At 66.0% G+C, this 57,671-nt stretch carries 47 protein-coding genes (2 of these 47 running past the window's edge); 24 read left to right on the top strand and 23 right to left on the bottom strand.

The window, feature by feature from the left end; genetic code table 11:
• The 11 genes from eccA to eccE form a co-directional block, all read left to right on the top strand.
• Nucleotides 1–1,769 carry the 3' portion of a type VII secretion AAA-ATPase EccA gene (eccA, locus tag ABG82_RS11830; RefSeq protein WP_043078532.1) on the top strand. Its footprint begins 94 nt before the window's first position, so only the last 1,769 of its 1,863 coding nucleotides appear in the window; its start codon lies off the left edge, out of view; its stop codon occupies nt 1,767–1,769.
• Nucleotides 1,766–3,319 carry a type VII secretion protein EccB gene (gene eccB, locus ABG82_RS11825; protein ID WP_043078531.1) on the top strand — a complete coding sequence of 518 codons (1,554 nt, stop codon included), beginning with the start codon at nt 1,766–1,768 and terminating at the stop codon, nt 3,317–3,319. Before eccA ends, eccB begins: the two co-directional genes overlap by 4 nt.
• On the top strand, nt 3,316–7,347 hold the full coding sequence (locus ABG82_RS11820; protein ID WP_043078530.1) for a type VII secretion protein EccC: 4,032 nt from the start codon (nt 3,316–3,318) through the stop codon (nt 7,345–7,347). The genes eccB and ABG82_RS11820 overlap by 4 nt, the downstream gene beginning before the upstream one ends.
• Nucleotides 7,344–7,652 carry a PE family protein gene (locus ABG82_RS11815; protein ID WP_043080613.1) on the top strand — a complete coding sequence of 103 codons (309 nt, stop codon included), beginning with the start codon at nt 7,344–7,346 and terminating at the stop codon, nt 7,650–7,652. Before ABG82_RS11820 ends, ABG82_RS11815 begins: the two co-directional genes overlap by 4 nt.
• A gap of 5 nt (nt 7,653–7,657) precedes the next feature.
• On the top strand, nt 7,658–9,244 hold the full coding sequence (locus ABG82_RS11810; RefSeq protein WP_054173227.1) for a PPE domain-containing protein: 1,587 nt from the start codon (nt 7,658–7,660) through the stop codon (nt 9,242–9,244).
• Between the two features lie 73 nt (nt 9,245–9,317).
• Entirely contained in the window at nt 9,318–9,608 is a 291-nt protein-coding gene (locus tag ABG82_RS11805) for a hypothetical protein (protein WP_062826675.1), read from the top strand.
• 24 nt (nt 9,609–9,632) lie between these two features.
• On the top strand, nt 9,633–9,923 hold the full coding sequence (locus ABG82_RS11800; RefSeq protein WP_043080603.1) for a WXG100 family type VII secretion target: 291 nt from the start codon (nt 9,633–9,635) through the stop codon (nt 9,921–9,923).
• A gap of 32 nt (nt 9,924–9,955) precedes the next feature.
• On the top strand, nt 9,956–10,819 hold the full coding sequence (locus ABG82_RS11795) for an ESX secretion-associated protein EspG (protein ID WP_043079165.1): 864 nt from the start codon (nt 9,956–9,958) through the stop codon (nt 10,817–10,819).
• 65 nt (nt 10,820–10,884) lie between these two features.
• On the top strand, nt 10,885–12,273 hold the full coding sequence (eccD, locus tag ABG82_RS11790; protein WP_043079164.1) for a type VII secretion integral membrane protein EccD: 1,389 nt from the start codon (nt 10,885–10,887) through the stop codon (nt 12,271–12,273).
• Entirely contained in the window at nt 12,270–13,655 is a 1,386-nt protein-coding gene (gene mycP, locus ABG82_RS11785; protein ID WP_043079163.1) for a type VII secretion-associated serine protease mycosin, read from the top strand. Before eccD ends, mycP begins: the two co-directional genes overlap by 4 nt.
• A complete protein-coding gene (eccE, locus tag ABG82_RS11780; protein ID WP_043079162.1) occupies nt 13,652–14,650 on the top strand; it encodes a type VII secretion protein EccE in 999 nt (332 codons plus the stop codon). Before mycP ends, eccE begins: the two co-directional genes overlap by 4 nt.
• Before the next feature lie 16 nt (nt 14,651–14,666).
• Here the strand turns inward: eccE and ABG82_RS11775 are convergent, their stop codons facing one another.
• Nucleotides 14,667–15,167, bottom strand: a complete 501-nt coding sequence (locus tag ABG82_RS11775; protein WP_043079161.1) for a TspO/MBR family protein — start codon at nt 15,165–15,167, stop codon at nt 14,667–14,669.
• Nucleotides 15,168–15,367: 200 nt separating this feature from the next.
• Here ABG82_RS11775 and ABG82_RS11770 point away from each other — a divergent pair, with 200 nt between their 5' ends.
• Nucleotides 15,368–17,119, top strand: a complete 1,752-nt coding sequence (locus ABG82_RS11770) for a CocE/NonD family hydrolase (protein ID WP_276049376.1) — start codon at nt 15,368–15,370, stop codon at nt 17,117–17,119.
• Here the strand turns inward: ABG82_RS11770 and ABG82_RS11765 are convergent.
• Complete coding sequence (locus ABG82_RS11765; protein WP_043079160.1) at nt 17,116–17,550, bottom strand: pyridoxamine 5'-phosphate oxidase family protein; 435 nt, start codon at nt 17,548–17,550, stop codon at nt 17,116–17,118. The genes ABG82_RS11770 and ABG82_RS11765 overlap by 4 nt on opposite strands.
• Nucleotides 17,551–17,618: 68 nt before the next feature.
• On the opposite strand from ABG82_RS11765, the gene ABG82_RS11760 reads away from it, so the two are divergent.
• Nucleotides 17,619–18,503, top strand: coding sequence for an SCO6745 family protein (locus tag ABG82_RS11760; protein ID WP_043079159.1), 885 nt, complete (start codon nt 17,619–17,621; stop codon nt 18,501–18,503).
• On the opposite strand, the gene ABG82_RS11755 is transcribed toward ABG82_RS11760, so the two are convergent.
• The 5 genes from ABG82_RS11755 to ABG82_RS11735 all read right to left on the bottom strand — a co-directional run bounded on the left by ABG82_RS11755 (nt 18,500) and on the right by ABG82_RS11735 (nt 22,661).
• Entirely contained in the window at nt 18,500–19,597 is a 1,098-nt protein-coding gene (locus ABG82_RS11755; RefSeq protein ID WP_043079158.1) for an LLM class flavin-dependent oxidoreductase, read from the bottom strand. The two genes, ABG82_RS11760 and ABG82_RS11755, sit on opposite strands and share 4 nt — an antisense overlap.
• 23 nt (nt 19,598–19,620) lie before the next feature.
• A complete protein-coding gene (locus ABG82_RS11750) occupies nt 19,621–20,682 on the bottom strand; it encodes an ABC transporter substrate-binding protein (protein ID WP_043079157.1) in 1,062 nt (353 codons plus the stop codon).
• Nucleotides 20,627–21,376, bottom strand: a complete 750-nt coding sequence (locus ABG82_RS11745) for an ABC transporter ATP-binding protein (protein ID WP_043079156.1) — start codon at nt 21,374–21,376, stop codon at nt 20,627–20,629. Before ABG82_RS11745 ends, ABG82_RS11750 begins: the two co-directional genes overlap by 56 nt.
• A gap of 10 nt (nt 21,377–21,386) precedes the next feature.
• Entirely contained in the window at nt 21,387–22,220 is an 834-nt protein-coding gene (locus ABG82_RS11740; RefSeq protein ID WP_043079184.1) for an ABC transporter permease, read from the bottom strand.
• Nucleotides 22,221–22,331: 111 nt separating this feature from the next.
• Nucleotides 22,332–22,661, bottom strand: coding sequence for a hypothetical protein (locus ABG82_RS11735; RefSeq protein WP_078343487.1), 330 nt, complete (start codon nt 22,659–22,661; stop codon nt 22,332–22,334).
• A gap of 275 nt (nt 22,662–22,936) precedes the next feature.
• Between ABG82_RS11735 and ABG82_RS11730 the strand changes: the two genes are divergently transcribed.
• Complete coding sequence (locus ABG82_RS11730) at nt 22,937–23,302, top strand: hypothetical protein (RefSeq protein WP_052511070.1); 366 nt, start codon at nt 22,937–22,939, stop codon at nt 23,300–23,302.
• Nucleotides 23,303–23,341: 39 nt separating this feature from the next.
• Here the strand turns inward: ABG82_RS11730 and ABG82_RS11725 are convergent, their stop codons facing one another.
• Together ABG82_RS11725 and ABG82_RS11720 are read right to left on the bottom strand one after the other, a co-directional pair.
• Nucleotides 23,342–24,133, bottom strand: coding sequence for a thioesterase II family protein (locus ABG82_RS11725; protein WP_043079153.1), 792 nt, complete (start codon nt 24,131–24,133; stop codon nt 23,342–23,344).
• 6 nt (nt 24,134–24,139) lie between these two features.
• Complete coding sequence (locus ABG82_RS11720; RefSeq protein ID WP_043079152.1) at nt 24,140–30,505, bottom strand: type I polyketide synthase; 6,366 nt, start codon at nt 30,503–30,505, stop codon at nt 24,140–24,142.
• A 225-nt stretch (nt 30,506–30,730) separates the two neighbouring features.
• On the opposite strand from ABG82_RS11720, the gene ABG82_RS11715 reads away from it, so the two are divergent.
• The 5 genes from ABG82_RS11715 (at nt 30,731) to ABG82_RS11695 (ending at nt 36,413) form a co-directional block, all read left to right on the top strand.
• Nucleotides 30,731–31,129, top strand: coding sequence for an MmpS family transport accessory protein (locus tag ABG82_RS11715; RefSeq protein ID WP_052511069.1), 399 nt, complete (start codon nt 30,731–30,733; stop codon nt 31,127–31,129).
• Nucleotides 31,126–34,146, top strand: coding sequence for an MMPL/RND family transporter (locus ABG82_RS11710; protein ID WP_043079150.1), 3,021 nt, complete (start codon nt 31,126–31,128; stop codon nt 34,144–34,146). The genes ABG82_RS11715 and ABG82_RS11710 overlap by 4 nt, the downstream gene beginning before the upstream one ends.
• Before the next feature lie 67 nt (nt 34,147–34,213).
• Complete coding sequence (locus ABG82_RS11705; protein WP_043079149.1) at nt 34,214–35,107, top strand: class I SAM-dependent methyltransferase; 894 nt, start codon at nt 34,214–34,216, stop codon at nt 35,105–35,107.
• Between the two features lie 196 nt (nt 35,108–35,303).
• Nucleotides 35,304–35,639 carry an RNA polymerase-binding protein RbpA gene (locus tag ABG82_RS11700; RefSeq protein WP_043079148.1) on the top strand — a complete coding sequence of 112 codons (336 nt, stop codon included), beginning with the start codon at nt 35,304–35,306 and terminating at the stop codon, nt 35,637–35,639.
• 12 nt (nt 35,640–35,651) lie between these two features.
• Nucleotides 35,652–36,413: an SDR family NAD(P)-dependent oxidoreductase gene (locus ABG82_RS11695; RefSeq protein ID WP_043079147.1), complete on the top strand. Its 762-nt coding sequence runs from the start codon at nt 35,652–35,654 to the stop codon at nt 36,411–36,413.
• Nucleotides 36,414–36,427: 14 nt separating this feature from the next.
• Here the strand turns inward: ABG82_RS11695 and ABG82_RS11690 are convergent, their stop codons facing one another.
• From ABG82_RS11690 to cobN, 7 genes are all read right to left on the bottom strand, one after another.
• Nucleotides 36,428–37,189 (bottom strand): polyprenol monophosphomannose synthase, encoded by a 762-nt coding sequence (locus tag ABG82_RS11690; protein WP_043079146.1) that lies wholly within the window; start codon nt 37,187–37,189, stop codon nt 36,428–36,430.
• A 5-nt stretch (nt 37,190–37,194) separates the two neighbouring features.
• A complete protein-coding gene (gene lnt, locus ABG82_RS11685) occupies nt 37,195–39,003 on the bottom strand; it encodes an apolipoprotein N-acyltransferase (RefSeq protein WP_043079145.1) in 1,809 nt (602 codons plus the stop codon).
• The gene (locus tag ABG82_RS11680) at nt 38,996–40,531 is read right to left on the bottom strand and encodes an amidohydrolase (protein ID WP_043079183.1); all 1,536 of its coding nucleotides are present in this window, start codon (nt 40,529–40,531) and stop codon (nt 38,996–38,998) included. The genes lnt and ABG82_RS11680 overlap by 8 nt, the downstream gene beginning before the upstream one ends.
• 146 nt (nt 40,532–40,677) lie before the next feature.
• Nucleotides 40,678–41,187: an FxsA family protein gene (locus tag ABG82_RS11675; protein ID WP_043079144.1), complete on the bottom strand. Its 510-nt coding sequence runs from the start codon at nt 41,185–41,187 to the stop codon at nt 40,678–40,680.
• A gap of 39 nt (nt 41,188–41,226) precedes the next feature.
• Entirely contained in the window at nt 41,227–41,628 is a 402-nt protein-coding gene (locus tag ABG82_RS11670; protein ID WP_043079143.1) for a PPOX class F420-dependent oxidoreductase, read from the bottom strand.
• Between the two features lie 10 nt (nt 41,629–41,638).
• The gene (locus tag ABG82_RS11665; RefSeq protein WP_078343453.1) at nt 41,639–42,043 is read right to left on the bottom strand and encodes a PPOX class F420-dependent oxidoreductase; all 405 of its coding nucleotides are present in this window, start codon (nt 42,041–42,043) and stop codon (nt 41,639–41,641) included.
• A 9-nt stretch (nt 42,044–42,052) separates the two neighbouring features.
• Nucleotides 42,053–45,676 (bottom strand): cobaltochelatase subunit CobN, encoded by a 3,624-nt coding sequence (gene cobN, locus ABG82_RS11660; protein WP_043079142.1) that lies wholly within the window; start codon nt 45,674–45,676, stop codon nt 42,053–42,055.
• Between the two features lie 33 nt (nt 45,677–45,709).
• Between cobN and cobG the strand changes: the two genes are divergently transcribed.
• From cobG to ABG82_RS11645, 3 genes are read left to right on the top strand one after another with little or no spacing between them, the layout of a single operon-like run.
• The gene (gene cobG / locus ABG82_RS11655) at nt 45,710–46,870 is read left to right on the top strand and encodes a precorrin-3B synthase (protein ID WP_043079141.1); all 1,161 of its coding nucleotides are present in this window, start codon (nt 45,710–45,712) and stop codon (nt 46,868–46,870) included.
• Nucleotides 46,871–46,879: 9 nt separating this feature from the next.
• Complete coding sequence (locus tag ABG82_RS11650) at nt 46,880–47,506, top strand: precorrin-8X methylmutase (protein WP_043079140.1); 627 nt, start codon at nt 46,880–46,882, stop codon at nt 47,504–47,506.
• Nucleotides 47,503–48,981, top strand: a complete 1,479-nt coding sequence (locus tag ABG82_RS11645) for a precorrin-2 C(20)-methyltransferase (RefSeq protein ID WP_043079139.1) — start codon at nt 47,503–47,505, stop codon at nt 48,979–48,981. Before ABG82_RS11650 ends, ABG82_RS11645 begins: the two co-directional genes overlap by 4 nt.
• Here the strand turns inward: ABG82_RS11645 and ABG82_RS11640 are convergent.
• The 4 genes from ABG82_RS11640 to ABG82_RS11625 are packed head-to-tail and all read right to left on the bottom strand — an operon-like array spanning nt 48,953 to nt 52,360.
• Nucleotides 48,953–49,681 (bottom strand): cobalt-precorrin-6A reductase, encoded by a 729-nt coding sequence (locus tag ABG82_RS11640; RefSeq protein ID WP_043079181.1) that lies wholly within the window; start codon nt 49,679–49,681, stop codon nt 48,953–48,955. The two genes, ABG82_RS11645 and ABG82_RS11640, sit on opposite strands and share 29 nt — an antisense overlap.
• A 20-nt stretch (nt 49,682–49,701) precedes the next feature.
• Nucleotides 49,702–50,457, bottom strand: a complete 756-nt coding sequence (cobM, locus tag ABG82_RS11635; RefSeq protein WP_043079138.1) for a precorrin-4 C(11)-methyltransferase — start codon at nt 50,455–50,457, stop codon at nt 49,702–49,704.
• Nucleotides 50,454–51,674, bottom strand: coding sequence for a bifunctional cobalt-precorrin-7 (C(5))-methyltransferase/cobalt-precorrin-6B (C(15))-methyltransferase (locus ABG82_RS11630; RefSeq protein WP_043079137.1), 1,221 nt, complete (start codon nt 51,672–51,674; stop codon nt 50,454–50,456). Before ABG82_RS11630 ends, cobM begins: the two co-directional genes overlap by 4 nt.
• Complete coding sequence (locus tag ABG82_RS11625; RefSeq protein ID WP_043079180.1) at nt 51,635–52,360, bottom strand: SDR family NAD(P)-dependent oxidoreductase; 726 nt, start codon at nt 52,358–52,360, stop codon at nt 51,635–51,637. The genes ABG82_RS11630 and ABG82_RS11625 overlap by 40 nt, the downstream gene beginning before the upstream one ends.
• 101 nt (nt 52,361–52,461) lie before the next feature.
• Here ABG82_RS11625 and ABG82_RS11620 point away from each other — a divergent pair, with 101 nt between their 5' ends.
• Nucleotides 52,462–52,887: a F420-dependent biliverdin reductase gene (locus tag ABG82_RS11620; RefSeq protein WP_043079136.1), complete on the top strand. Its 426-nt coding sequence runs from the start codon at nt 52,462–52,464 to the stop codon at nt 52,885–52,887.
• On the opposite strand, the gene ABG82_RS11615 is transcribed toward ABG82_RS11620, so the two are convergent.
• Entirely contained in the window at nt 52,877–54,001 is a 1,125-nt protein-coding gene (locus tag ABG82_RS11615) for a M24 family metallopeptidase (RefSeq protein ID WP_043079179.1), read from the bottom strand. The genes ABG82_RS11620 and ABG82_RS11615 overlap by 11 nt on opposite strands.
• A gap of 60 nt (nt 54,002–54,061) precedes the next feature.
• On the opposite strand from ABG82_RS11615, the gene ABG82_RS11610 reads away from it, so the two are divergent.
• Nucleotides 54,062–55,000 carry a 5'-3' exonuclease gene (locus ABG82_RS11610; protein WP_043079178.1) on the top strand — a complete coding sequence of 313 codons (939 nt, stop codon included), beginning with the start codon at nt 54,062–54,064 and terminating at the stop codon, nt 54,998–55,000.
• 56 nt (nt 55,001–55,056) lie between these two features.
• Here ABG82_RS11610 and ABG82_RS11605 read toward each other — a convergent pair whose 3' ends face one another.
• Both ABG82_RS11605 and ABG82_RS11600 read right to left on the bottom strand, forming a co-directional pair.
• A complete protein-coding gene (locus ABG82_RS11605; RefSeq protein WP_043079135.1) occupies nt 55,057–55,764 on the bottom strand; it encodes a DUF4333 domain-containing protein in 708 nt (235 codons plus the stop codon).
• 81 nt (nt 55,765–55,845) lie between these two features.
• Nucleotides 55,846–57,671 carry the 3' portion of a DEAD/DEAH box helicase gene (locus ABG82_RS11600; protein ID WP_043079134.1) on the bottom strand. The gene runs 910 nt beyond the window's last position, so 1,826 of the gene's 2,736 nt are visible here — the last part of the coding sequence; its start codon lies off the right edge, out of view; its stop codon occupies nt 55,846–55,848.

Raw genomic sequence — 57,671 nt, 5'->3', positions numbered from 1 at the left:
CGACCTGCTGCCGGGCGCTAGGTCTCTCCGTCAACGACAGGCGGCGCCCTGCCGATTTACCGGCAGCGCGCTACGGCTTCACGTCGCTGTGCCGAACCGCGCAAGATCAGTGCGACGTATGGGTTGGTCTCGCGGCTGCTGGCGGCGCCACCATCGATGTCCTGGAAGCCATTTCGGAGACCACCGCGACTGCGGGACACCTCCAGCACGCGGTCAACCTGCAGCCAGGTGATCTCACCTTCACCTACGACACCGGGTTGTACCTCGAGTTCCGTGCCAGTGGACCCGACGACTACCACCTTGCCTACGCGGCTGCTCTCGTGGACAAGGGCGAGTACGTCAAGGCCAATGAACTCATCACCGCCGTGACCGAGCGGCGCCCCGGGTGGTTCAACGCCCGCTGGGTCGCCGCCGCCATGCAGAATCGCGCCCAGCGGTGGGCCGATGTCATCGCGCTGTTGACCCCCGTCGTCACCGACGAGTCGCTGGACCCCACCACATCTCACGCGGTCCGGATCACCCTGGGAATCGCATTGGCCAAGCTGGGCATGGTCAATCCAGCGCTCTCCTACCTCGAAGACCCCACCGGCCCAATCGAAGTGGCCGCTACCGATGGCGCCCTCGCCAAGGCATTGAACCTGCGCCACCACGGTGACGAAGAGACCGCCACCGAGGTGCTCCAAGATCTGTACGCGGCCAATCCGGAGAACCCGGAGATCGAGCACGCGCTCACCGATCCCAGTGTGGGTCTGCACACCACCACTGCGGCCCGTATCGCGGCCCGCACGGACCCCTGGGACTACGAAACCGAGCCCAACGAAGAGGATTTCATCGATCCCGAGGCTCATGAGCGGAAGGCGATCCTGCTCGCCGAGGCCGAGCAGCAGCTCAGCGAGTTCATCGGCCTCGATCAGGTCAAGGACCAGGTAGCGCGACTCAAGAGTTCGGTGGCAATGGCCTTGCGCCGTCAAGACCGCGGACTCGCCGTCGGGCACCGCACGCACCACCTGGTGTTCGCGGGCCCGCCCGGTACCGGTAAGACCACCATTGCCCGTGTGGTCGCCAAAATCTATTGCGGCCTAGGGCTTCTCAAGCGCGAGAACGTCCGCGAAGTGCACCGTGCCGACCTCATCGGCCAGCACATCGGTGAGACCGAGGCCAAGACCAATGCCGTCATCGACAGTGCCCTCGACGGCGTGCTGTTCCTCGACGAGGCATACGCACTGGTGTCGACAGGCGCCAAGAACGACTTCGGTTTGGTGGCCATCGACACGCTGCTGGCCCGGATGGAAAACGACCGCGACCGTTTGGTCGTGATCGTCGCCGGTTACCGCGCCGAGCTGGACCAGTTCCTGGACACCAACGAGGGTCTGCGCTCCCGATTCACACGATCCATCAACTTCCCGTCGTACGCGCCGCCCGAACTCGTCGAGATCGCCGCGGCGATGGCATCGGTCCGCGACAGCAAGTTCGACGAGGGCGCCGCGGCCGAGCTGCTCACCGCTTTCTCGGCGATGTGCGCCGCGGAAGCCCCCGACACCCGAGGCATTGCACGCCGCAGCATCGACGTCGCCGGTAACGGCCGCTTCGTCCGTAACGTAGTTGAACGCTCCGAGGAGGAACGTGAACACCGCCTTGACAATTCAGGCGCAGAAGAGTTCAGCGATGACGACCTCATGACGGTCACTGTCGAAGACGTGCAGGCCTCGGTCGAGGCCATCGTCGCCGGCCTCGGGCTGTCGGCTGCGGGGGCGTCGGTCAAGAAATGAGCGACAACCGAGACAACAACGCGAACTCCGAGCGCCGGACCTTCGCGTCGCGCACACCGGCCAGCGAGAATCCTGAACCGCTGAAGTACCGCCGCGGGTTCGTCACCGGCCACCAGGTAACCGGATGGCGATTTGTCATGCGGCGCATCGCATCTGGTGTAGCCCTGCACGATGCCCGGATGCTCGTCGATCCGTTGCGCACGCAATCTCGCGCCTTCGGCATGGGCGCTGTCATCGTGGTCACCGGCCTGGTCGGCTGCTTCGTCTTCAGCCTGCTGCGACCGTCCGGTATCGCAGGCACCGATCCCGTGCTGGCAGACCGCTCCACGGCGGCGCTTTACGTGCGTGTGGGTGACAACCTGCACCCGGTGCTCAACCTCACCTCGGCCCGTCTCATTGCCGGCAAGGCAGTGGATCCGACCATGGTCAAGAGCACTCAGCTCGATCAATTCGCGCGCGGCAACCTGATCGGCATCCCGGGCGCTCCCGAACGCATGGTGCAGGCCAGGGCCACCGACGCCGCCTGGGCGGTCTGCGAGGCCACCGACACCCGCGCCGTCACCGTGATCGCCGGTCCGCTGGAATCCGGCGGCGACAAGGCGACCGAGCTGACCCACGACCGCGCGGCCGTGGTGTCCACCGAAGCCGGTACCTGGCTGCTGTGGGACGGCAAGCGCAGCGCGCTGAACCTCACCGATGTCGCCATCACGAGCGCCCTTGGCTTCACCACTCCGCCTGCCGTGCGCCCCGTGACCACGCGACTACTCAACGCCATTCCCGAGGCTCCGGCACTCGTGGTTCCCGCCATCCCGGGTGCGGGCACCCCCACCTCGTACCCGTTGCCGGTCACGGCGCCCATCGGCTCGGTGCTGGTGAGCTCCTCGACGGACAACACGCCGGTCTATTACGCAGTGCTCACCGATGGCGTGCAACAGGTTTCGCCGGTGGTCGCCTCGGCGCTGCGCAACGCCAACTCCTACGGGCTGGAGCAGCCTCCCCGGTTGACCGCTGATCAGGTCGCGCACCTGCCGACTTCCTCGGCCATCGACAATCGGGTGTTCCCGAACGCGGCCGTCAAGCCGCTGGCCGCCAATGAGGATCCGGTGCTGTGCACACGATTCACCCGCACGGCGGACGCCACCTCGGATTCATGGGCGCTGCTCGGTGGTTCTGTGCTGCCGCTACCGGATTCCGCGCACTCCGTGCAGCTGATCTCCCCCGCCACCACTCCTACCCGGGTCGCCATCACCCCCGGCATCGGTTATCTGGTGCAACCCGGCGGCCGCGGCGGGTACCAGTGGATATCCGATACCGGTGTCCGCTATGGCATCGACACCGAGACAGATGGTGACAAAACCCTTGAGGCACTTGGCCTGCGCAAGCCGGCACTGACCATCCCCTCGTCAATTCTGGATCTGTTCGCCTCCGGGCCGTCGCTCTCACGCGCCGATGCCCTGCTGGAGCACGACAGCCTGGTCCCGAACATCCGGCAGGCCATGCCCGTCCAGACCGACACCCAACTTGCCCAGAATGCGCAGGAGTCCCGTTGAGCCGTCTCATTTTCGAAGCACATCGGCGCGTAACGCCGCCGGCGATACCCGATGCCACGGTGACCGTCGAGGCACCTCCGCAACTGCCTCGCGTGGTGCCGCCATCATTCCTGCGGCGCGCCATGCCGGTCGTCATCGTGATCCTGATCGTCGGCATGATCGTCGCGCTGGTCGCCTCGGGCATCCGGCTCATCTCCCCGCAGACACTGTTCTTCCCGTTCGTGCTGCTGCTTGCCGCCACCGCGCTCTACCGCGGCGGAGGTGACAAGGTTCGCACCGAGGAGGTCGACGCCGAGCGCGCCGACTACCTGCGTTACCTGTCGGTGGTCCGCGAGAACCTGCGCACCCACGCCACCCAGCAGCGCAAGGCCCTGGAATGGTCACACCCCGACCCCGAAGAGCTGACCACGGTCCCGGGCAGCCGGCGGCAGTGGGAGCGCGATCCCGGAGATGACGACTACCTGGTGGTACGCGCCGGACGCCACGACGTCCCACTGGCCAGCCCGGTGCGTGTCAAGGACATCGCCGACGAAATCGACCTCGAGCCGGTGAGCCACAGTGCATTGCGTGGGCTGCTGGACACCCAGCGCACGGTGCGGAGCGCTCCCCTGGGCATTGATCTGAACAAGGTTTCGCGCATCACGGTGCTCGGCGACGACGATGTGGCCCGTGCCGCAATCCGCTCGTGGGTCACCCAGGCCACCACGTTCCATGACCCGACGCTGCTGACTGTCGCCATGGCCGGCCCCAGTGTCGAAGACGCCGAATGGTCTTGGCTCAAATGGCTTCCGCACGTTGACATCAGCGGTGAGATCGACGGCGTCGGCCCGGCACGCTACCTGCGCCGCACGGGTGCCGAGCTCTTCGAGGCACTCAAGCCGGTGCTGACCGAGCGCGCGCTCTTCGGCGCCGAATCAGGTGCCCACAAGCACCTGCTGATCATCCTGGATGATCCGACCTACGACCTGAACAGCGTCAATTCACCGATCCCCGCGAACGGATTGGACGGCGTCACCGTCATCCAGCGTCTCGATGACTCCGACGGACTGGCCAAGCTGCCCGACTACCTCAATCCCGAGCGCCCTGTGCTGCAGGTCAATCGGAACGGCGTGAGCGCACGTATCGCGCGCTGGAACGGCAGCGGTTGGCAGCCTTACGTCGACGAAGCCGACCAGCTCACGGTCGGAACCGCCGCACACGTCTCTCGCCGTCTTTCCCGGTGGGACTCCAACCCGACGCATCCAGGGCTGCGGTCAGCCGCTACCGGCGGCGCGACGTTCACATCGTTGCTCGGTATCGAGGACGCGTCCCGTTTGGATGTCCCCGCCCTATGGTCGCCGCGTTCGCGCGACGAAGAACTGCGTGTGCCCATCGGTGTGACCTCTTCGGGTGAGCCGCTCATGTTCGATCTCAAGGACGAGGCCGAGGGTGGTATGGGCCCGCACGGTCTGATGATCGGTATGACGGGCTCGGGCAAGTCCCAGACGCTGATGTCGATGCTGCTGTCGCTGCTGGCGACCCATTCGGCTGATCGTCTGATCGTCATCTACGCGGACTTCAAGGGCGAGGCGGGAGCGGACATCTTCCGCGACTTCCCACAGGTCGTCGCCGTGATCTCCAACATGGCGGAGAAACGGTCCCTGGCCGATCGTTTCGCTGACACCCTGCGTGGTGAGGTAGCTCGTCGCGAGAACCTGCTCAAGCAGGCCGGTCGCGATGTGCAGGGCAGCGCCTTCAACTCGGTCCGCGAGTACGAGGAGGCCATCGCCGCGGGTCATGACCTGCCGCCGATCCCCACGTTGTTCGTGGTCGCCGACGAATTCACCCTGATGCTGCAGGATCATCCGGAATACGCCGAGCTGTTCGACTATGTCGCACGCAAGGGCCGCTCGTTCCGCATCCACATTCTGTTCGCGTCCCAGACGCTGGATGTCGGCAAGATCAAGGACATCGACAAGAACACCTCATACCGCATCGGTCTGAAGGTGGCCAGTCCCAGCGCATCCCGCCAGATCATCGGGACCGAGGATGCCTATCACATCGAATCGGGCAAGGACCACAAGGGTGTTGGGTTCCTGGTGCCCGCTCCTGGCGCGGTTCCCATCAAGTTCCGGAGCACGTATGTCGACGGTATTTACGAACCGCCGTCGGCCACCACAACCGTGGAGATCCGGGCCACCCCGCAACCCAAGCAGTTCACCGCACTGCCGGTGGCGTCCGATCCCACCACGGTGATCATCAAGGGCGAGTCGGATCGCCCCGCATTACCGGCCCGCAAGCTGATCTCGACCGTTGGTGACCAGCTCGCCAAGGTGGGACCGCGCGCGCCGCAGCTGTGGTTACCGCCGCTGGACACCGCCATCCCGTTGGCGAATGTGCTGAACGCGACCGGCATTCCTCCCCGTCAGCTGCGCTGGCCGCTCGGTGAGATCGACAAGCCGTTCCAGATGCGCCGTGATCCGCTGATCTTCGACGCGACCTCGGCGGCCGGGAACATGATCATCCACGGCGGGCCCAAGTCCGGTAAATCGACAGCGCTGCAGACGTTCATGCTGTCTGCCGCCGCGTCGCACTCCCCCCGCGATGTCACGTTCTACTGCATCGATTACGGCGGCGGCCAGCTGCACGCGCTGGACGGACTGGCACATGTCGGCGGTGTCGCCAGCGCACTGGAGCCTGAACGCATCCGGCGCACCTTCGGTGAACTGGAGCAGCTGCTGGCCTACCGCCAGCGCCTGTTCCGTGATCGCGGCATCTCCTCGGTGAACCAGCTGCGCGCTCTGCGTGACAACGACCGCACTCTGGACGACGGCTACGGCGAGACCTTCCTGATCGTGGACAACCTGTATGCGTTCAGCCGTGACAACACCGATCAGTTCAACACCCGAAATCCGTTGCTGGCCCGGCTGACCGAGCTGGCCAACGCCGGACTCTCGTACGGCATCCACGTCGTGATCACCACGCCGAACTGGATCGAGGTGCCGTTGGCGATGCGTGACGCGCTCGGGCTGCGCCTCGAGCTCAAACTGCACGACTCGGCAGACAGCAATGTCCGGGTACCCGGTGCGCTACGCCGGCCCGCCGAGAGCGTGCCGCACGATCAGCCGGGTCGCGGCCTGACCATGCAGGCCGAGCACTTCCTGTTCGCCGCTCCCGATCTCACCACGGTGGAGTCGGTCAACGCCGATTACGCCGGGGCCAAGGCTCCTGCCGTTCGTCTGCTACCCGCGGACCTGGCACCGAATGCCATCGGCCCGCTGTATCCGGGGCGCGAGCAGATCGTCATCGGCCAGCGGGAACAGGATCTGGCGCCCGTGGCGCTCGATTTCTCGCACAACCCGCTGCTGATGGTGCTGGGCGACACCGGATCCGGCAAGACGACACTGTTGCGCCACATCATCCGTACTGTGCGCGAGCACTCGGCACCCGATCAGGTGGCCTTCACCGTTCTGGACCGGCGGCTGCACCTTGTCGACGAACCACTGTTCCCCGACAACGAGTACACCCCCAATATCGATCGGATCACCCCGGCGATGCTGGGTCTGGGTGCGCTCCTGGAGAAGCGACGGCCGCCGGCCGGGCTCTCCGCCGAGGAACTGCACAACTGGGCATCACGTGGTGTGACCGCGCAGCGGCACTACCTGATCATCGACGACGTCGACCAGATCCCGGACACTCCGGCCGTCAGCGGCCCGTACATCGGGCAGCGGCCCTGGAACCCGATCATCGGGCTGCTCGCCGAGGCACGTGAGCTGGGTCTGCGGGTGATCATCACCGCACGGGCGACGGGCTCGGGTCACATACTGATGACCAACCCGATGCTGCGCCGGTTCCACGAATTGCAGGCCAACACCCTGATGCTCAGCGGCAGCCCGCAAGACGGCGGCCGTATCCGTGGTCATCGTTTCGAGCGGCTGCCTGCGGGACGCGGAATCCTGCTGTCCGATAACGATGTTCCGACATACGTACAGACCGTCAATCCACTCGTCGGTGAGCATGCTGCTCAAGGAAGGGAGTACCCACGATGAATCTCAATGTTGTTCCGGAAGGTTTGACCGCCACCAGCGCGGCGGTGGAGGCGTTGACCGCGCGTCTGGCCGCGGCCCATGCCGCTGCCGCACCGGTGATCGGTGCGGTGGTGCCTCCGGCCGCCGATCCGGTGTCGTTGGAGACCGCGGCGGGCTTCAGTGCTCGCGGTGTCGAGCACAGCGGGGTGGCCGCTCAGGCCGTCGAGGAGTTGGGCCGGGCCGGGCTGGGTGTTTCGGAGTCCGCCGCCAGCTACACCACCGGGGATATGCAGGCCGCCACGGCGTACATGATCGCGCGGGGTTAACACCGGTGTCGGCTCCGATTTGGATGGCTTCTCCCCCCGAAGTCCACTCGGCGCTCCTGAGCGCCGGACCCGGGCCGGGCGCACTACTGGCGGCTGCCACGCAATGGCAGGCGCTCTCGGTGCAATACACCGCTGCCGCCACGGAGTTGACCCAACTACTGGCCGCCACCGGAGCCGGATCTTGGCAGGGCCCCAGTGCGGTGCAGTACGTAGCCAGCCACACACCGTATTTGGCCTGGTTGACCCAGCAGAGCGCGATGAGCGCCACCAACGCGGTATTACATGAAACCAGTGCCGCCGCATACGTCACCGCGCTGGCCGCCATGCCGACGCTGGCCGAGCTGGCCGCCAACCACATGATCCACGGTGTGCTGCTGGCCACCAATTTCTTTGGTATCAACACGATTCCGATCGCGTTGAACGAGGCCGACTACATCCGGATGTGGATCCAGGCCGCCACCACCATGGGCATCTATCAGGGCGTCTCCACCGCAGCGGTCGCCGCGGTGGCGCCGACGCAGCCGTCACCGATGATCATGGCGCCCGGCGGCGAAATGTCTCGGATGGCCGCCGACATGTCCGGCATGGCCGCGCAGGCGCAGGCGTCTGAATCCGGCACGGCACTGAACGACAGCGAGAGCTTCTTCGAGAAGCTAATGCGGCAGATTCAGGAGTTCTTCACCAACCCCCTGAAGACAATCCAGGAAATCATCAGCGACTTCATGCGCAATCCCCTTGAGGCGCTGGTGGCCTGGGGACCGCTGCTGTTCTTCATCGCGTATGAGGCGTTCTTCATTCCGTTCGGGTTCACCTTCTGGGGTGTCATGCTGTCCGCGCCGCTGTGGCTTCCGCTGCTATTGGTCGGGCTGGCCCAGCTGGTCAATCCGGTTCCGGTTGACGCCGACGTCCCCGCCGAGGAACCGGCACAACAAATGCCACAGATCGCACGCGACGCACCTCAGCAGCAGCCGTTCGCGATGGGTGGATTGTCAGGTGGCGGCGGCGCGCCCGCCACACCCACCAACCCACCGACCACTCCTGCCAACGCGCCGCCGGCACCGGCCACCGCGGCCGCCGCACCCGCGTACCTGGTGTACGCGATGCAAGAGGAGCCGCCGGCCGCGCGCTTCGGCCCTACGCTGAATGAGGGCAGCGGAGCGAAGGCCCCGGCGGCCGGTATCTCCGCCGCCGCTGCCGCCGCCGCGTCGGCCCGCTCCCGCGCGCGCCGCAAGCGCGGTGCCCGCATCAAGGATCCGGCTCCGCAGTTCATGGACATGAATTCGACGGTAGAGCCCGACTTTTCGGAGCCCACCCCGCGACAACGGGCCGGGGTCGGGGCTTCGGGCCGCGGGGCCGGGCAGCTCGGCTTCACCGGCACCGTACCCAGGACCACATCGACAACAAGTGCCACAGGTTTGGTGGAGCGTGAGGCGGCAGCGGAAACCGTGGACGGCACCCGCACCGCACCCATGCTGCCCACCACATGGGGCTCAGACGCCGACGTGGACCCCGCGCAAGCCCCCGATGGAAACCCTTCCGCGCCAACCCCTGATGAGGGCTGGACGACCGAGGAACGGGGGGCGAACAGCTGATCCGCCACACGAGCACCACACAACACATGAACAAGTCGCAGAACCGAGTAACAGAGAACAAGGAGAGGACCCTATGAGTCTGCTCGATGCACACATTCCGGCCCTGGTGGCTTCGGAGGGCACGTTCGGTGCCAAGACCGCGTTGATGCGTTCGACGATTTCGCAGGCGGAGTCGGCGGCGTTGTCGGCCCAGGCGTTCCATGTCGGTGAGTCCTCGGTGGCCTTCCAGGCCGCCCATGCCCGGTTCGTGGAAGTGGCCGCCAAGGTCAACGCGCTGCTCGATATCGCACAGATCAACCTCGGAGATGCCGCGGCCACCTACGTGGCCGAGGATGTCGCCGCCGCCAGCCGCTACGGCGTCTAGAAACCAACTTAGGGAGATACACGCATGTCGCAGATCACCTTCAACTACCCCGCGATGCTGGCCCACGCCGGTGAGATGAACACCTATGCCGGTGTGCTGACCGCCCTGGGCGCGGACCTGGCCGCCCAGCAGGCCTCCCTGCAGGCCGTCTGGCACGGTGATACCTCCATGAGCCAGGCCGCCTGGCAGGCCCAATGGAACACCGCCATGGAAGAACTCATCCGCTCCTACCGCGCCATGGGCTCCACCCACGAAACCAACACCCTGTCCATGAACGCCCGCGACATGGCCGAAGGAGCCAAGTGGGGCGCATAAGCACCCAGGGAACCTCGGTTCCTCATGATGCGATGAACCAGGCCACCCGGTCGCCGGACGCCGTCGAGCTGACGGTCGACCAGGCCTGGTTCCTCGCAGATAGGTTGAGCGCCGGCACCTTCCCCTGGGTGCTGGCGATCACCGTCCCCTTCCGGGACGAAGCCCAGCGTGCCGGGTTCAATGCTCAGCGGGTTCAAGAATTGACCCGGGCCGGCGTGCTCAATGCCGACGGCACGGTAGACCCCGCAGTGGCTGGATGGATCCGCGCGGTGTGCCGCCCGGACCGCTGGCTCGAACTGCGTTATGTCGCAGCAGGTTCGGAGAATCCAGACGTGATGCGGGGAATCATCGCGAGAAGACAATCGCAGGGACGCGCGCAGACAGTGGTATCCCTGCGCAACGCGCACCTGATCACCTTCACCGTGGTCGACGCCGACGACTCCTCGGCACTGGTCCCCAGTGTGGTGGCCGGACTGCGGTGGCGTACGCCCGCACGCTTTCCCGAATTCACGCTACCCACCCACGTGGGCGCCAAGGCCGACGAGCAGCTGCGTTCCGGCGCCTCACTGGCCGAGGTCATGGGATATCTGGGTGTCCCACCCGCCGCCCAGAATGTGGTGGAATCGGCTTTCATCGGAAACCGAAACTACGTCGAAGTAGTTGCCGGACAACGTGACAACACAACCCAACAGACTTCAGAGGTGGGCATCAGCGTGGTCGATACCAGCGCTGGCCGGATTCTGGTGAGCCCCCACCGCGCCGGTGACGGCACCTGGCTGTCAACCTTCGCACCCGGATCCCCGTTCGCGATCGCAGTGGCCGTCGAGCAGTTGACGGCCACGCTCCCGGACGGGCACTGGTTCCCGGATGCCCGGCTGACCCGAGACTTCGACTGATGCTGTCCCTGTAGTTAGTTCCTAGTGAGCCCCACCCCCCTATTGAGAGAGTCAAACGAAACACCATGTCTGACAACGCCGTGATGCCCATCGTCCGGGTAGCCGTGCTCGGTGAAGAAAAGCTGACCGAAGTCGCCCTGCCGACCCAGCTGCCGATGCGTGACATCATCCCCGCGGTTCACCGGATGGTGGCCCCCGACGCCACCGAGGCAACGACGCCGCAACGTTTGAGCCTGGCGCCGGTGAACGGCGCGCCGTTCAGTGCCGACGCCACCTTGGACACCGTCGGTGTCGTAGACGGTGACCTGCTGACCCTGCGTCCCACCCCCGCCGGACCGGCGGCGCCCGGAATCGTCGAGGACATCGCCGACGCGGCCGTCATCTTCTCGGAATCGCGCAAGCGCCCGTGGGGTGCCGAGCACATCGCCCGCGTGGGCCGCTTCAGCGTCCTCGGGTTGATCGTGGCGGCAACAGTTTTGGCCATCGTGCATAACGTTCGCACCGGGGCCTCGTTGAGCCTCGCCGGCCTGGCGGTAGTCGCCGTCGCGGCCGCGATCGGGTCGTTGGTGGCACACGCACGCTCAGCCCGCGTCGGCGCGGAGCTGGCGGTCACCGCGCTGGCACCGATCGCTGGCGCGCTCGCTCTTGCCGTGCCCGGCGGCGGACTGGCGCCTCGAGTTCTGCTCAGCGCCGCCGGATTGGCCGCCTGGTCGCTGATCTACTTGATTGTCGCGCGTCAGCTGATTGCCTTCTTCACCGCGACCACGGTGATTTCCCTCGGAATCGCGGGTGCGGCTGCCGCCCAGGTCCTCTGGCATCCCTCGCTGCTTGTCGTGGGCTGCGGACTGATCGTCGTGGCGCTGCTGGTGACGGTCCGTGCCGCGCAGCTCTCGGCCTTCGCCGCACGTTTCCCGCTGCCTACCATCCCCGCTCCGGGGGACGCGACCCCGTCTGCCCCGGCAATGTCCGTTCTGAAGGATCTGCCGCGGCGCGTCCAGCTGAGCGACTCGCACCAGAGTGGATTCATCGCAGGCGCTTCAATTCTGGCCATCCTGGGATCGCTGGCAGTGGTGGGCGGCTCCGCCCCGGCAAGCCCATGGGCGTGGTACCTGATCGTCGCGGTGAGCGCAGGTGCGGCACTGCGGGCACGGGTATGGGACTCGGCGGTGTGCAAGGCCTGGCTGTTGGCGGTTCCGTTCGTGGTGTCGACCGCGCTGCTGGTGATCTTCTCCGTGCAGCAGCGCTACACCGGCGCGGTGGTGGCACTCGGCGTGCTGGCGCTGCTGGCCGCTGCGGTGGCAGTCGTCGTGTTCAACCCCAAAATCGGTGAGGCGGAAAGCTACTCGCTGCCCAGCCGCCGCATCCTCGGCTTCTTGGCCTCGGGTATCGATGCCTCCCTGCTGCCGGTCATCGCCTACCTCACCGGTCTGTTCAGCTGGATCCTCAACCGATGAGGCGCTTTCCCAGCGATGGGCCGCGTGCGCGAAGAGCATTCGGCAGTGTCGTCGCCTCGACGCTGTTGGCACTGTCCCCCGTGGCGGCTCCCCTGGCCGGCGCGGTGACACAGCCCGAGGCAGATCCCGCCGCATTGCCACGGGATTCTGCCCCCAGCGCCACCGCCGGCATGCAGTCCTCCGCATGCAGCACCACGGTGCTGCTGCCCGGGACGGGCACTAACGGAAAGCCCTCACCGGAGTTCGAGGAGGCCTGGCGCTTTTCTCGCGGTGAGGGGCAGAGCGTCGCCATCATCGACACCGGTGTCAAACCGAGTTCCCGGCTGCACGTCGAGCCCGGGGGTGACTATGTCCAGTCCACAGACGGGCTTACCGACTGTGACGGCCACGGCACGATGGTCGCCGGCATTATCGGCGCCCAGCCTGGGCCCGATGGGTTCTCCGGCATCGCACCCGCGGCCAAGCTGATCTCGATCCGCCAGGAGTCTTCGAAGTTCTCCCCACGGCTTACCGCCGGCGGCGATCCGACCACCAACGGTGCTGCCCAGTATGTGAATACCTTGGCCCGCGCGATCGTGCACGCCGCGAACCTCGGGGCGCGCGTGATCAACATTTCTTCGGCCGAATGCGTTCCGGCGGCCAAGCCCATCGACCAGGCCGCGCTTGGCGCGGCGCTACGCTATGCCGTCACCGAGAAGGATGCTGTCGTCATCGCTGCCGCCGGCAACACCAGCGGCGGCAGCGCCAACTGCCAGCAGAATCCGTTCTCCGGCCCCGGCGCCGATCCCCGGAATTGGTCTGGTGTGGAGTCCATTTCGGCCCCCTCATGGTGGCAGCCATACGTGCTGTCGGTCGGTTCGGTGGGTGTCGACGGCAGCCCGTCGAAGTTCACCATGGCCGGCCCCTGGGTGGGTATCGCGGCCAATGGCGAGAACGTGACCTCGTTGTCCAACGACGCCGAAGGCGGGCTGGCCAATGGAATGATCGGCCAGAACGGCAAACCGGTCCCCCTCTTCGGAACCAGTTATGCGACGGCATATGTATCGGGAGTGGCCGCACTGGTGCGCAGCCGCTACCCCGAACTAACTGCGCCACAAGTTATTTCACGACTGCAAAAAACCGCCCGCGATGCCGGCCGGTCGCCCTCCAATCTGGTAGGAGCCGGAACCGTAGACCCGGTCGCCGCACTTACCTGGCAGGTCCCCGCCGACGGGAACACGGCAAGCGGACCCAGCTCCCGTGCAGTCATTCCGCCATCCCCTCCCACCCCGGAAAATCCACTTCCCCGGCGGCTCGCCTTCCTGGGCGCCGGTGTATGCCTGATCGCGGTCGTCGTTGTCGCCGCGCTCAGCGCGCGTCGCAGACAGGAGACCACCGAGTGAGTACGAATGCGAGTAGGAAATTGAAGCTGTATCGACCACCCGTGCCTGGAACGCTGCGGCTGACCTTGATCGCCACACTGGTCGCCGCAGGAGCCTTCGCCCTGTACCGGCGCGACCCCGCCGACCGCTGGATTGCAATCACCGCCGGGGTGTTGGCTCTGGTTCTGCTGGTGTGGTGGCGCGGCACCTTCCTGACCGACATCCTCGGACGATTCACGAAGTTGTTGGCCCGCAGGGTCTCCGGACGATCCCCTGTCGACACCGCTCAGGTTGTCGCCGCGGGCGTCGACGCACGCAGCACCGTCGTACTGGAGCTGACCTCGCGTCCCGCGGGTGCCGATGTGCCCGTCGGCCTCCTTGCCGGGTATCTGGATCGTTACGGCGTGCGGTGCTCGTCGATCCGTGTCACCACGGCCGTCGTCGATGGTGCCGTGAGCAAAACGTGGGTCAGTCTGACCTTGAGCGCAGCGGAGAACCTCACCGCACTGCAGGCACGGTCACCGCGAATCCCCTTACGCGAGACCGCCGATACGGTCGCGCGCCGACTGTCCGACCATCTGCGCGAACTGGGCTGGCAGGTTACGACGGCCGAGAACCCGAACACCCCGCTCCCGGCACAGGCCAAGGAGGGGTCGCGCGGCGTCATTGACGATCATGGCTACCTCGCCACCTACCGCGTCACCGTGAACAACGACCTGTCCGAAACCCTGGACAACATCGCCAATATCGCGCTGCCGGAACGCTGGACGGCACTTGAGCTGAGCGGCACCACCGATGCCCCCCAGCTGGCCGTGGTGTGCGCGCTGCGTACCCACGACAAGCCGGACGCTCGTGCACCACTGGACGGGCTGACCCCGTACTGGGGTGAGCATCTGCTGGTGCTGCGCGCGTTGAACCCGCTGTCGTCCAAGGCCTTGACCCAGACGAGCACCGCGGTGAGCACGGGCTTCCTCAACGACTTCGAGCGGCAGGACGAGGAGCCGGCGCTGGTCTGATGACGACCAGCGCCGCTCAGGCCACCGCGGTGTTGAGTTGCCACACCGAGAAGTTCAGGCAGACCGCGAATGTCGTCCAGACGAGGTAGGGCACCAGGAGATACGCCGCGGTTCGGCTGCTGCGCCAGAACAGTGTGATGGTGACAGCTAAGGCGATCCAGAGAACGGCGATCTCCGCCAGCGCGGCACCTCGCCAACCGAGGCCGAAGAACAGCGGGGTCCATAGCGCGTTCAGTACCAGCTGTATCCCGTATGCACTGAGCGCGCGGGTGGCCACGGGCGGCCGGGTGCGCCACACCAGCCACGCCGCGACTCCCATCAGCACATACAGCACGGTCCATACCGGGCCGAAGAGCCACGCGGGCGGAGCCCAGGACGGCTGTACGAGCAGACCGTACTTCGCGGCCGCGTTCACGGACGCCAATCCGCCCACCCCGGCGGCGATTGCGGCGGCCGCCAACGAGATGACCAACGCGGGAATGTCATCAGGAAGTCGTCGCGAAACGTGATCCAGCATCTCGGGAATCTATCGAGTAATACCGCCCTCGGTACCCTTTCGGAGTGATCACACGTTCAGCCAGACGTCTGGGAGTATTCGCCGCCGCGCTGAGTCTGGTGCTCACGGGATGTGGTCACAGCACCCACTCCAAGGCGTGGCCGCCATCAGACGGGCGCGGCCCGTGCGCCGTCGCCAAGCAGACCGACGTGCCGGCCACGATGCGCGACGGGACGATCCTGCGCGCCGACGTCTACCGCCCCAAGCTCAAGGACACGGTGCCGGTCATCCTCATGCGGACCCAGTACGGCAAGGACACCGCACAGGTCCAGCCGTCGCGTTTCCGTACGCCCCAGTGGTTTGCCTCCCATTGCTATCTGGTGGTGATACAGGACGTGCGGGGTCAGGGCGCTTCGGACGGGGTCTTCACCGAATTCGGTAACGACGGCAGCGACGGCTACGACACCGTGGAGTGGGCAGCCGGATTGCCCGGTTCCACCGGCAAGGTGGGCATGTACGGCTCCTCGTACGTCGGCGCGACCCAATGGCTGGCCGCCACCACGACTCCCCCGCACCTGACAACCATCGTCCCCTCCAACACCGCGTCCGATTACTACGACGACTGGACCTACGAGGGCGGCGAATTCCGGCTCGGATTCGTGCTGCCCTGGGCCATCGGGACGATCGCCACCACCGCCGCCGAAAACCGGGGTGACGCCGCGGCCGTCGACCAGCTGCACACCGCCGCCACCGAACGCGCGCGCTGGCTCAATTATCTTCCCTACAAAGATCTTCCACCGATGCAACCGGGCAATCCCGCGGTGGCGCCGTGGTACTTCGACTGGATCAGGCATTCGACGCGGGACGATTATTGGAAACGCTGGAGCATTCGGGACCGGTACCAGAATGTCAAGGTTCCAGTGCTTCATTTCGAAGGCTGGTACGACGCGTTCCTGCGCGGCGGCTTGGAGAACTTCGCGGGCATGACCGCCGGGGGTGGTTCGCCGGACGCACGCCGGTATCAGCGCATCGTGGTGGGCCCATGGGATCATCTGGCCTGGGGGCGCGAATCATCAAGTCCATCACCGTTGTTGAAGAACCTGGGGCCAGGGGCCAACAGCCCTGTCAACGAACTGCAGCTGGCGTGGTTCGATCACTTCCTCAAGGGCGTCGACAACGGCGCGGCCACCGAATCACCTCGCGTCGATTACTTCCTGATGGGAGCCAACCGCTGGAAAAACGCCCCCGCCTGGCCGTTACCCCAGACGGAATGGACGGTGTACCACCTGGGCGGCCCTGGCGCACGGCACAATGGGACGCTGCTGCGCGACTCGGCCTCACCCGGCGATGCTCCCGACACCTATCTGTATGACCCGGCCAATCCAGTGCCGAGCGCCGGCGGTCATTCCTGCTGCGCCGCCGATACGGCACCGGAGGGCCGTTACGACCAGCGCGCAGTGGAGCAGCGACCCGATGTGCTGACGTACACCAGTGCGCCACTGAACACCGACACCGAGATCACCGGACCCATCGCTGTCGACCTTTGGGCCTCGTCGTCGGCCCCCGACACCGATTTCACCGCGAAACTCGTTGCTGTGCAACCCAATGGCACCGCGGTGAACCTCAACAACGGAATCGTGCGTACGTCGATGGCGCAGTCCCTGTCCGAGCGCCGTCCGATCCCGATGGGACAGCCCCACAAATACCGCATCGACGTCTGGCCGGTGAGTTACCAGTTCCGTACCGGCGAGCGGATTCGGCTGGAGATCTCCAGCAGCGACTTTCCGCAATACGCGCCGAACCCGAACACCGGCGCACCTTTCGGGCAGGACGCCGCGCTACACACCGCGACGCAGACGATCCTGCATGACCCGGCACACCCGTCGACGCTCACCCTGCCCGTCATACCGGCCGGTGATCAAGGAACCGAGGTCTTCCCGATGCCCGGCCCCGGCAGCAAGCCAGACGCCTAGCCCCAGTTCTCCGGGCCACCGAGATCCGCCGAGAGCCAGTGCTCCGGCGAGACGTACACGGCGATCTGCTCGCCGTAGCTCTCGGCGTACTTGAGGTAGCCCTCGAGCAGTTCCTCGGGGATATAGCGAGCGGCCACCTGCCGGTGCTGATCGTGTTCCAGCGGCACGATCTTGGTCACCGGTCCTTCGACGCTGACATAGCGGACCGTCGGCTGCTCACGATCGACCATGAGCGTCAACCGGCCGGCCGCCTCGATCAACTGATGCTTACGTGAACCCTTGCCCGTCGGAATCCAGAGATCACCGCCGGCGGTGTAGTAGTACCAGATCGGCACGGTCAGCGGACCGCGCTGCGCCCCGGCACTGACGGATATCGCCGCCACGTGGGGCTCGGCCAAAAATGCTTGTCGTTCTTCCACACTCAGTCCCATGAGATAACCCTACGATCACCCGCCGACAAGTACAGCGGCTTGCCAACAGCACATGGTTCACTAATTTGATGGCACGTTCAGCAGCCCTGGCCCGCCGGTTCTACGAGCGCTTCGAGCCCGTGCACGGAATCGTCTACTTCGCGCCCGAAGCGCGCGCAGCCGCCGACGAACTCGGATATCGCGGCTTCTGGCGCGGATACTTCGCCACCCGCTCCGCTCCACTGGGCACGGTGCACCCCCGCGTGGTGGAGGCGATCTTCTATAACTTCTCCACCTTCCGGGTGGAGAAGTCACTCGCCGGCGCCTGGGACACCGCCAGCCCCGAGCAGGCGCTGCTCGGGCGGCAGCGCGGTGCCGTGGCAGCGCTACAACGCTACGGCCTGACCGATGACGAAAACCTGTGTACAGCCGCCGAACTGCTCAGCAGGGCGGCCCGTCATGGCTCACTCGCAGGCCGCCCGCTCTACGCGGCCCTCACCACCACTCCCTGGCCGGAGGAACCCGTGTCCGCGCTGTGGCACGCGGCCACGCTGCTCCGCGAGCAACGCGGCGACGCCCATGTTGCCGCACTGGTCGCCGCAGGTATCGACGGCCGCGAATCCAACGTGTTCCACGTCGCCGCCGGGCGCGCCACCAAGGACGGCATCATGCGCAGCCGCGACTATGACGATGCGGAATGGGCGGACATCGAGCAACGGCTGACCCGGCGCGGTCTACTCGATGACGGTGGGCTGAGCCCGAGCGGCCGCGCCGTGAAGGCCGATATCGAGGAAAGCACCGACCGCGCGTCCTTGCGGGTGCTCGATACCCTCACCGATGCGGAGGTGGAGACGCTCTTCCGGACCCTCACCCCCATCACCCGGCAGGTCATCGCCGGGGGTGACCTGCCGGCCTCGACGCCGATGGGGCTGCGGCGCAATGATCTTGACGATCACAGCGCGCACCTCGGCTAGGCGGCGAGTGCGCCCTTCTTCTTGAGCAGCGGAAGTACACCCTCGGCGAACCAGTAGGCCTCTTCGAGATGCGGATACCCGGAGAGGATGAACTCGTCGAACCCGGCCGCGTGATATTCGGAGATCAGGTTGGCGACCTCTTCGTGGCTGCCCACCAGCGCGGTACCGGCACCGCCGCGCACCAATCCGACCCCCGCCCACAGGTTCGGATAGATCTCCAGCTTGTCGAGACGTCCGCCGTGCAGCGCGGTCATGCGACGCTGTCCTTCGGATTCGGACTTCGAATGCAGTGCCGTTGCCTTGGCGATCTGATCGGGCGTCAACTCACCCACCAGGGAGTTGGCTACCGCCCAGGCCGCCTCCGAGGTATCGCGGCTGATGGTGTGCAGGCGGATTCCGAATCGCAGGGCCCGGCCGCGTTCCTTCGCCAGCGCGCGCACCGCCTCGATCTTCGCCGCCGCGGCGGCGGGCGGCTCACCCCAGGTGAGGTACACATCGACGTGCTCGGCCGCGATGGGTAGCGCAGCCGGCGAAGAACCACCGAAATACAACTCCGGCAAGGGGCTTGGCGGCTCGGATACCCGCGCATCGGTCACCGTGTAGTGCTTTCCGGTGAAATCCACGGGGTCGCCCTTCCAGATGTCCCGAACGATCTGCAGGAACTCCCCCGTGCGCTCGTACCGCTCATCATGGGTAAGCCAGTCGCCGAAGCGCCGCTGCTCGGCATCGTCGCCACCACTGACCACGTTGAGCAACAATCGGCCGTTCGAGAATCGCTGCAGAGTCGCCGCCTGCTGCGCGGCCAGCGTCGGCGGCACCAGACCCGGCCTAAAGGCCACCAAAAACTTCAGGCGTTCCGTCTGATCGAGCAGCCCCGCCGCGGTCAACCACGCGTCCTCGCACCAGGTTCCGGTAGGCGTCAGCACACCCTCGAAGCCCAGCCGGTCGGCCGCGCGCGCGACCTCACCGAGATAACGCAGGCTGGGTTCCCGGTAACCGGCTGGGACAGTGTGATGCGACGACGCGTGTGAGGCGCCCACGATCGAACGGCTGTCTCCGTTGGTAGGCAAAAACCAGAAAAACTTGGCGGCCACGGGGATTACTCTCCTTATCGAGGTTACTGGGATTTGACGAAGAACTGTTTGAGGACACTGTCGAAACGGTTGTCCACGAAATCGGAGAACGTGAGCCGACCCTGGATCTGGCCCGACTGCGTGAACAGGTCCGCGAGCGTCTGTTCCGAAGCATTCACCTCGGCGGTAATCGGTATCGACAGTCTCAAGCTGCGTGACTGGGCCAGTTCCGCTGCCGCAGGATCGATCCCGATCGCGGCGGCATACTTTCCGTACCACTCCTGTGGATGAGCCTGGGCCCACGCGCTGGCGCGGGCGACGCGCTGCACCAAATCCGACAGCGCGGTGTTGCGCTGGGCATCGCGCAGCGCGACTTGCGAAGCGACCCCGAACCCATATCCGTTCGACACACCGGTCGCGGTAGCCAGCGTGCGGACCTTCAGCTGTTTCTGTGCCAGCGCCGTGTAGGGATCCCAGATGACCCACGCGTCCGCCTGTCCCTGGCTGAGGGCCGTGAACGCATCAGCGGGTTGCAGAAAGACCAACTGAATGTCCTTGACGGTGAGGTTGGCCTTCTGCAGCTGGAGTAACAGGTGGCCATGCGCCGAACTTCCCTTCCCGACAACCACTTTCCGTCCCCTTAGGTCGGCCACGGAATGGATGGGAGAAGCGTCCGCCACGAGGATCTGGTCACCGGAGGCATCATTGGTGTACCCGGACACCACCTTGATCCGTGCCTTCGACGCGGCACCGAAGATCGGCGGCGTGTTCCCGGTGACGGCGAAGTCGATCTTGCCCGCGGTCAGCGCCTCGATCTGCGGGGGACCAAAGGTAAAGGTGGAGAATTCGATCTTGTACGGCACATTGTCGAGCTCCCCCGCCGCCCGTAGCAGGGACTCGGTGCCGCCCTTCTGATCGCCCACGCGCAGGGTGAGATTTGACAGCTCCGACAGCGGAACGGGCTGCGGCACCGCGGCATCACCCTTGTCGCCGCGGCCGGCGGTGCACGCCGTCAAGGACAGCACAATCGCGGTCGCGCTGATGATTGACTTAAACACCAAGCTGCGCAAGGAGCTCTCCTCGGTAGTTCTCGGTTTCGGCGTCATGCTGTCCCTGCGGTTTACGCGGATTCCGGATGCGCAGGGTGTGCGCCAGCCGTCCCCCCTCGAGCACCAGAACGGTGTCGGCCAGCGATATCGCCTCGTCCACATCATGGGTGACCAACAGCACGCCGAATTCGTGCTGTTGCCACAGGTTCAGCAACAGGCGGTGCATCGAGAGCCGGGTCAACGCGTCCAGAGCGCCGAAGGGCTCGTCCAGCAGCAGCAGCTGTGGTTCCGCCACAAGCGCGCGGGCCAGCGAAACCCGCTGCGCCTGGCCACCCGAGAGCGTCAGCGGCCATGCCTGCGCCTTATCGGCGAGTCCGACTTCATCCAGCGCTCGATCGACGCGCGAAAGAGCTTCTGCCTTGGACAGTTTGGTGCGGGTCAGCCCATACCTCACATTGTCGCGCACCGAACGCCACGGAAACAGGCGCGGCTCCTGGAAGGCGACTGCCGGAGCACCCAGCACCGTGCGCTCGCCGGTGTGATCTCCGGCCAAACCGGAAAGCACCCTGAGCACCGTCGACTTGCCAGAGCCGCTACGGCCCACCAGTGCCACGATCTCGCCGCGGCCCACCCGCAGCGAGACGTCGTCGAGCACCCGATTTCGTCCGTACCATTTGGTCACCGCGGACAACTCGGCCGCCGGCGTAGCTGATTGCGGCGACACTTCGGCCACCTCGAAAACCGCTGTCATGATTGGCCTTTCATGATCGGTATCGCAACGCGCGCCGTTCCAGCACGCGCACGATGGCGTCGGTGACAATGCCCAGCAACGCGTAGATCACCAAGCCGAAGATGATGACATCGATGCGGAGGAAATCGCGCGCGTTATTGATGAGGAAGCCCACACCGGCGTCGGCGTTGATCTGTTCGGCGACGATGAGTGTGAGCCAGGCCAGCGCCAGGGACTGACGCAATCCCACCAGCACCTGTGGCGTCGCCCCGGGGGCGACGATGACGCGCAGGCGCTGCCAGAATGAGAATCCGAGCACCTGCGCGGTTTCGAAGAGTTTGGGGTCCACCTGCCGGATCGCGGACGTGGTGTTGAGGTAGAGCGGGAAGGCCGCCCCCAGGGCGACCATGAGCACTTTGGGTAGCTCACCGATACCGAACCACAGGATGAACAGCGGAATGAGCCCGAGGTGAGGCAACGCGCGAATCATCTGCATGGTCGGGTCCAGTACGGCGTCGGCGAGCCGGGACAACCCCACCGCCGCGCCCAGCACCACCCCGACCACACCACCCAGCAACAGGCCTTCGGCGGCGCGCACCCCGGAAACCCGAAGCGCGTCGGCAAGCTGACCATTGCCGATCAGTTCGATACCGGCGTGCGCGATCGTCGACGGCGCGGGCAGGATGTCCGGATCGATCAGCCCCCACGCACTGCCGGCCTGCCAGATCAGCAACACGGCAAACGGCGAGAGAAAACGCACGATTTCCCAGCGCCGGTCGAAGATCCACTCCCGCCGGGTCGGCGTGGGATCAGGGGCGTCGGCGTCAGTCGCCGCAGCGGCCACCAACGTATTACGGGTGGTCATGAAAAGCTTGAGAATCCTCACGGGTCGGCGGCTGTGTATCGACAGTTCCTGACAACTTATGAGCGCGTGTGGATTCGGAGAAGAGTTATGCGCGCGCAGAGGTAAAAGAATCTAACGCCAGCCGTCGGCTGCCTTGGCGGCTCGCAGCAGCTCCGCACATAGCTGCCGCAACTCGTCCTGAGTCGCACCTTCCTCGACAGCGGTCGCGACATCCTCGGCCGCGCACCGCGCCTGATACACCCGATCGGCCAGGCCCGCCGCTTCGTCGGCGGTGAGCACGACCGCATCCGCAGGCACCGAGGTGCCCTTGACGGCCGCGCGCTGTTCGTAGGCGCGCTGACGGCAGGACTGACGGCAATACTGGCGTCGCCGCCCCAGCTCGGCGTCGTCGACTTCGCGCCCACACCACTTGCAGGGCTGAGCATGTTTGCGACGTGCCACGTTCAGAAGCGTAGTGGTGGGCCACATCCACCCTGGCGCACGGCCCCGGCGGACGCAGCACCTCCGACCGGCGCGCGGTTGTCGTCAGGCAAACTCGCGGCTGCCAGGACCCCGCGTCCGCCCGGCCCGGTAAGACCACTGGTAGACCGCGGCGGCACCGACAGGTTCACGCTGCCATACGTAAACGAGCGCAATTACCGCAATTGCCTGGAAAACGGCTTCGGGTGCGTTAATCTTGCGAGATCACAGCGGCATCCAACGTCGGAGGTTGTGCGATGAAAAAGATCATCATGCTCGGGCAGGCCGTGTTAGCAGCGAGCGTCATCGCCGCCCCGGTCGCGATCATGAACGCGGCGACGGCCTCGGCGCAGCCGACGCCGGCCCCCGCGGATGTGTGCTTCGACGGGCCGTACCCCTCACCCCCACCGCCCTGGGGACCAGGAAACGTCACCGGCTGCGTCAACCCCGACAGCTGGTTCGACAACTGGGGCTGGCGGTACGGGGGCCGCGACTGGCGCGGCGAAGGCGGACGTCTGCCCGCCCCGGCGCCCAATTGGAAGTACGTAGGCCCGGGCTGCCAATACTCGAGCAATCCGAACTGGCAGTACACCGGTCCGGATTGCCAGCGCGAAAACCCGTAGCCGGTACGCGCGAAACGAACTACATGATGCCCTCAGCGGCTAGGAGAATGAGCCGCTGAGGGCGAACTCGGCCTCATGCGTCAAGATGGTCGAGAGGGCCTGGGGATTGGCCCAGTAGAAGTAATGACCTCCCGTCACGAGAATGCTCGTGAACTCCCCCTTGGTATACGGGGCCCACCGGCGTGGCGGTGCGAACTTCGGGAGTACCTCGTCATCCCTGGCACTCACCTCGGTGATCGGGGTGACAATCCGGCGGCGCGAAATCGATTGCATGCCAAGGCTGAAATCAATCACCGCATGAAGCCGCGCCTGTGCCAACAACGACTCGTCCGCGATCTTCTTCGGCGGCCACGCACCGCGCTTCTCGTCATTGGTGAGTCTCCAGAGCGCGTGCTGCCGCGGGTTGTGCCCCCGGGTCTTCGCGTACAGAGCATCCATTCGCCACAGGGACGGATGCCCACTCACCACCGGAATGAACCGGCCCACTTCGAATTCGCGCAACTCCAGTGCTTGACATACGGCGTATCCGAACAGTCCGCCGAAGCTCTTGCCTGCCAGCACCGGCCGGCGGCAACCCAATCCGATGATCGCCGACGCGCACTCATCGGCGAGTACGCGCAGGTTCTCCGGCGGCGGCTCCTCCGATCGCGTACTGCGCCCGGGCATTCGCCACACCCCGAAATTGACGCCCGCCAGGTGCGGAACGAGGTGCTGCTCGCCGGCATGGTTCGCACCGGCGCCCGGGAAAAACAGCACAGTGGGCAACGACGCCTGATATGGCCTGGGCCACCACCAGCATTCGAGCGGCGCAGGAGGCTGAGAAACGGTCACGGCCAACTACATCCCATCATGGTCGGGATCGCCGACCCCTTGAGCGATGAGTAGCGCTACCCGGGCACCCACCGCCTCGAGGGTGAGGTCCGGGGTGAACTGGAACGCACTGATCTGAATGTTCAACTGCTTGCCCGCACGCGCCGCGAACTCCACCGCCATGAGGGAGTCGATCCCCAGATCGGCAATCGGCCCCTTGGGATCGATGCTGTCGACATCGACTTTCAGGACATTGGCGAGTTCCTTGGCCAGCTCCTTGGTGACCATCGGCCCGCGCTCCTCCTCCGGCAATCCCAACACTGCCGCGCGGAATGCCGCCTGCTCGTTGGATACGGCGGCCGCCTCCGCGGACAGATGCGCGAAACGTGTGCTCTTGGCGGTAGAGGGCAACGGTGTGCGCAACACTCCCCAGTCGATGCCCGCGATAGCGACCTGCGGCAGCGGGAAGCGTGAACATTCCTGTATGAAGGCCGCCCCCATATCCATGTTGAGGCGGCGCAGCCCTACCGAGTCGAGGAACTTCACGATGGCATCCGATTCGGCCATGCCGCCGCCACTCATCGCGCCCCAACTCACCGCCAGCGCGGGCAGCCCGGCCGCGTGCCGGGAAGCGGCGAGCCCGTCCAGCATGCTGTTCGCCGCCGCATACGTCAGCTGCGGCACGATGCCGATGAGTCCACTGATCGAGGAGTAGAGCACAAAGTGATCGAGTGGCACGTCGTGCTCGCGCGTGGCCTTGTCGAGATTGCGGGCACCCTCGACCTTGGGCCCGAACACCTTGTGCAGCGACTCCGCGCTGATATCTGCGATCACCTCATCATGGGCCACCGCGGCGGCGTGGAAGACACCGCGCAGCGGATGTCCTGAAGCCTCCACCTTCGCCACGAGATCCGCGACCTGGTCGTAGTCGCTGATATCGATCCGCTCTTCCCACACATCGACGTCGGCCGCGCGCAAGGCTTCGATCTGCGCGCGGGCCACGTCGGTGGTGGCACCGCTGCGGCTGGCCAGAATCAGATGGGTTGCACCGGCCCTGGCCAGCGAGCGGGCGGTGGCCAATCCGAACCCGCCGAATCCACCGGTGATCAGATAGGAATGGCCGGGACGCACCGGGACTGGCTCGGACTTTCGGGGCAACAGCGTAGGAGTCTGGTCGCGCAGATCCAGCACGATGCGGCCCATATGTTCCGCACGGAACACCGCCTCGAACGCCCCCACTATCTCCTCGATCGGGAACCTCGTGTACGGCAGCGCAGTGAGCTTGCCCGCGGTGAGCATCTCGGTGCATTCGCGGCGCAGCTCGCGGAAGATCTCCGGCCGCAACCGCAACATGCGGTCCATATCGATCGAGTGGAACGACAGGTTGCCGCTGAACGGCTTGAGATCCGTCGCCCCGCCGAAGTAGATGTCCGCCTTCCCGATCTCGATGATGCGGCAGAACTCCCCCGCGACCGCGAAGTTCTGGGCGATCATTTCGCCCGGGAGTGAGTTGTAGATGACGTCTACCCCACGCCCATCGGTGATCCGCAGGATGTCGTCGACGAATCCGACCGACCGCGAGTCGAAGGCCGCGGTGGCACCCAGATCCAGCGCCGCGCGGCGCCGCTCCTCGCTACCGGCTGTCGCATAGACGACCGCGCCCATATTGGCCGCGATCTGTACCGCAGCCATGCCCATGCCGCCCGCCGCACCGTGCACGAGAACGGTCTCACCGGGTTGCAGATCGGCCAGCTTGTAGAAGGCATAGCCCGCGGTGAAGAACGGGACCCCGGAACCCACTGCGAGAGGGTCGAATTCATCGCGCTGCAGGTGCACATCCGCAATCGGTTCCCAGGCCGCGCCGCCGTCGAGGTCGAACGTCAGGTAGCGGCGCAGCAGGCCCCGCTCCGCGACGGCGATGCTTTCGCCCACCTGCACCTCATCGACCTGCGAGCCGATGCGGGTGATGACACCGAAGCCCTCCATACCGGGCTCCAACTTGAAATACGTCTTGCCGAGCTCACGCTCCGTCAGGATACCCAGCACCTTGAGCGGATCTTTGTAGTTGAGTCCGACGGTCTCGATCCGGACCTCCACCTGCCGTGGGCCCGGTTCGGTGCGATCGCAGGCACGAAGCTTGATGTCCTTGAGCGTGCGGGTATCTGGGATCTGCACCTCATAGGCCACCTCGGGATCTGTGGGCTCAAATGGTTCTTCCCAGGGTGCGACGAGTTCGGGCAGGGACCGCCGCATGCGCTGGGTCCAGTGCAGACCCTGGCGCACCGCGACTTCCTCGGCGCGGTTCATCGCGCCGATCTCCGCGGTCACCTCCTCGGCGCTGGCGGCCGCCGGCAGATCCACCAGAGACCATTTGGCGGGATGCTGCTCGTTCGCCAGCACTCGGCGCGCCCCCACCAATGCCACCTGATCGAGATCCAGGTCGCGATCACCCGGAGCCAGGAAAGCGTTCTTGCTGACGAGGACCACCTGTACGTCCGGGCTCACGACACCGCGTTCGGTCTCGGCCTCCATGACCATGCGCAGCGACTGCGCGACGGTGACGAGCCCCGCGACATTCTCCACCGCGGACTTCCCGGAGCCCACCGTGACCAACACCCTCAAGAACTCGTCCCGATGCAGGGCCTCGGCGAAAGTCTCTGCGAGATTCGCTTTTTCCACGGTGTCCACATTCAGGACGGCCACACCCGCGGCGGCCGCGCGACGGGCTCCTTCGGCAACAGCGAGGGGTACCTGTGCGATCTCCACGATCGCGTTCGCGGGGCGGGCCGCGGGTGCCGCAACAGTGGGCGCGGGTTGACCCTCAACCTCCTCTTCCAAAGGCTCCCAACGAGGCTCGTAGAAGTACTGCTCAAGCTCGGACAGCGGCGTCGAGGCCGATCCCACCGGGCGCAGCGTGACCCCGGTCATGGCCAGCGCGACCTCACCGTCCCGCGACGCCAGGTAGGCATTGGCACACAACGGCTGCGTGCTGGTGATCTCGACGACCGCGATCGGATCCTCGGGTACCTCGCGATAGAGACGTACGCGGTCGATGGACGCCGGCACGTGCGCCGTCGGCGGTATGTCCAGCTCCGGGCGCGCCGCCAACAGAACCGCAATGCACTGCAGGGCGGCATCGGCAAGCGCGGGATGTACGGCATGCCTTGGCGCGGAAGCGGATTCTGGGCTCGCGAGTTGGGCGACACAGCCGGCCGCGCCGATCCGCACACTCTGGATCCGCTGAAATGCCGGACCGTACGAAAGCCCCACGGCAGACAAACCCTTGTAGACGTCCGCACCGTCGAACACCCGGTCGTTCGCCGATTGCGTCGGGACGTCAATCCGCTTCGTGCCCAGATTCGCCTCGACCAACCGCCCGTTGGCATGTGCGGTCCACAGTTGGGTGTGCGCGGAACGGCCATTGACGGTGAACCGTTTGGTCGGTTCATCCACCGTGATGCGCGTGATCGGGGCGTCATGGTCGGCGACCACCAACGGCACCGCGAACACCACCGAATCGAGCCCGGCCTGAGCGCGGCCAGAGCGTTGGCGGACCGCGGACAACGCGGCGTCCAGGTATGCGGTTCCGGGCAACACGACAGAGCCCAGCACCGTATGGTCGGGCAGCCAGGGCAGATTCGCGGGAGCGAGGGTAACTTCCCACTGTGGCGTCAACGTCTCCGCGCGGTCGCCGAGCAGAGCGAAGCGATCAGCGTCGCCGTATCGCGCACGCAACGTGAGGGGGTCTTCCTCCCACACCTCTTCTTGAGACCACGGGTACTTCGGCAGGTCCATGTGCGGGACTACGCCACTCTCGTAGACATCGGCCTGCCCCGGGGAGTCAATCGCCCCCACCGCGTACAGATCGGTGATGGCCTGCAGCACCGACTGTTCATCGTCCTGGTCACGGTGCAGTGTCTGGATGGCGGCACCGGACACGCTGTGGCGCACAAAACTTTCGCGGATGTTCCCGAGAAGGACCGGGTGTGGTCCGAGTTCCAGGAACACGCGGTACCGGTCTGCGATGAGTGTGTCGATGGCTTTCGCGAAGAAGACGCTGTCGCGCACGTTCTTGCACCAGTAGTCGGGCTCGGCGAAGGCCGCGCTGTCCATCTGTTCTCCGGTGACCGTGGAGTACACCGGAACCTCTGCCGCGCAGGGGGTCAGCCCCGCCAGTGAGGTCGCCAGTTCACCGAGGATGGGATCCATGAGCTGGCTGTGGTACGGCACCTCGACGTGCAGCATTCGGGCGAAAATCCCGTCGCCGGCAAGCTCGTCGTGCAGGGTCTGCAGTGCCGCGGAGTCACCGGAGAGCGTCGTCGCCGCCGTGCTGTTGATGGCGGCGACGCATACCGCTGTGCCGAATCGTGCGGCACGGCGCTGGGCCTCGTCGGCGTCAAGGCCCACCGCGAGCATGCCGCCCGACCCCGCCGTCTTCGCCTGCAGACGCGACCGGTGGAATGAGACGGTAGCGGCATCCCGCAGCGAGAGCGCGCCACTGACATACGCAGCAGCCACTTCGCCGACACTGTGTCCCACCACAGCCGTGGGCCGGATTCCGAACTGTTGCAGGTGCTTTGCCAGTGCAGACTGCACCAGGAAGTTAGCCGGCTGGGCCACCTCGGTGCGGCTTACCCGCGACTCCGCCTGCGGTCGCAGCAGCTCGGCGATCACCGACCAGCCCGAAACCTCGCGGAACACCTCATCGATCTCGGCAGCGGTGTCGCGGAAGTCTCCGGGTTGCTCCAGCAGACCGCGCGCCATTCCCCACCACTGCGGGCCCATGCCGCTGAAGACGAACACCGGGTCCGAGATCCCCTCCACGAGGGCGCGCGGCGGGGCCGCCTCGTCGCTCGCGGCATAGGTATTCAGCTGCGCGAGAAGATCATCAGCATCACGGTAGACGAACCCCTTGCGCAGGTAGTGCTGCGCGCGACGAGCCGTCGCGGCGGTCTTCAAGCGCTGCGCACCGTCCTGGGAGAGATCCGAGCTCAACTGCTTGGCATAGCGCCCGGCCACCTCATGCAGCGCGGAACCACTGCGCGCGGAGACGGGGAAGATCCGGATGCTGTCCCGAGCCGGAGCCTCCGTCGGCACCGGCGCGGGCGGCTCCTGCACCAGCACGTGCGCGTTGGTCCCGCCATAGCCGAAGCTGTTGACCGCCGCATAGGCCGGTGCGCCTAGATCTGGGTACGGCTCGACCTCAGTCGGGATCCGGATCCGCAACTCGTCAAACGGAATTTCGGGATTGAGCTTGTCCAGCACTACCTGCGGCACGATGGTGCGGCGCTGCACGGTGAGCGCGGCCTTGATCAAGCCCGCGACTCCCGCGGCGGCCTCGGTGTGCCCGAAGTTGTTCTTCACCGAGCCGATCACCAACGGCTGCGCCCGCCCGGCCACCCTGCCGTACGAGTGGCCCAACGCCTGCGCCTCCAGCGGGTCGCCCACACTGGTGCCCGTGCCGTGGGCCTCGATGTACCCGACCAGCGCCGGATCGATACCCGCCTCCTTGATCACCCGGTCCGCGAGACGCTGCTGCGACACCGGGTTTGGTACCGGTAGCGCGATGGTTCGTCCGTCTTGATTGACCCCGCTGCCGCGAATCACCGCATATATATGGTCACCGTCGCGTTGGGCCTGCTCGAGGTTCTTCAGCACCACAATCCCGACGCCCTCGCCCCGGCCATAACCGTCGGCTGCGGCGTCGAACGACTTACTGCGGCCGTCGGCAGCGAGGAATCGGCCCTTACACATGGTGATGAACGTCTCCGGCTGGAACATGACGTTCACCCCGCCGGCAAGCGCCACGTCACACTCGCCGTTCGCGACCGCCCGCACCGCCAGGTGCGTGGTGACCAGCGAGGAGGAACATGCGGTGTCCACGGTCATGCTCGGCCCCCACAGATCCAGGGCGTGGGCGATGCGATTGGACAGCAGCGTCTGCGAGGCGCTGAATGCGGCAAAGTTGTTGATCTTCTCAAGGTTTCGGGCCAACCCCCGGCTGATCATGTTGTCATTCATGAAGCCGCCAATAAACGTTCCCACATTGCCGCCCAGGGCCTGCCCCGCGATCCCCGCGTCGTCGAGCGCCTCCCAGGTGGTCTCGAGAAGCAGCCGCTGCTGAGGATCCAGGACGGCGGCCTCGCGGTGCGATATCCCGAAGAAGTCCGCGTCGAACCGCCGGAACTCCTGTGTCAGAAAGCTGCCCCGGCGCGTGTACATCCGTCCCGGGGTGTCGGGGTCCGGATCGTAATACTTATCCGCGTCCCACCGGTCTTTCGGAATGTCTGCGACCGCGTCGCCTTTGTGTAACACAAAGTTCCAGAAACTGTCCGCATCGCCAATTCCACCGGGAAACCTGCATCCAATGCCAATGATGGCCACCGCGACCAATGTGCTGCCCTCTCCTAGTAATTGGACGAACCGGAAACATCGAAACTTTTGCGGAAACCGCGGGACACCCTCAGCTCATCTGCCATCATCGTCACCATCAAAGATGCTTTACCTGCCCTGTCATCCTGTGGAATTCGCACTGTACGCGCATGATTGGCAACACGAAGGGTGTTTCACAATGACTTTGCCGCTTCCCTCAAAGGCCAATCAATGAGAAACGCTTGGGTGTATCTTGTTGTGCTGGCGGTGCTTACCGTCGCGGCGCTGTTCATCCTCAAATTGCGTGCGAGCGACATCCCCGACGAGGCGGCCGGGACGGTCAGCCGCCTCCCCACGCTGGGCAGCCTTTCTGAACGGACCGTCCAATACGAGGCCGTCGGCCCCGCCGGGACTCCGGCGACGGTGTCCTACCTGGACGACGACGGCCACAACCAGAACGTCGACACGGTCCTGCCCTGGCAGGAGGCGCTACGCACCGTGGAGCCGTCCCTGGTGACCAGCATGGTCGTGCAGTCCAACAGCTCCGGGGTCGGATGCAGGATCACCGTCAACGGGAAGGTCCGAGACGAGCAAGTCGCCACCGCCAGCGGAGGCATCGCCAGCTGCAAGGTACAAGTCGCATGAAGAAGAAGGACGAGAGCGAAGCAGATACCGGCCCGATAGCCGCTCCCGTTGGCGCCGAGACGTTCTCGGCTCGATCACGGGCATTCGGTAGGCGGGTACGCAACGAGTTCGTGGTGCCGTTCCGCCGGGAGACCTACGCCGACACCGGGCAGCACAGACCCCTGTACGCCAGGCTCATGTATGGACTTTCCATCCCCATCGTCGTGCTATGGGTGCTGCTCGCGTGCGGGCTCAATGCCGCAGGGCCACAACTGGAAAAGGTGATCGAGGGGCACGCCCTGTCCTTCCTGCCCGACGAGGCGTCCTCGGTGCAGGCGCTCGCCAACATGGGCAAGTACTTCGGCAATGGCGGCACCAACAACTTCGTGGCAGTCCTAGCCGAGGGCGACAAACCGTTCGGCGCGGAGATGCACCGGTACTACGCGGACCTGATGGAGAAATTCAAGGCCGACAAGAAACACGTCATCACCACCATCGACCTGTGGTCCGACCCGTCCTTCGCACCGGCATTCGAGAGCCGGGACCGCAAGGCGTCCTTCAGCTACCTGAATCTTTCCGGAAACATGGGCACCGCACTGGCCATGGAATCCACCCAGGCCGTGCGCGACATCGTCAAGGCGTACCCACCGCCCGATGGCGTCAAGATCTACGTGACCGGCCCCTCGGCAGTGGTGAATGATGAACTGCTGGCGATCAATCGGTCGATTCTGCCGATCATCATCGCCTGCGCCATCTGTATCACCATCATCATGTCGCTGACCTACCGCTCACTGTTCACGGCGTCGATGCCGCTGCTCGTCGTGGCGGTCGCACTGGTCACCGCCCGGCCGATCGTGGCCCTCCTCGGCCAGCACGGAATCATCGGCATCTCCATCTTCGCGTCGAGTCTGCTGGCCGGCATCGTGCTGGGCGCGGGAACTGACTACGGCATCTTCCTGCTGGGCCGGTATCAAGAGGCGCGACGGGCCGGGCAGGATCCGACCTCGGCGTACTACACCGCGCTGTCCAGCGTGCAACGCATCATCTTCGCCTCGGGGCTGACCGTCGCGGGCGCGACCGCGTGTATGACGCTGACCAGACTCGCAGCGTTTTCCACCTCCGGTCTGCCCTGCACCATCGGCATCCTGACCGCTCTTGCCGCCGCACTGACCCTTGGCCCCGCCCTGCTGGCCATCGGCTGCAGGCTCGGGTTCTACGAGCCGCGCGGCGACCGGGCGGTGCGGCGATGGCGACGCATCGCCACCCATGTGGTCCGCTGGCCCGGCCCGGTGCTTGCCGGCAGCCTGGCCGTGCTCGCGCTCGCCATCCTGGTACTGCCCACCTACGTCATTAGCTACAACGAACGCGCGGCACAACCCGCCAACACCGAGGCAAATCTGGGCCTGGATGCCGCCGACAGGCATCTGCCGCCCAACCTGCTGAACCCGAACCTGCTTTTCGTCGAGTCCGACCACGACATGCGCAACTCGGCGGACCTGATCGCACTGGCAAAGCTGACCAACGCGGTCTACTCCGTGGACGGTGTCCAAGCGGTACAAGGCATTACCCGGCCGCTCATCTCGCCGCTACCGCAGGGCACGCTGACCTATCAGGGCGGCTACATCGGCGAACGGATGTCCCAAATCGCCGAGATGGTCAGTACACAACTCAACGGCATCGCCAGAATCACCGGCCAGATCGATCAGCTCTCCGTGGGCGTGAAGGTGGTCCTGCGGGATCTTGAGGTCACCCAGCGTGCTGTCGACCTACCCGGCGGCACCGGTAATGCCACCCGGCAGCGGCTCATCGAGTTGTTGAAGACGGCGAAGAGCATCCATAACGAGATGCAGCCGATGCTGGCGAGCGGCATCGACACCGCGGGCCAGCTGGTCGACATGGTTCCCGACTGCAGGCAACTCATTCCCTGCAACACGGCGCTCACCGGCCTGGCAGTCCTCGACGGACTCAACCAGGCGGGAGGCCGTAAGTTCGAGGATCTCGTGGACGCGTCCCGCGTCGCCTCCGAGTCATTGCCCAACTTGGTGACGCAGGTGCGGATGCTGGATCGCTTCCTGGCCGACTCGCAACAGACACTCACGCCCATCCGCGGGATGGCGGACTCGCTGCTGGTTCAGATGAATGAGGTCACCGCCTTCCTGCGGGAGATCGCCGACACCTATATGAAGGGAGACCCGAGCGGATACTTCTTCCTGCCGAGCCAGGCCTTCGAATCCCCGCTGTTCCAGTCCGCGCTCTCCGTCTTCTTCTCACCGGACGGCAAGATCACCCGCATGCTCGTGATGGGCGACGTGAACTCATTCAGCCGCGAGAGCATGGACTACAGCGCGCAGATCATCCCCACGGCCAAGGCCTCACTCAAGGGCACCTCGCTGGGCGGGAGCAAGGTCAGCATCGGTGGCGCCGGTGGCACGCTGCTCAACATCGCCGCCTTCGCCAAGGAAGATTTCATCACCAGCGCCGTGGCGGCCTTCGCCTTCGTCTTCTGTGTCGTCCTGCTGCTGTTGCGCAGCTTCGTCGCCGCGGTCGCCGTCGTGGGCACGGTCGGGCTGTCGTTTCTCTCGGCGTGGGGGCTCAGCGTCGCCATCTGGCAACACGGCGTGGGTCTGCCGCTGCACTGGGCGGTCGCACCGTGCTCCTTCATCTTCCTGGTCGCCGTCGGCGCCGACTACAACTTGCTGCTCGTAGCGCGGTTCAAGGAAGAGCTGCGCGCCGGGATCAAAACCGGGATCATCCGTTCCATGGTGGGAACCGGCAGCGTGGTCACCACCGCCGGCCTGATCTTCGGTTTCACCATGTTCGCGCTCATCGCCGGCTACTCCAGCACTCTCGCCCAGATCGGCACGACCGTCGGTGTCGGACTCCTGCTCGACACGCTCATCGTCCGCTCTCTCGTGATCCCCTCTATCGCGACCATTCTGGGCCGGTGGTTCTGGTGGCCCATGCGGGTGCCCTGCCGCGCTTTACGGGAGACCGATCCGGCGGTGATTCGCCCGACCGCCGGAACGAGTCCGGCATAGAAACGCAACCTTCGCAGGAAAACCACAGTTTTGGTAATTGTTGGCCACCAGATTCGGAGACCACAGCGTGAAAAGCCGCCGTCTTGACCGCCGGGCAAGTTTTACCGCGCAATCCTGTGCCGCCCAGCGCGCGGCGGAAACGTTGCAGCCGCCGGATCGGCGTCTGCTCGACGATCCCTATTCGCGATATTTCATTCAGAGTCCCCTTTTGCGGGTGTGTCTGATCCATCCTTGGGCCGCCCGGTTATTCATCGAAGTACTGAAATCCGTGTTCGGAGCGGCGGGCCACTATTTTCTGGTGTTGCGGGCGCGCTACACCGACGATGTGGTCGAGGCCGCGGTCGGCGAAGGTGTTGGCCAGTTGGTGCTCCTGGGCGCCGGATTCGACACCACGGCACTGCGCCGGGCCTGGGACAACCCCGTGAAGATCTTCGAGGTGGACGCGCCCACCACCCAGGCCGACAAACGCGCCGTGATGGACAAGCTGCGAACCGCCCATTCTGATGACGACATTGTTTGGGTTCCTTGCGATTTCGAGCACGACGTGCTTCGCGAGAGGCTTCTCGACAGCGGATTCGATCCCACCCGGCCCAGTCTGATCGTTTGGCTTGGGGTGACCGCCTACCTCACCCGCGAAGCACTTGACGCGACGCTGGCCGACCTCGCCGCGCTGTGCGCGCCCGGTAGCCATCTGGTCTTCGACTATCTGGACACCAACGTCGTGGCCGGCGACAGCACGTCCGTTCGTGCCCGGCTCTGGACCCAGGCCGCCGCACGATTCGGGGAGCCGTATCTCACCGGACTCACCGCGGCAGACGCGGACGCGCTGCTGGCCTCGCATGGCTTCACGTGCGAGGCACACCTGACCACGCGTGAGCTGCTACAGCACTACGCCTCGACCGATATCGGTCAGTCATTGGTCGACGGCCGGGCAGCGATCACGACCGCGCAGCGAGGCTGAGACGGCGGTAAATCTCCGCCACGCGTCACAGATACGTAGCGGTGACGGTCGGACCGGTGTTCACGAACTATAATGAGGGCCACAACCTGCGTGAACAGGGAACTAATGCCGCAGATATCGCGTTGAGGTAGACAGCCACCAGCAATCGAACGCGGGATCCGATCGCAGAGACCCGCAGTGAAGAGGAGAAGTACACATGGCAGATCGTGTTCTACGAGGCAGCCGGCTCGGTGCCGTCAGCTACGAAACCGATCGTGACCACGACCTGGCGCCGCGTCGCATGGCCCGTTACCGCACCGACAACGGCGAAGAGTTCGATGTTCCGTTCGCTCACGACGCCGAGATCCCGGCCAACTGGGCGTGCCGCAACGGCCTGGAGGGCACGCTCCTCGATGGCGACGTGCCCGAGCCCAAGAAGGTCAAGCCGCCGCGCACGCACTGGGACATGCTCCTGGAGCGACGCAGTGTCGAAGAGCTCGATGAGCTGCTCAAAGAGCGTCTGGAACTGATCAAGGGTCGCCGCCGCGGCTAGTCGCGCACGCCAATGAGTGCGTCGGGTAGATCGGTCGCCGGTTCGGCCGTGCTGATCACCGGCGCCGCGAGCGGTATGGGTGAGGCCACGGCCCGGGTTTTCGCCGAGGACGGGGCATTTGTCGCGGTCACCGATCTGCGCCTGGAGGATGCGAAAGCAGTCGCCGACGCGATCGGTGATTCCGCGGTGCCGTGGGCACTTGATGTCACCGATGACGCACAGATCACCGAGGTTGTCGCCGCTGTCGGTGCCCGGTTCGGCCGCCTGGACATCGTCGTGAACAACGCCGGCTTCGCCGCCTTCCGATCACTCGATGACCCGGACTACGGCGACACCTGGGATCGGTCGCTTGCCGTGCATTTGACCGCACCGGTGCGGGTGGTTCGTGCGGCGCTTCCGTTCCTGCGGACCTCTCCTGCGCCACGGGTGGTGAACATTGCCTCCACGGAGGCGCTGGGCGCCACCCCATATGACAGTCCCTATGTCGCGGCCAAATCGGGTCTGGCCGGTCTGACCAGAAGCTTGGCCGTCGATCTGGGCAGGGACGGGATCACCGTGAACTGCATCTGCCCGGGGCCGATCGATACCGCCATGACGGCCGCGATTTCCGCGGAGGACAAGGAAACCTACGCCCGTCGGCGCACCGCGTTACGCCGCTACGGTCGCGCCGAGGAAGTCGCCCACATGACATTGAGCGTGTGCCTTCCGGTCGCGTCCTATCTGACCGGCGCGGTCATACCCGTCGACGGTGGCCTGATGGCGCGCAATGCGTGAGGTCTCTGACTAGCTCAGCGATTGACGCCGCGGGCGCGGTCCAGGCGGCTCTGCACACCCCATTTGGTCACCTTGACCAGGGCCTCATTGATGATCGAGCCACTCATCTTGGATTCACCGATCGCGCGTTCGGTGAAGGTGATGGGTACCTCGGCGACCTCGAAACCGTGTGCGATGGTGCGCAGGGTCAGGTCGATCTGGAAGCAGTATCCATGTGATTCGACGGCCGCCAGATCCAGCTTTTCGAGCACCTCGCGCCGGTAGGCGCGGTAACCCGCGGTGATGTCATGCGGCTTCACCCCGAGCACCAGCCGGGCATAGACGTTCGCACTGCGCGACAACACCAGCCGGCGCCATGGCCAGTTGACCACGGTCCCGCCGGGCACATATCGAGATCCGATCGCCAGGTCTGCCCCGGCGTCCACCGCGTCGAGCAACCGGGATAGCTGCTCGGGAGCATGGCTGCCATCGGCGTCCATCTCCACCAGCACCGAATACTGACGGGCCAGACCCCAGCCGAAGCCCGCGATGTAGGCAGCGCCCAGGCCACCCTTCTCCTTGCGGTGCATGACATGCACACGTTCCGGGTCGGCAAGCGCGGCCTGGTCGGCCAGCTCGCCGGTGCCGTCCGGGCTGCCGTCATCGACGATCAGCACGTGCACGCTGGGTTGCGCCTTGTGCAACCGACCGAGGATCAGTGGGAGGTTCTCCCGCTCGTTGTACGTCGGAATGATCACCAGGGTCCGGGCGCTCGGACGTTCGGTCACGGGATCCACTCCGGTCAGGTCTCCTTAGTCGGTGAGGCCGTCTCAACCTCAGGTTCGGGCCTCTTCAGCCCTCCATTGTGCAGTATCGCCAGGCCAGCCGAGGCCAGGACGGCAAGTCCAGCGATCAGAGCAAGCGCCCATTCCACCCAGGGACCCCATTGGGTGGCCGGTGTCAGGTCGTTGTGCAGTCGCACCTGCATGTCGATATAGGCCGGTTCGAAGAACTTGGTGCGACCCGCGTCGACTCCGTCCGGGGAGACAAAAGCGCTGATCCCGGTGGTGCCGACAACGACGACCTCGCGGTCGTGCTCAACGGCTCGCACCTTGGAGATGGCCAGCTGCTGCTCACTCATCGCGCTGCCGAACAGTGCGTTGTTGCTCGGAACGGTAAGAATCTCGGCACCGTTGAGCGTGGACTGCCGCAGTGCCCTGTCGAAGAGCACCTCCCAGCAGGTGGCAACACCGATCTTCACTCCACCGGCAGTCACGACACCGTTGCCGTCACCGGGGACGAAGTATCCGGCGCGATCGGCGTACTCGGAGAAGTGCGCGAAAAAGCTGCGCCACGGCAGGTACTCGCCGAACGGTTGCACGATCTGCTTGTCGTGGCGTTCTCCCGGGCCGGTATTCGGATCCCACACGATGATCGAATTGATCGCCTTGGGCTGTTCCGGGGTGGAGTCGGGGTGCCGGAGCACTCCGCCGACCAGAATGGGTACCCCGATGGCCTGCGCCGCCTCGTTGATGGCCTCCGCCGCGTCCGCGTTGCGGATCGGATCGATATCCGACGAGTTCTCCGGCCACACCACGAATTGCGGGGCCGGAGCCTTGCCTGCCTTGACATCCTGGGCCAGCAGCATGGTCTCTTTGACGTGATAGTCGAGCACGGCGCGACGCTGCGCGTTGAAATCCAGGCCAAGGCGGGGCACATTGCCTTGGACGGCCGCGACGGTGACGGTCCGTCCGTCAGTCGCACCGTGGCTCGCGTGCCGGACCTGCTGCCAGCTGACCGCCATCGCGAACAGCACCAGACACACACATACTCCGGGCAGCAGCACCGAGGGCATCGGACGGGCACCATCGGGCCCCACCGACGGGCTACGCCACCACCGGTACATCTCGATACCCAGCGCGGTGACGGCAAACGCACCCAGGGCCACCGCAAAGGACACCAGTGGCGCTCCCCCATACCGCGCCAGCCCCAGCATCGGACTATCGCCCTGCCCGAAAGCAAGACGACCCCAAGGGAATCCACCGAACGGGACGCTTGCCTTACCCCATTCCGTGGCGGTCCACGCAGCGGCGAACCACAGCGGCCAGCCGGGCAGGTTCCGCACGGCCACCGCAAGTACGCCGAACAGGGCCACCCAGAGCGCGCATAACAGGGACAGCGCCAACCATGGCACCGCACCCACCAGCTGACCGGTCCAGGGCAGCAGCGGAACGTAGAAGGCGAGACCGAACAGCAACCCGTATCCGAGGCCCCCACGCAACCTGGTCTTCGGCGACCAGAGCACCAGTCCCAGGACCGACAGCGCGGGAAAAGCCGCCCACCACAAGCCCCACGGCGGGAAGCTTGCGCACAATGCCAAGCCCGCGGCCAGCGCCGCACCCTGGCGGGTGGCAGCCCGCATCCATGCGCGGCCGAATGCGATGGCGCGCGCACCGAGCGCGGCCGCGAAGAGCTTGCCGCGCGAGGGGCCTGCGTCCTCGGGAGCCTCAGGCGTGTCGCCTGCCAGACTCTCAACTTCCTCACCGGCGAGGTCGGCCACTACCTCGTCGCGCGTCTCGTCAACAGACTCCTCAACAATTTCGTCAGCCATGGATCACCTTGCCGCGGTGCACAGTTCGCAGACATTTGGGGAGCGCAGCGGCGCTATCCGATAGATCCGGCAGCGCTGGAACACGCGAACGCGGATCTGTGGACCAGCGCTGAACTCCCGGTTGACTGGTGTTGATGGTCAAGTCCCCTGTCTCCCAGATCGCGTAGCTGGCAGGCGCACCCGGGGTCAATGTGCCGGTCGCGCCGTCGTGGATACCCTGTGCGCGCCAACCACCCCGGGTCGCGGCACTGAATGCCGCGCGGACCGAGACGGAGCTGCTCGCGCTGCGGTGATATGCCGCCGCCCGCACCGTCGCCCACGGATCGATGGGCGTAACGGGGGCATCGGAACCGAACGCGAGGGGCACGCCTTGGGATGCTAACAGCGCCAGCGGGTTTAGCTGGGCACCTCGGTGCACGCCGAGCCTTTCCGCGTACATGCCGTCGGGACCGCCCCAGAGTGCGTCGAAGGCAGGCTGCACGCTGGCGATCACGCCGAGGCGGCCGAGTTGCTCGGCCTGTGCGGCGGAAACCATTTCGAGATGCTCCAGGCGGTGACCGCAGCGGGCCACCGCGGGCACTCCGTGGCGCTCGGCAACACGGCCGAGCGCGTCGATCACCTGAGCGACCGCGGCATCCCCGATCACATGGAATCCCGCGGTGATGCCCGCTTGTGTGCACGAGTCCAGATGCGTCTCAACGGTTTCGGCATCCAGATGGCGAATACCACAGGTATCTGGCGCGTCGTGGTACGGCTCCCGCAACCAGGCGGTACGCGATCCCAGTGCGCCGTCGACAAAGAGATCTCCGGCCAGACCCGCGGCCCCGGTCTCGGCGATGAGCTGGCGCGCGTGCCCGGGATCGCGGGCCGCCTCCCCCCAATACCCGGTGACCTGCACCCCATGTTCGGTAGCCAACAGCTCACGGAAATCCTCCAGCCCGCCGATCTCGGGCCCTCCGCATTCATGCACCGACACCAGGCCAAGTGATGCCGCACGGTCGAGGGCCGCACGCCGTGCCCGCGCCCGAGCGTTGACCGTAAGCGCACCGCGCGCGTACGAACGCGTCACATGGTGCGCGGCACCGGCCAGCGGGTGTTCGGGATGGAATCCGGAGGCCTCGGCAAGCCCCGGCACCTGCCGACGAAGTGCCGTCGAAACGGCGGCCGAGTGCACGTCGATGCGGGAGAGGTAGACGGCTCGGCCGGGTACTGCCGCGTCGAGGTCGGCCGTGAAGAGCGGATGCCGATCCGGCCATTGCGATTCGTCCCAGCCGTGCCCCCAGATCACCGTGTCGTCGTGCTCACCGGCGTATGCGGTCAGCCGGGCCAGGCACTGTTCGCGGGAGGTCATGCCCGACAGGTCCAGTCCGATGATGGACAACCCCAGCGCCGTGACGTGAACATGGGCATCGACGAAGGCCGGCGCGACGAAGGCGCCCTCCAGGTCGACGATGTCGGCGTCCGGGAACTCGGTACGGCCCAGGTCGTCGTCGCCGATCCAGCTGATGACACCGCCGGTCACGGCCATCGCGGTCGCCGCCGGATGCGACGGGCTGTGCACGCGTGCGTTGATGAGTAGTTGCGATGAGCCGCTCGCGCGAAGAGCATCAGATCCCGAAGAGCCGCCCGCGTGAAGAGTCTGCACTCGGTAATTCTGCCGGGTTCGGGCGACGTCTACGCAGTCAGGTCGTGGCCGGGGCGATATCGCGCCGGTCCGGCTTGTTCATCGCTGACATCGACCACTTCGCCATCGATGTAGTCGGCCCTGCCATTCTGGGGGCGCGTGCTCTGATACGCGCCGTACCCCGCGGGAATGACGGTGATCAGCGGTGCACGTCGGCTGAGCTGCCGGGCCGCGACCAGCGTCAGGACCGGCCGAAGTACCGCACGTGTCGGTGGTAGCAGCAGCAACAGTCCGATGGCCGAGGAAACCAATCCGGGGATCACCACCGCGACCGTGCCCAACGCGATCAGTGCGCCGTCGGCGACGGCGCCGCCCGGCGACCTGGTACCGCGCCGCAGCTGGTCAAGGGCACGCCTGGCCTGTGAGCCGGCCAATATCAGACCGAGGAAGAAGGCTCCCACAACGGCGAGAACGGTCCAGCCGATGCCGACGGCGGAGGTCAGCGCCACGAGCGCGGACACCTCGACGATCACGTACAGCAGAAACAGGCCTGGCCACATACGGGTTCAACGAGCCGCCCGGCCGCCGGGTTCCCGGGGTCAGGCGGTGACAGCCAACCCGATGGTGCCGCTGCTGCCGCGGCGCAGAATGCTCGCCTTGACCAACACCCACCCCACCAGCCCGTACTTGCGGGTGATCGCCGCGCGAGCCCGCTCGGTGCCGTCGGCGTCAAGGACCCGCGCGGTTCCTTCGATCTCGCCGCTGCGAACCTTGCCCCGTACATCGCACACAGCCAAGGTCACCCGCGAGGTGTTCCGGATTCGCCGCACCTTCCAGGAGTTCGTCTCGGTCCACACCAACAACTCGCCGTTCTCGGGCGCTGCCCAGACGGCGGCGGGCTTGGCCCGGCCATCCTTGGTGTAGGTGGTCAACAAGACATATTTGGCGGCACAGATGTCATCGAACGTCGGCGCCGGGAGGTTCGCACCCATGCCGACCATCGTAGGTATGTCAGTGATCTTCCGGTGCGCCGAGCGTCACCGAAATTCCGACGCGGGCCCCGCCGCGGCGCGTGTTGAACGCCCACGCTATCCGGCCCAGTAATCCGTAGCGCTTCAGCACCGTGGCACGGATGCGTTCAACGGAAGCCGGGTCCTCGACCACCGCGGCCGTGGCCTCCGCGGCCGGGCTGATCACTCTCCCGCGCTGGGTACACACGGCCACCATCACCTTGGGGCTGCGCCGGATCCGCTTGATCTTCCAGGAGTCGCCTCCGGTAGTCATCAGCAGCTCGTCCCCCTCGGTCACGAACCACATGGGAGTCGGCTTGGGCACCCCAGCTTTCGTGAAGGTGGTCAACAAGATGTATCGGCCCATCGCCACGGTCGCGATGTCTAATCCTTTGTCCCGGGCCATCACCCGATGCTACGACTCCAGCTCGCCCTCGGTTTCCAGGAACACATTGCGCAAATCATCCAGAACTTGCTGATCCGGCTTCTCCCACAGCCCTCGGCTCGCCGCTTCCAGCAGTCTCTCGGCGATGCCGTGCAGCGCCCACGGGTTTGACTGTTGCATGAACTTACGGTTCTGCTCGTCAAGCACATAGCTGTTGGTCAGCTGCTCGTACATCCAGTCGGCCATCACGTTGGCGGTCGCGTCGTAACCGAACAGGTAGTCGACGGTCGCCGCCATTTCGAAGGCACCCTTGTAGCCGTGCCTGCGCATCGCCTCCAGCCACCGCGGGTTCACCACACGTGCGCGGAAAACCCTTGTGGTTTCCTCAGATAGCGTTCGGGTGCGCACCGAGTCCGGTCGGGTGTTGTCACCGATGTACGCCGCCGGGGCCTTGCCGGTGAGCGCCCGTACGGCGGCGACCATGCCGCCGTGATACTGGAAGTAGTCATCGGAATCGGCGATGTCGTGCTCGCGGGTATCGGTGTTCTTGGCCGCCACCGCGATCCGCCGATACTGGTGGCGCATGTCCTCACTCGCAGCGGCACCGTCGAGTCCGCGGCCATAGGCAAACCCGCCCCATGCCGTGTACACCTGCTCCAAATCGGAGTCGTTGCGCCAGTTTTGGCTGTCAATCAGTTGCAACAGCCCCGCGCCATAGGTTCCCGGCTTGGAACCGAAGATGCGCATGGTCGCGCGCCGCCAATCCCCGTGCTCGGCACGGTCAGCCTCGGCGTGGGCACGCAGATAGTTCTGCTCGGCGGGTTCGTCCAGTCCGGCCGCGAGCGCGACAGCGTCGTCGAGCATGGTCACCACGTGCGGGAAGGCGTCACGGAAGAATCCGGAGATGCGTACCGTGACGTCGATTCGTGGGCGACCCAGCTCTGCCAACGAGATGGCCTCCAGGCTGACCACACGCCGTGACGCGTCATCCCACACCGGCCGAACGCCCAGGAGTGCAAGCACTTCGGCGATATCGTCACCGGAGGTCCGCATTGCCGACGTTCCCCAGATGGAGAGTCCCACCGAACGCGGCCAATCGCCGTAGTCGGTGCGATACCGCTGCAGCAGCGAATCGGCCATGGCCTGGCCGGTTTCCCAGGCCAACTTCGAGGGGACTGCCTTGGGGTCCACCGAGTAGAAGTTGCGGCCGGTCGGCAGCACATTGACCAGACCGCGCAGCGGCGAGCCGGAGGGGCCAGCCTCGATGAATCGTCCGTCCAGAGCGCGCAGCACCGCATCGATCTCACCGTTGGTGCCATTCAGTCTCGGCACCACCTCGGTGGCCGCGAACCGGAGTATCTGCGCCACCAGCGGGTCATCGGTGAGATCGCCGACCGCGTCGGGACTCCACGACGCATTCTGCAATGCGGTCAGCAACGAGTGTGCCTGCTGATCAATCTCATCCACCCGGGTGCGATCGTCGGTGCCGTCCTCGGCCAGGCCGAGCGCCTGACGCAGTCCGGGCACCGATTGCTCGCCGGCCCACATCTGGCGCGCGCGCAGAATAGCCAGCACCAGATCGACCTGCGCCTCGCCCTCGGGAGCACTGCCCAAGATGTGCAGGCCGTCGCGGATCTGCACATCCTTGATCTCGCAGAGCCATCCGTCGACATGCAGCAGCATGTCATCGAAGACTTCTTCGTCGGGACGCTCTGCCAGCCCCAGGTCATGGTCCATCTTGGCCGCCCGCATCAGCGTCCAGATCTGCTGGCGGATGGCCGGCAGTTTCGCCGGATCCAGCGCCGAAATGTTCGCGTGCTCGTCCAGCAGCTGCTCCAAACGGGCGATATCTCCGTAGGTTTCAGCACGCGCCATGGGCGGAATGAGGTGGTCGACAAGGGTCGCGTGGGCACGCCGTTTGGCCTGCGTACCCTCGCCCGGATCGTTGACCAGGAAGGGATAGATCAGTGGGAGATCACCGATCGCGGCATCGGTGGCACAATCCGCCGATAGCCCAACGGTTTTCCCGGGAAGCCATTCCAGGTTGCCATGCTTGCCCAGGTGCACCAACGCATCGGCACCGAAACCGCCCTCCGCACGGGGTGCCGACAACCAGCGGTATGCGGCGAGGTAGTGGTGACTCGGCGGCAGATCGGGATCGTGGTAGATGGCGACCGGATTCTCGCCGAACCCACGGGGCGGCTGCACCAATAGCACCGTGTTGCCTGCTTGGAGCGCGGCAATCACGATATCGCCCTCAGGATTGACGCTCGTGTCGACGAACAGCTCCCCGGGCGGCGGGCCCCAATGTTCGACGACCTGTTCGGTGAGCCCCGGCGACAACCGCGCGAACCACTCCCGGTACTGCCGCGCCGACACACGAATCGGGTTGCCCGCCAACTGATCCGCGGTAAGCCAGTCGGGGTCCTGCCCGCCACGCTCGATGAGGGTGTGAATCAGGGTGTCGCCGTCGCCCTCCTGCGCGGGCCGACCGGTCACCGGGAGGCCCGGGATGTCGCCGTCGGCACCCACGTCATAGCCCGCATCGCGCATCGCGGTCAGCAGCGCCACGGCACTCGCCGGAGTATCCAAACCGACAGCGTTACCAATGCGCGCGTGCTTGGTGGGGTACGCGGAGAACACCACGGCGACGCGTCGCTCCCCCGCAGGTATCGATCGAAGCTTCGCGTGCCGCAAGGCGATACCGGCGACTCGCGCGCATCGCTCCGCGTCGGGTACGTAGGTGATCAGCCCGTCGCTGTCGATCTCCTTGAACGAGAACGGCACCGTGATGATGCGTCCGTCGAACTCGGGAACGGCCACCTGGGTGGCGACATCCAGCGGGCTCATGCCGTCGTCGTTGGCGTCCCAGTCCTCTCGCGGGCTGGTCAGACATAGCCCCTGCAAGATCGGGATATCAAGGGCCGCAAGGTGGGCGACGTTCCATTCGTCGTCGGATCCCCCGGCACCCACCGATGCCGGGGTGGCACCGCCAGCCGCCAGCACCGTGACCACCATGGCATCGGCCGCCGAGAGTGTCTCCAGCAGCTCCGGAGGAGCGGTGCGCAACGAGGCGCAGAAGACCGGAAGCGCCCGTCCGCCATGGTTTTCGATGGCAGTGCACAGGGCATCGATGTACGCGGTGTTTCCGGCGAGTTGCTGGGCGCGGTAGTACAGCACCGCGACGGTGGGACCCGAGTCGGCGGCGCGCGCGCTGTCGCGTGCCAACACACCCCAGGCCGGGTTGGTCGCGGGCGGCTCGAAGCCGATACCGGTCATCAGGATCGTGTCGGAGAGGAATGCGTGCAGCTGCCGCAGGTTCGCCGTCCCGCCCTCGGCCAGGTACCGGTGCACCTGCAGCGCGACACCACCCGGGACGGTGGAGCATTCCATGAGTTCGGCGTCGGGGGCCTGCTCACCGGAGACGACGACGGCGGGCACGCCGGAGCCGATCACGGCGTCGATGCCCTCTTCCCAACCGCGCCGCCCGCCGAGTAGCCGGACGACCACGGCACCCATCCCGTCGAGCAGACCGGGCAGGTCGTCGACGTGGATACGAGAAGGGTTGGCCCATCGGTAGTTCGCACCGCTGGCGCGTGCGCTCAACAGGTCGGTGTCGGAGGTCGACAGAATCAGGATCGGGGCATCGCTCACAAGACATTCGTACCGTAGTCCTACGGTGAGTAGGTGACCCGCTCCAGCCCAGACGACGCGTGCCCCGGTGCGCTGCGGTTACACGAGGCGGCCGACGGGGCACTGGCGCGTATCCGGCTGCCCGGCGGAATGGTCACGTCGGCGCAGCTGGCCGCGCTGGCGGAGGCGGCGGGCGACTACGCGGCACCGGTCCTGGAGCTCACTTCTCGCGGCAACATGCAGCTGCGCTCGATACGCGATGCGGAGGCGGTGGAGACACTGCTGTCGCAGGCCGGGCTGCTGCCGTCGCCCAGTCATGAACGGGTTCGCAATATCGTCGCGTCCCCACTGTCGGGACGAGTCGGCGATTTCCCCGATGTGCGCCCCCTGGTGTCGGCCCTCGATCGCGGGCTGATCGCGTCGGCCCCCCTTGCCGAGCTGCCGGGCCGGTTCTTGTTCAGCCTGGACGACGGGCGCGCGGATATGTCGGCCATGGGCGCCGACGTGGGGCTGCGCCACGGCACGAACGGATGGCGGCTGCTCTTGGACGGGCGCCTCACCTCGGCGTGCGACAGCGATCCCGATTCCGCGATCGAACGCGTCCTCACCATCGCCCGAACCTTTGTGCGGATCCGGGGCAACGCCTGGCGGGTCGCCGAACTACCCGAGGGTGCGGGCACGCTCGCGACGGCTGTCGGCGAGGCGGTGGCCGAAGCCCCGCAGGATGCCACTTCGGCGCCGCGCGCACCGGTGGGCTGGATCGAACAGCTTTCCTCCGGTGATCCCGCGGATGACCTGGTGACGCTGGGTGCCGGGGTTCCGTTGGGGCAGCTGCCGGCCAAGGTGGCCGCACTACTGGCGGCAGCGGAAAAACCCGTCGTCATCACCCCGTGGCGATCCGTGCTGCTCTGCGACCTCCCCCACGAGGACGCCGACGCGGTGCTGCGTGTGTTGGCGCCACTGGGCCTGATCTTCGATGAACGCTCTCCCTGGCTCAATGCCAGTTCTTGCACCGGCCTGCCCGGGTGTGGGCGTTCACGTACCGACGTGCACGCCCACGTGCGCCTCGAGGTGGCCGAAGAGATCGCCAGCGGTATCCATTCGCCGGTTCATCGGCATTGGGTGGGCTGCCCGCGGGCCTGCGGCTCGCCCAGCGCGGGACAGGTACTGGTGGCGACGGAGCTGGGTTATCGGCCGCTGGAGCGGCACCCGTAGGGTTAGCGCGTGCTGGACTACGTACGGGACGGAGCCGAGATCTATCGGCAGTCGTTCGCGACCATCAGGGCCGAGGCCGACCTGTCGGCGTTCCCCGACGATGTGGCGCGCGTGGTGGTCAGGCTCATTCACACCTGCGGTCAGGTGGATCTGCCCGGCGAGATCGCCTTCACCCCCGAGGTGGTCGAGCGCACCCGCGCGGCTCTGGATGCCGGTGCCCCCATCCTGTGCGATTCCTCGATGGTGGCGGCGGGTATCACCCGGCTGCGCCTGCCCGCCGACAACGAGGTGGTGTCCTTGGTCTCCGATCCACGCGCCGCCGAACTCGCCACACGCACCGGAACCACCAGATCGTCCGCTGCCGTGGATCTTTGGTCTGACCGCCTCCCGGGTTGTGTCGCCGCCATCGGCAACGCGCCCACCGCGTTGTTCCGCATCCTCGAACTCGTCGACGAGGGCGTTGCTCCCCCGGTGTCCGTCTTGGGCGGTCCGGTCGGATTCGTCGGCTCGGCGCAGTCCAAGCAGGAGCTGATCGACCGCCCGCGCGGCATGGATTACCTGCTGGTGCGAGGCCGGCGCGGCGGCAGTGCGATGGCCGCCGCCGCGGTGAACGCGATTGCGAGCGAACAAGAATGAGCAGAGGAACGCTGTGGGGTGTGGGCCTGGGCCCCGGTGATCCCGACCTGGTGACCGTCAAGGCGGCACGGGTGATCGGCGAGGCCGACGTGGTGGCCTTCCACAGTGCGCGGCACGGCCGCAGCATCGCCCGCTCGATCGCGCAGCCGTATCTGCGACCGGGCCAGATCGAAGAACACCTGGTGTACCCGGTCACCACCGAAACCACCGATCATCCGGGCGGTTACCGCGGCGCGATCGACGACTTCTACGAGGAGTCCGCGAACCGCATTGCCGCCCATCTGGATTCCGGGCGGAACGTGGCGTTGCTGGCCGAGGGCGATCCACTGTTCTACAGCTCCTACATGCATATGCACCGCCGCCTGACCGACAGATTCGATGCGGTGATCATCCCCGGCGTGACATCGTTCAGCGCCGCTTCGGCCGCCACCGGCACCCCCCTGGTCGAGGGCGACGAGATCCTTACCGTCATACCCGGCACCCTGCCCGCCGATGAGATCGCCCGCAGACTCCGCGATTCCAGTGCCGCGGTCATCATGAAATTGGGCCGTTCCTACGGCGCCGTGCGACAGGCATTGGACACCGCCGGCCTGCTGGAGCGCGCGTACTACGTGGAACGGGCCAGCACCGCGGGTCAAAAAGTGCTTCCCGCGGCCGAGGTCGATCCCGCCTCGGTGCCGTACTTCTCGCTGATTCTGGTCCCTGGCGCCCAATCCGTCGCGGACATCGAACCCGACGGCATGGTGACAGTCCTCGGTTTGGGCCCGGGGCATCACGATTGGACCACCACCGAGGTGCGTCAGGAGCTGGCGCGAGCCACCGACCTCATCGGCTATGGCCCCTATCTGGACCGAATCCCGGCCCGGGACGGCCAGATTCGGCATGCCAGCGATAACCGTGATGAACCCGCCCGCGCCGAGCTGGCGTTCAAGCTGGCGGCGGGTGGCCGGCGGGTGGCCGTCGTATCGTCGGGCGATCCCGGTGTGTTCGCGATGGCCGCGGCCGTACTTGAGGAGGCCCGGGCCTGGCCTGATGTCACGGTTCGAGTCCTCCCCGCGATGACCGCCGCGCAGGCTGTCGCCAGCCGGGTGGGCGCTCCTCTCGGTCACGACTACGCGGTGATCTCCCTCTCCGATCGCCTCAAGCCGTGGGAGATCATCGAGTCTCGCCTGCGGGCCGCCGCGGCGGCCGATCTCGTACTGGCCGTGTACAACCCGGCGTCGAAGTCCCGGACCTGGCAGGTCGCATCGATGCGCGAGGTGCTGTTGGAGCACCGCGATCCGGCCACCCCGGTGGTACTGGGACGCGATGTCGGCGGCCCGGAAGAGTCCGTGCGCGTGACCACGCTCGGCGAACTCGACCCCGCCGTGGTGGACATGCGCACCCTGGTGATCGTCGGATCGTCACAGACCCAGCGTCAGGACACCGAATCCGGGCCGCAGGTGTTCACACCCCGGCGGTATCCCGCTCGATAACCCACTGCTGCGCCTCATCCACGGTCGCCACCGTGGACACATTCTCCGGTAGCGCCGGTCTGTCGATCATGACGACGGGAATGTTCAGCGCCGCAGCTGCTTCCAACTTGGCCGAGGTCATGGAGCCACCGCTGTTCTTGGTGACCAGCACCTCGATCTCGTATTGGCGCATCAGCTCGGTTTCCGCGGCAACCGTGTACGGGCCACGGGACAACAGCAGATGGTGCCGTTCGGGTAGTTCATCGGCGGACATGGGTTCCACCACGCGGATCAGGAACCAGGCGTCCGAGAACAGAAACGCCCCGATACTGGACCGCCCCGACGTCAAGAACACCCGAGAGAAGCCCTGTGCTGTCACCGCGTCCTTGGCCTCGGCCGCGGAAGACACCACGGTGGCATCGCCCGCGGGCCAGGGTGGGCGCCGCAGAACCAGATGCGGGATGCCCAGCCGGTCGCACGCGGCGACCGCGTTCTCGGTGATCGTCGCCGCGAACGGGTGCGTGGCGTCCAACACCGCGTCGATGGAGTTGTCCACCAACCATTTTCGCAGGCCTACTTCGCCGCCAAAGCCGCCGATACGCAGCGCCCCCGCGGGTACCGCGGGGTTGTTCACGCGCCCGGCGAGCGAGGTGGTGACTTCGAATCGGGGCGCGAGTCGCCCGGCCAGCTCACGCGCCTCCGCCGAACCCCCGAGGATCAAGATCTTCCGTAGCGCTGCCACTAGTGCGAGGCCCCTCTCCGACGTCCCGCCGAATACAGATAACTGTCACTGAAGCCCTCCGCCGCAAGCACCTTGCCGACAAAGATGACCGCTGTCTTAGTCACACCGGACGCCGTCATTTTTGACGCTATGTCGGCGAGGGTGCCGCGCAGGACGATCTCGGAGGGCCAACTGGCGTATGCCACCACTGCGGCCGGGGTATCCGGTGAATATCCCCCCGCGACGAGGTCGCCCACCACACTGTCGATCTGGGCTGCCGCCAGGTGCAGTGCCAGCGTCGCCCCTGGGGCAGCCAGGCTGCGCAGATCTTCACCCGGCGGCATCGCGGTGGACAACGTCGAAACCCGGGTGATGGTGACGGTCTGCGCGACACCCGGAACAGTGAGTTCGGTGCCCAGTGCGGCGGCCGCGGCCGCGAATGCCGGGACCCCCGGCACAATTTCGTGGCCGATACCCAGCGCATCGAGCCGGCGCCGCTGCTCGGCAACCGCGCTGTACAGCGAGGGATCGCCCGAATGCAGTCTGGCGACGTCCCATCCCTGTGCGTCGGCCGCGGAGATCTCGTCGATGATGGCGTCCAGAGTCAGCGGACCGGTATCGATGATCCGGGCCCCCGGCGGGCACTCGTCCAGTAGGTCACGCGGCATGATCGATCCCGCATACAGGCAGACGGGGCATCGCCGCAGGATCCGCTGGCCGCGCACCGTAATGAGGTCGGCCGCTCCGGGACCGGCGCCGATGAAGTAGACGGTCATGACTTTTCGGTGCTCCATTGAACGACGGGCAGACGAGACCTCCAGCTGGTGAAGCCCCCGAGCGGGGCGGCATCCTCGACGCGATATCTGCGCAGGTCTCCCCTGTGGCGTGAATACCATTGCAACAAAAGCGCTTCGGACTCCGCCGTGACCGCGTTGACGACCATTCGGCCTCCGCTGGGGAGCTGCGCCCAACACGCTTCCAGCAGGCCCGGTTGGGTCACGCCGCCGCCGACGAAAATCGCGTCGGGCGCGGTGGCCTGCCCGAAATCATCTGGGGCCGCGCCTAGAACCTCGATATCGACGCCGAACTTCCTGGCATTGGCGGAAATGGAGGCCCGCCGCGATGGCTCGACCTCGAAGGCCGAGGCACTACAGCCGGTGCCACTACGGGACCATTCCACCGCAACGCTTCCCGACCCCGCGCCGACATCCCACAGCCGCTGACCGGGCCGTGGCGCCAACGACGCCAGGGTGATCGTGCGGATTTCACGCTTGGTGATCTGCCCGTCATGCTCGAAAGCGTCCTCTGGTAGCCCCGTGACCAAAGGCAGGATTACTCTCTCGTCCGCCGGAATATATTCGACGGCAATGACATTGAGCGCATCACCAGGTAGGTGGCGCCAATCGTGGGCGACTGCGCCGAACGAGCGCTCGGCCGCCGCGCCCAACTGCTCCCACACCGTCAGCCGTGATGCGCCCAGCCCGGCATCCGACAGCGTCTGCGCCAGCGCCCCCGGGGTGTTGGCATTGCGGCTCAACACCACCGCACGACCACTGTATCGCCGGGCCGAATCGACGGGGGAATTCACCAGACTGATGATCTCCACGCCGTTTACCGGCCAACCCATCCGCGCGCAGGCCAGTGACACGCTGGACACATGCGGATAGACGCGCACCCGCCGCGCGCCGAACAGCCGGGTCAGTGTGGTGCCGATGCCGTGCAACATGGGGTCGCCGCTGGCCAGCACGTGGACATCGCCGAGACCGTCGAACATGGTGGGCAGCGCGGGCAGCAGCGGTGAGGGCCACACCCGGCATTCGGCCGCCAACGATTCCTCGGCCAGCAGCTCCAGCTGGCGAAGCGAACCGAAAATAACTGATGCGCGCTGCAATTCACGACGGGAACGCGTGGACAGTCCGTCGACACCGTCCGCACCTATCCCGATCACGGTAATCACCGCGGCATCCTGCGCCATACCGATGACGGTACCCATCGCATCACGAACGCCAGCGCACCCAATGCCCGCGGGATCCACACCGTCCGTTTTCCGCTGCGCAATGCCCGCACCGTCGCTTCGGCCACCTGGGGCGGCGTGCTCGACAACGGCGCCGGCGACATTCCGGCGGACATCCGGCCGATCACGAAACCAGGGCGCGCCAGCAGCAGGTGGACCCCGGATCCGTGCAGCGCGTCGGCGAGTCCGTTCGCGAATCCGTCCAACCCCGCCTTGGCCGATCCGTACACATAGTTGGCCCGGCGCACCCGCCATCCGGCGATCGAGGAGAACACCACCAGAGCACCGCGCCCGGCACCTCGCATGCGCACGGCCAGACTGGTCAGCAACGCGATCTGCGCCACGTAGTCGATGTGCACGATCGCGGTGGCGTGTTCGGCATCGGTCTCCGCCCGCGCCTGATCACCCAGCAGCCCGAACGCGAGAACGGCCACGTCGATGGTCCCGTGCCGTTCGATGATGGAAGCCAGCACCGATTCATGGGATTCGAGCCGACCCGCGTCGAATTCGATGCGATCGACACCCGCCGCGCCCGCCTCCAGCACCCGCCGTTCCTCATCGCCCAGGTCATCGGCCCGGCGTGCGGCCAGCACCACGGTGTTACCCGGCGCCAATCGAATTGCCACCTCGAGCCCGATCTCACTGCGGCCGCCGAAGATCACCACCGTCGACGGCCTTCGCGCACGCGGCTCATCCCCAAGCTGGCCGGAGTGTCGCACCGTGTCGGTCACGTCAGCGATTATGACCTGCGCTAGCGTGAGAGTTGATGCCGAACACCCCTACCACCCGACTTACCGATGACGCGCTGGCCTTTCTGTCCGAGCGCCATCTGGCCATGCTGACCACACTGCGTCAAGACAACAGCCCCCATGTGGTGGCCGTCGGCTTCACTTTTGACCCCACTACCCACATCGCGCGGGTGATCACCACGGGCGGCTCGCAGAAGGCCATCAACGCCGAACGCGGCGGCCTCGCCGTACTCAGCCAGGTCGACGGAGCCCGCTGGCTCTCCCTGGAGGGCGCGGCCACCGTTGTCACGGAAAAGGAAGCGGTGCGTGACGCCGAGTTGCGTTACGCGCAGCGTTACCGCACGCCACGCGTGAACCCCAAGCGAGTGGTCATCGAGGTCAAGATCCAGCGGGTGCTGGGCTCCTCCGATCTACTGAACCGGACCGACAGCCCTAGCGAATAGGTACCACGGTCAGGCCGTGGGGCCGCAAATTTACAGATTCACAACCACTTTCGGTGACAACCACAATGTCCTCGATGCGTGCGCCCCATTGACCGGGGAAGTAGACGCCGGGCTCGATACTGAAGGCCATGCCGGGCTCCAAGACCAGGTCGTTGCCCTCCACGATGTAGGGCTCCTCATGCACCGATAGCCCAATGCCGTGCCCGGTGCGATGGACAAAGGCCTCCCCCATCCCTGCCTCGGTGAGCACCCGGCGCGCGGCGGCATCCACGGATTCGGCTGTCGCACCCGGGCGGGCGGCGTGAACCGCGGCTTGCTGCGCCTGTTCAAGAATGGAAATCCGTTGAGCAACATCGGGATCAGGATCACCAATGCTGTAGGTCCGGGTGCTGTCCGAGTTATAGCCCGGCTCATAGCTACCGCCGATATCAACCACCACGATGTCCCCGGCCCGCAGCTCCCGGTCCGAGCACTCGTGGTGCGGGTCGGCCCCGTGGGGTCCCGAACCGACGATGATGAAAGCCACCTCCGAATGGCCCTCGGCCACAATGGCTTCGGCGATATCCGCGGCCACCTGCGCCTCCGTACGTCCCGGAGCCAGCAGTTCGGGCACCAGCGCATGCACCCGGTCAATCGCGGCGCCCGCCTTACGCAGCGCATCGATCTCGGAGGCATCCTTGACCATCCGCAGTCGGCGCAGCACCCCGGTGGCCAGCACCGGCACCGTCCCGATCAGGTCCGTCAACGGGAGCAGATGCAATGCCGGCATGGATTCGGTGACGGCCACCGTTCCCGAGGACCCCAACGCCGCGCGCACCAGCTCATAGGGGTTCTCGCCGTCGACCCAGTCACTGATGGGGATATCCAAGTCTCCGATGGCTGAATCCCGCAGCGCCGCAAGCTCCATTCGGGGGGCGACCACGGTGGGCCGCCCCGAGGCCGGCACCACCAGCGCCGTGAGCCGCTCGAAGGTCTGCGCCCGCGACCCGGTGAGGTATCTCAGGTCGTAGCCGGGCGTGATGACCAGTCCACTGACCCCTGCCTTCACCGCCTCTTGCGCGGCGCGCCGCAGACGGTTGGCGTAGACATCGGATTCGAAACGCTGGGCTGCCATACGGTCCAGGCTATCTGGCATAGGTTGAGAGCCGTGTCAGAAGACCTCCACCGACCAGTCCTGCTCCTCGATGGCGCCAGCCTGTGGTTCCGTTCCTACTTCGGGGTCCCGGACTCCATCAAGTCCCCTGATGGCAGACCCGTCAACGCGGTCCGCGGCTTCCTCGACACCATCTCCCAGCTCATCACGCTGCATCGGCCGCATCGGCTGGTGGTGTGCCTGGATCTGGATTGGCGACCTGCCTGGCGGGTTGCCGCGATTCCGTCGTACAAGGCGCACCGGGTGGTGGAAGAAGAGCCCGACGGTGTCGTCGACGTCGAGGAGGTGCCCGACGAACTGACACCCCAGGTCGACATGATCGCCGCCATGCTGGACGCGTTCGGTATCGCCTCGGCCGGGGCCCCTGGTTTCGAAGCCGACGACGTACTGGGCACCCTCGCCGCCACCGAGCGCCGCGACCCCGTCATCGTGGTCAGCGGTGACCGCGACCTGTTGCAGGTCGTCACCGACGCCCCGGTGCCCGTCCGCGTCTTCTACATGGGGCGAGGATTCGCCAAGGCCACCTTGTTCGGCCCCGACGAAGTCTCCGAGCAGTACGGCGTGCCCGTCGAGCGTGCCGGCGCGGCCTACGCGGAGCTGGCCCTGCTGCGCGGCGACCCATCCGACGGCCTGCCCGGTGTCGCGGGCGTCGGTGAGAAGACAGCGGCCAAACTGCTCGCCGAGTACGGCTCGCTGGACGGCATCCTCGCCGCTGCCGATGATCCGAAATCCGGTCTGGCCAAGGCGGTCCGCGCCAAGCTGCAGGCGGCAACCGACTACATATGTGCTGCCGAGCCGGTGGTACGGGTCGCGGTGGACGCACCGGTGACAATCGACCGCGACAGCGACACGCTGCCGCTGACCGCGCGCGACCCGCAGCGCGTCGCCGAACTGGCTACCGAACTGGGCATCGGGTCGGCGGTCACCCGTCTACAGAAAGCGCTCGACGGTCTGCCCTAGCGATACAAAAACGCCGAGTGTGCGGATCTGCACACTCGGCGTTTTCGCGAAACCGGCTACTTGGGACGGCCTACCTCGTAGGTGCCCTTGTCGTTCTGGAAGGTCACGGTGACCTGACGCTTGGTGCCGTCGATGCTCACATCGCAGGTGAAGGTGGCGCCCTTCTTCACCTCGGGGTTGTTGCCGTCATTGCACTTGACGTCCTTGACGTTCTTGGCGCCGTACCCGTTGGTCTCATCGGTCAGGATCTTCGTCACGCCGTCCTGGGCCTTGTTGACATCCAGGGTCGTGGTCATCGCCCAACCGGGAGCCAGGAACGCGGTGACCAGCACCACGATCAGGATGACCGCGGCCGCGACGATGCCGCCGATGATCGCGATGGTCTTGGTGGACCGCTGCGGCTTACCGGCGCCGAACTGTGGGAACGGCTGCCCCTGCTGCTGTCCGTACTGGCCGGGGTATGCACCCTGCTGTCCGTACTGGCCCTGCTGGCCGTAGGCGCCGGGCTGCCCGAACTGACTCGGCTCACCGAATCCCTGGCCGGGCTGCTGACCGAACTGGCTCGGATCGCCGAAACCACCGCCCGGGAAACCAGGCTGCTGGTACTGCGGATACTGCTGTCCCTGACCGTAGGCGGGCTGCTGCCAACTCGGCTCGCCCTGCTGCGCCGGATCTGAGGATTGCGGTGTCTGCCAGGGCTCTTGGCCTTGCCCAGGTTGCGGCGCCCACTGTCCGCCGGGTTCCGTTCCCTGTGGACCGCTCATCGTTCCTCCCGTGTCGCGACCTTATGTTTCTTACCGGTGTGTAAGAGCGTGCTGACGCTCCACCTTAGCGTTTGCTCGACCTTATGTGCCATCAACGGCAACGACGCCACGCCGCACGTCGCCGACCGCCGTCTTCGCCGTGGAACGCAATGCGGCGTCGGGCGCAGCCTTGTGAATCTGGTCCAGCAGATCCACCACTTGCCGGCACCACCGCACGAAATCGCCTGCCGGCAGCGCGGTACCTGTGTCACCGGCCGCCGCCAACGACGCCGCCAAATCTCCCGTGGTGGCCCACCGGTAGACCGCGGCCACGAAGCCCTCATCGATCTCGCGCGTCGGCGCGAGATGGTGCAGCTGTTCGTCGCGCCGCAGCCGAGCCAGCGCCCGATGAGTCTCGGCGAGCGCGCCACGCAGCGCGGCCGTCGGCGCCTCTCCGGTCGGCGACACCGTGTCACCGCGGGACTCGTACAAGACCGCCGATGCCACCGCCGCCAGCTCCGCGGGTTTGAGCCCCGCCCACAGTCCGCGCCGCAGGCATTCGGCCACCAGCAGATCGCTCTCGCTGTAGATACGCGCCAGCAGCATGCCGTCCTCGGTGACCTTCATGCCGAGCTCGGAGCTGGCCTCGACATACCCACGTTCGGTGAGCAGCGTCAGAATGCGGTCGAAGGTGCGGGCCAGTGAATTGGTCGCGGCCGCCACCTTCTTCTGTAATTGGGCGTTGTCGCGTTCGATCCGCAGATAGCGCTCGCCGATACGCGCCAATTCCTCGCGCTTGGGGGCGTGATGCACTGAGTGTTCCCGAATTTCGCGCCGTAGCCGTTCCACATCGGCGTCGGCGTCTCCAGGAGAACCATCCGCGCGCCGCTTACCCACCGCCGGCCTGCGGACCCGGCCCTCGTCGAGTGCCGAGCGCAATGCCGACGCCACATCGCGGCGCACCTTGGGCTGACGATGCTCGACGCGCTTGGGCAGCGTCAGGGATCCCAGTGGTTCGGCCCCACCGGAATAGTCAGCCGATGAAATCCTGCCGGCCCAACGATGTTCGGTGAGAACCAACGGCCTCGGGTCGTCCTCGTCGTGGGCGGGCTCCAGCACCACGGCCACCCCATTGCGCCTGCCGTGCGGGATCGCAATGACGTCACCCCGCTTGAGGGCGGCCAGAGCCTCATTGGCCGCCCCGCGGCGTTCCAGCCGGGACGCCCGCGCGGCGGCCCGCTCACGTTCGGCGAGGCCGGCTCGCAGCCGGACATACTGCAAGACCGAACCATCATGCCCGTCAACCTCATTGGCGATCTCGTCGAGCATCTTCTGACCGCGCTCGATGCCGCGTACCAGGCCCACGACGGAGCGGTCGGCCTGGTATTGCGCGAACGATCGCTCCAGCAGTTCCCGAGCCGGATCCGGTCCCATCCGGTGCACCAGGTTGATCGTCATGTTGTAGGACGGCGCAAAGGAACTGCGCAGCGGGAAGGTACGGGTGGAGGCCAGACCGGCTATCTCGCTGGGCTCCAGCTCGGGCGTCCACAGCACGACGGCGTGTCCCTCGACGTCGATTCCGCGGCGGCCCGCCCGGCCCGTCAGCTGGGTGTACTCCCCAGGGGTCAGCGCGGCATGCTGCTCGCCGTTGAATTTGACCAGCCGTTCCAGCACCACTGTGCGCGCGGGCATGTTGATTCCCAATGCCAGTGTCTCGGTGGCGAACACCGCCTTCACCAATCCCTTGGTGAACAGCTCCTCGACGGTGTGGCGGAACACCGGGAGCATCCCCGCATGGTGCGCGGCGATACCGCGCAGCAGCCCCTCACGCCACTGCCAATACCCGAGCACATCCAGATCGGCCTCGGGCAGCCCTTCGGTGCGCCGGTCGATGATGGCGACGATCTCGTGCCGCTCCTGCTCCGTGG

The organism is Mycobacteroides immunogenum (genome assembly GCF_001605725.1).
Classification (GTDB): Bacteria; Actinomycetota; Actinomycetes; order Mycobacteriales; family Mycobacteriaceae; genus Mycobacterium; species Mycobacterium immunogenum.
Note: the sequence above shows the minus strand (reverse complement) of the source record. Positions and strands in the feature narration are given on the sequence as shown.

What these genes read in the sequence shown, in the direction of transcription:
- ABG82_RS11805 (WP_062826675.1), top strand. Translation starts at nt 9,318, where the DNA reads ATGAGTCTGCTCGATGCACACATTCCGGCCCTGGTGGCTTCGGAGGGC.
- ABG82_RS11620 (WP_043079136.1), top strand. Translation starts at nt 52,462, where the DNA reads ATGCCGAACACCCCTACCACCCGACTTACCGATGACGCGCTGGCCTTT.
- ABG82_RS11765 (WP_043079160.1), bottom strand. Translation starts at nt 17,550, where the DNA reads ATGGGACTGAGTGTGGAAGAACGACAAGCATTTTTGGCCGAGCCCCAC.
- ABG82_RS11760 (WP_043079159.1), top strand. Translation starts at nt 17,619, where the DNA reads ATGGCACGTTCAGCAGCCCTGGCCCGCCGGTTCTACGAGCGCTTCGAG.
- ABG82_RS11700 (WP_043079148.1), top strand. Translation starts at nt 35,304, where the DNA reads ATGGCAGATCGTGTTCTACGAGGCAGCCGGCTCGGTGCCGTCAGCTAC.
- eccD (WP_043079164.1), top strand. Translation starts at nt 10,885, where the DNA reads ATGTCTGACAACGCCGTGATGCCCATCGTCCGGGTAGCCGTGCTCGGT.
- ABG82_RS11605 (WP_043079135.1), bottom strand. Translation starts at nt 55,764, where the DNA reads ATGAGCGGTCCACAGGGAACGGAACCCGGCGGACAGTGGGCGCCGCAA.
- ABG82_RS11750 (WP_043079157.1), bottom strand. Translation starts at nt 20,682, where the DNA reads ATGACGCCGAAACCGAGAACTACCGAGGAGAGCTCCTTGCGCAGCTTG.
- ABG82_RS11670 (WP_043079143.1), bottom strand. Translation starts at nt 41,628, where the DNA reads ATGGTCGGCATGGGTGCGAACCTCCCGGCGCCGACGTTCGATGACATC.
- ABG82_RS11710 (WP_043079150.1), top strand. Translation starts at nt 31,126, where the DNA reads ATGAAGAAGAAGGACGAGAGCGAAGCAGATACCGGCCCGATAGCCGCT.
- ABG82_RS11800 (WP_043080603.1), top strand. Translation starts at nt 9,633, where the DNA reads ATGTCGCAGATCACCTTCAACTACCCCGCGATGCTGGCCCACGCCGGT.
- ABG82_RS11730 (WP_052511070.1), top strand. Translation starts at nt 22,937, where the DNA reads ATGAAAAAGATCATCATGCTCGGGCAGGCCGTGTTAGCAGCGAGCGTC.
- lnt (WP_043079145.1), bottom strand. Translation starts at nt 39,003, where the DNA reads ATGGCTGACGAAATTGTTGAGGAGTCTGTTGACGAGACGCGCGACGAG.
- ABG82_RS11630 (WP_043079137.1), bottom strand. Translation starts at nt 51,674, where the DNA reads ATGGGTACCGTCATCGGTATGGCGCAGGATGCCGCGGTGATTACCGTG.
- ABG82_RS11675 (WP_043079144.1), bottom strand. Translation starts at nt 41,187, where the DNA reads ATGTGGCCAGGCCTGTTTCTGCTGTACGTGATCGTCGAGGTGTCCGCG.
- ABG82_RS11615 (WP_043079179.1), bottom strand. Translation starts at nt 54,001, where the DNA reads ATGGCAGCCCAGCGTTTCGAATCCGATGTCTACGCCAACCGTCTGCGG.
- cobM (WP_043079138.1), bottom strand. Translation starts at nt 50,457, where the DNA reads ATGACCGTCTACTTCATCGGCGCCGGTCCCGGAGCGGCCGACCTCATT.
- ABG82_RS11740 (WP_043079184.1), bottom strand. Translation starts at nt 22,220, where the DNA reads ATGACCACCCGTAATACGTTGGTGGCCGCTGCGGCGACTGACGCCGAC.
- ABG82_RS11775 (WP_043079161.1), bottom strand. Translation starts at nt 15,167, where the DNA reads ATGCTGGATCACGTTTCGCGACGACTTCCTGATGACATTCCCGCGTTG.
- eccB (WP_043078531.1), top strand. Translation starts at nt 1,766, where the DNA reads ATGAGCGACAACCGAGACAACAACGCGAACTCCGAGCGCCGGACCTTC.
- ABG82_RS11645 (WP_043079139.1), top strand. Translation starts at nt 47,503, where the DNA reads ATGAGCAGAGGAACGCTGTGGGGTGTGGGCCTGGGCCCCGGTGATCCC.
- ABG82_RS11680 (WP_043079183.1), bottom strand. Translation starts at nt 40,531, where the DNA reads ATGGCCGTGACCGGCGGTGTCATCAGCTGGATCGGCGACGACGACCTG.
- mycP (WP_043079163.1), top strand. Translation starts at nt 12,270, where the DNA reads ATGAGGCGCTTTCCCAGCGATGGGCCGCGTGCGCGAAGAGCATTCGGC.
- ABG82_RS11695 (WP_043079147.1), top strand. Translation starts at nt 35,652, where the DNA reads ATGAGTGCGTCGGGTAGATCGGTCGCCGGTTCGGCCGTGCTGATCACC.
- ABG82_RS11795 (WP_043079165.1), top strand. Translation starts at nt 9,956, where the DNA reads ATGAACCAGGCCACCCGGTCGCCGGACGCCGTCGAGCTGACGGTCGAC.
- ABG82_RS11745 (WP_043079156.1), bottom strand. Translation starts at nt 21,376, where the DNA reads ATGACAGCGGTTTTCGAGGTGGCCGAAGTGTCGCCGCAATCAGCTACG.
- ABG82_RS11815 (WP_043080613.1), top strand. Translation starts at nt 7,344, where the DNA reads ATGAATCTCAATGTTGTTCCGGAAGGTTTGACCGCCACCAGCGCGGCG.
- ABG82_RS11770 (WP_276049376.1), top strand. Translation starts at nt 15,368, where the DNA reads ATGCGCGACGGGACGATCCTGCGCGCCGACGTCTACCGCCCCAAGCTC.
- ABG82_RS11665 (WP_078343453.1), bottom strand. Translation starts at nt 42,043, where the DNA reads ATGGCCCGGGACAAAGGATTAGACATCGCGACCGTGGCGATGGGCCGA.